The sequence below is a fragment of the Sphingomonas sp. GlSt437 genome (genome assembly GCF_048015635.2).
In the GTDB taxonomy this organism is placed as follows: Bacteria; Pseudomonadota; Alphaproteobacteria; order Sphingomonadales; family Sphingomonadaceae; genus Sphingomonas.
The window spans coordinates 57,672-111,561 of record NZ_JBPGYA010000003.1; the positions used below are offsets into that span (position 1 = coordinate 57,672).

At 66.3% G+C, this 53,890-nt stretch carries 56 protein-coding genes and 2 tRNA genes (1 of these 58 running past the window's edge); 24 read left to right on the forward strand and 34 right to left on the reverse strand.

The features are described 5' to 3' along the window. A protein-coding gene (locus ACLB0R_RS14170) for an MFS transporter (protein WP_416644004.1) crosses the window boundary here: on the reverse strand, positions 1-882 show its 5' portion. 378 nt of this gene lie to the left of the window's left edge; the window shows 882 of its 1,260 coding nt (coding positions 1-882); it begins with the start codon at positions 880-882; the stop codon falls past the left edge of the window. 144 nt (positions 883-1,026) lie between these two features. On the opposite strand from ACLB0R_RS14170, the gene ACLB0R_RS14175 reads away from it, so the two are divergent. After that, positions 1,027-2,817 (forward strand): DUF885 family protein, encoded by a 1,791-nt coding sequence (locus ACLB0R_RS14175; protein WP_416644005.1) that lies wholly within the window; start codon positions 1,027-1,029, stop codon positions 2,815-2,817. Positions 2,818-3,076: 259 nt separating this feature from the next. Here the strand turns inward: ACLB0R_RS14175 and ACLB0R_RS14180 are convergent, their stop codons facing one another. From ACLB0R_RS14180 to ACLB0R_RS14200, 5 genes are all read right to left on the reverse strand, one after another. After that, the gene (locus ACLB0R_RS14180) at positions 3,077-4,507 is read right to left on the reverse strand and encodes an MFS transporter (protein ID WP_416644006.1); all 1,431 of its coding nucleotides are present in this window, start codon (positions 4,505-4,507) and stop codon (positions 3,077-3,079) included. After that, positions 4,504-5,346 carry a hopanoid biosynthesis-associated protein HpnK gene (gene hpnK, locus ACLB0R_RS14185; protein ID WP_416644007.1) on the reverse strand — a complete coding sequence of 281 codons (843 nt, stop codon included), beginning with the start codon at positions 5,344-5,346 and terminating at the stop codon, positions 4,504-4,506. Before hpnK ends, ACLB0R_RS14180 begins: the two co-directional genes overlap by 4 nt. Then, a complete protein-coding gene (gene hpnI, locus ACLB0R_RS14190; RefSeq protein ID WP_416644008.1) occupies positions 5,343-6,479 on the reverse strand; it encodes a bacteriohopanetetrol glucosamine biosynthesis glycosyltransferase HpnI in 1,137 nt (378 codons plus the stop codon). The genes hpnK and hpnI overlap by 4 nt, the downstream gene beginning before the upstream one ends. Before the next feature lie 32 nt (positions 6,480-6,511). Beyond that, the gene (locus ACLB0R_RS14195) at positions 6,512-8,797 is read right to left on the reverse strand and encodes a TonB-dependent receptor (RefSeq protein WP_416644009.1); all 2,286 of its coding nucleotides are present in this window, start codon (positions 8,795-8,797) and stop codon (positions 6,512-6,514) included. A 63-nt stretch (positions 8,798-8,860) separates the two neighbouring features. Beyond that, the gene (locus ACLB0R_RS14200; RefSeq protein WP_416644010.1) at positions 8,861-9,256 is read right to left on the reverse strand and encodes a hypothetical protein; all 396 of its coding nucleotides are present in this window, start codon (positions 9,254-9,256) and stop codon (positions 8,861-8,863) included. Between the two features lie 143 nt (positions 9,257-9,399). Here ACLB0R_RS14200 and ACLB0R_RS14205 point away from each other — a divergent pair, with 143 nt between their 5' ends. After that, the gene (locus ACLB0R_RS14205) at positions 9,400-10,059 is read left to right on the forward strand and encodes a DUF4893 domain-containing protein (RefSeq protein WP_416644011.1); all 660 of its coding nucleotides are present in this window, start codon (positions 9,400-9,402) and stop codon (positions 10,057-10,059) included. Positions 10,060-10,065: 6 nt separating this feature from the next. On the opposite strand, the gene ACLB0R_RS14210 is transcribed toward ACLB0R_RS14205, so the two are convergent. Both ACLB0R_RS14210 and ACLB0R_RS14215 read right to left on the reverse strand, forming a co-directional pair. Further along, positions 10,066-12,342: an ATP-dependent helicase gene (locus tag ACLB0R_RS14210; protein WP_416644012.1), complete on the reverse strand. Its 2,277-nt coding sequence runs from the start codon at positions 12,340-12,342 to the stop codon at positions 10,066-10,068. 52 nt (positions 12,343-12,394) lie between these two features. Further along, the gene (locus tag ACLB0R_RS14215; RefSeq protein ID WP_416644013.1) at positions 12,395-13,615 is read right to left on the reverse strand and encodes a glycosyltransferase; all 1,221 of its coding nucleotides are present in this window, start codon (positions 13,613-13,615) and stop codon (positions 12,395-12,397) included. A 253-nt stretch (positions 13,616-13,868) separates the two neighbouring features. On the opposite strand from ACLB0R_RS14215, the gene ACLB0R_RS14220 reads away from it, so the two are divergent. Beyond that, the gene (locus ACLB0R_RS14220; RefSeq protein WP_416644014.1) at positions 13,869-15,518 is read left to right on the forward strand and encodes an inorganic phosphate transporter; all 1,650 of its coding nucleotides are present in this window, start codon (positions 13,869-13,871) and stop codon (positions 15,516-15,518) included. 2 nt (positions 15,519-15,520) lie between these two features. On the opposite strand, the gene rsmD is transcribed toward ACLB0R_RS14220, so the two are convergent. Together rsmD and ACLB0R_RS14230 are read right to left on the reverse strand one after the other, a co-directional pair. Next, positions 15,521-16,063: a 16S rRNA (guanine(966)-N(2))-methyltransferase RsmD gene (gene rsmD / locus ACLB0R_RS14225; protein WP_416644015.1), complete on the reverse strand. Its 543-nt coding sequence runs from the start codon at positions 16,061-16,063 to the stop codon at positions 15,521-15,523. A 3-nt stretch (positions 16,064-16,066) separates the two neighbouring features. Beyond that, positions 16,067-17,140, reverse strand: a complete 1,074-nt coding sequence (locus ACLB0R_RS14230) for a pseudouridine synthase (protein WP_416644016.1) — start codon at positions 17,138-17,140, stop codon at positions 16,067-16,069. 125 nt (positions 17,141-17,265) lie between these two features. Here ACLB0R_RS14230 and ACLB0R_RS14235 point away from each other — a divergent pair, with 125 nt between their 5' ends. Continuing rightward, positions 17,266-17,715: a response regulator gene (locus ACLB0R_RS14235; protein ID WP_416644017.1), complete on the forward strand. Its 450-nt coding sequence runs from the start codon at positions 17,266-17,268 to the stop codon at positions 17,713-17,715. Positions 17,716-17,718: 3 nt separating this feature from the next. Here the strand turns inward: ACLB0R_RS14235 and ACLB0R_RS14240 are convergent, their stop codons facing one another. After that, positions 17,719-18,858 (reverse strand): aromatic ring-hydroxylating oxygenase subunit alpha, encoded by a 1,140-nt coding sequence (locus ACLB0R_RS14240; RefSeq protein ID WP_416644018.1) that lies wholly within the window; start codon positions 18,856-18,858, stop codon positions 17,719-17,721. A 107-nt stretch (positions 18,859-18,965) separates the two neighbouring features. On the opposite strand from ACLB0R_RS14240, the gene ACLB0R_RS14245 reads away from it, so the two are divergent. Further along, a complete protein-coding gene (locus ACLB0R_RS14245) occupies positions 18,966-20,336 on the forward strand; it encodes an AmpG family muropeptide MFS transporter (protein WP_416644019.1) in 1,371 nt (456 codons plus the stop codon). On the opposite strand, the gene ACLB0R_RS14250 is transcribed toward ACLB0R_RS14245, so the two are convergent. The 9 genes from ACLB0R_RS14250 to ACLB0R_RS14290 form a co-directional block, all read right to left on the reverse strand. Beyond that, complete coding sequence (locus tag ACLB0R_RS14250; RefSeq protein WP_416644020.1) at positions 20,288-21,625, reverse strand: bifunctional folylpolyglutamate synthase/dihydrofolate synthase; 1,338 nt, start codon at positions 21,623-21,625, stop codon at positions 20,288-20,290. The genes ACLB0R_RS14245 and ACLB0R_RS14250 overlap by 49 nt on opposite strands. Before the next feature lie 113 nt (positions 21,626-21,738). Further along, positions 21,739-22,593 carry an acetyl-CoA carboxylase, carboxyltransferase subunit beta gene (gene accD / locus ACLB0R_RS14255; protein ID WP_416644021.1) on the reverse strand — a complete coding sequence of 285 codons (855 nt, stop codon included), beginning with the start codon at positions 22,591-22,593 and terminating at the stop codon, positions 21,739-21,741. Next, the gene (gene trpA, locus ACLB0R_RS14260; RefSeq protein ID WP_416644022.1) at positions 22,590-23,381 is read right to left on the reverse strand and encodes a tryptophan synthase subunit alpha; all 792 of its coding nucleotides are present in this window, start codon (positions 23,379-23,381) and stop codon (positions 22,590-22,592) included. Before trpA ends, accD begins: the two co-directional genes overlap by 4 nt. Continuing rightward, entirely contained in the window at positions 23,381-23,767 is a 387-nt protein-coding gene (locus ACLB0R_RS14265; protein WP_416644023.1) for an endonuclease domain-containing protein, read from the reverse strand. The genes trpA and ACLB0R_RS14265 overlap by 1 nt, the downstream gene beginning before the upstream one ends. Before the next feature lie 41 nt (positions 23,768-23,808). After that, positions 23,809-25,053 (reverse strand): tryptophan synthase subunit beta, encoded by a 1,245-nt coding sequence (trpB, locus tag ACLB0R_RS14270; RefSeq protein ID WP_416644024.1) that lies wholly within the window; start codon positions 25,051-25,053, stop codon positions 23,809-23,811. Continuing rightward, entirely contained in the window at positions 25,050-25,691 is a 642-nt protein-coding gene (locus tag ACLB0R_RS14275) for a phosphoribosylanthranilate isomerase (RefSeq protein WP_416644025.1), read from the reverse strand. Before ACLB0R_RS14275 ends, trpB begins: the two co-directional genes overlap by 4 nt. A gap of 63 nt (positions 25,692-25,754) precedes the next feature. Next, entirely contained in the window at positions 25,755-26,429 is a 675-nt protein-coding gene (gene pyrF, locus ACLB0R_RS14280) for an orotidine-5'-phosphate decarboxylase (protein ID WP_416644026.1), read from the reverse strand. Next, a complete protein-coding gene (locus tag ACLB0R_RS14285; protein ID WP_416644027.1) occupies positions 26,426-26,761 on the reverse strand; it encodes a hypothetical protein in 336 nt (111 codons plus the stop codon). The genes pyrF and ACLB0R_RS14285 overlap by 4 nt, the downstream gene beginning before the upstream one ends. 60 nt (positions 26,762-26,821) lie before the next feature. Further along, complete coding sequence (locus ACLB0R_RS14290; protein ID WP_416644386.1) at positions 26,822-29,113, reverse strand: patatin-like protein; 2,292 nt, start codon at positions 29,111-29,113, stop codon at positions 26,822-26,824. Positions 29,114-29,272: 159 nt separating this feature from the next. Here ACLB0R_RS14290 and ACLB0R_RS14295 point away from each other — a divergent pair, with 159 nt between their 5' ends. Then, positions 29,273-29,755, forward strand: coding sequence for a hypothetical protein (locus ACLB0R_RS14295; RefSeq protein WP_416644028.1), 483 nt, complete (start codon positions 29,273-29,275; stop codon positions 29,753-29,755). A 17-nt stretch (positions 29,756-29,772) separates the two neighbouring features. Here ACLB0R_RS14295 and ACLB0R_RS14300 read toward each other — a convergent pair. From ACLB0R_RS14300 to ACLB0R_RS14315, 4 genes are all read right to left on the reverse strand, one after another. Continuing rightward, positions 29,773-29,848 (reverse strand) — tRNA-Thr (locus tag ACLB0R_RS14300). Between the two features lie 25 nt (positions 29,849-29,873). After that, positions 29,874-30,746 (reverse strand): hypothetical protein, encoded by an 873-nt coding sequence (locus tag ACLB0R_RS14305; RefSeq protein WP_416644029.1) that lies wholly within the window; start codon positions 30,744-30,746, stop codon positions 29,874-29,876. Continuing rightward, the gene (locus ACLB0R_RS14310; protein WP_416644030.1) at positions 30,743-31,090 is read right to left on the reverse strand and encodes a hypothetical protein; all 348 of its coding nucleotides are present in this window, start codon (positions 31,088-31,090) and stop codon (positions 30,743-30,745) included. Before ACLB0R_RS14310 ends, ACLB0R_RS14305 begins: the two co-directional genes overlap by 4 nt. Continuing rightward, the gene (locus tag ACLB0R_RS14315; RefSeq protein WP_416644387.1) at positions 31,090-32,409 is read right to left on the reverse strand and encodes a replication-associated recombination protein A; all 1,320 of its coding nucleotides are present in this window, start codon (positions 32,407-32,409) and stop codon (positions 31,090-31,092) included. Before ACLB0R_RS14315 ends, ACLB0R_RS14310 begins: the two co-directional genes overlap by 1 nt. A 101-nt stretch (positions 32,410-32,510) precedes the next feature. Between ACLB0R_RS14315 and ACLB0R_RS14320 the strand changes: the two genes are divergently transcribed. Next, positions 32,511-33,098 carry a PadR family transcriptional regulator gene (locus ACLB0R_RS14320; RefSeq protein WP_416644031.1) on the forward strand — a complete coding sequence of 196 codons (588 nt, stop codon included), beginning with the start codon at positions 32,511-32,513 and terminating at the stop codon, positions 33,096-33,098. A gap of 166 nt (positions 33,099-33,264) precedes the next feature. Here the strand turns inward: ACLB0R_RS14320 and ACLB0R_RS14325 are convergent, their stop codons facing one another. Next, on the reverse strand, positions 33,265-34,413 hold the full coding sequence (locus ACLB0R_RS14325) for a glycosyltransferase family 4 protein (RefSeq protein ID WP_416644032.1): 1,149 nt from the start codon (positions 34,411-34,413) through the stop codon (positions 33,265-33,267). Positions 34,414-34,488: 75 nt separating this feature from the next. Here ACLB0R_RS14325 and ACLB0R_RS14330 point away from each other — a divergent pair, with 75 nt between their 5' ends. The 7 genes from ACLB0R_RS14330 (at position 34,489) to ACLB0R_RS14360 (ending at position 40,221) form a co-directional block, all read left to right on the forward strand. After that, a complete protein-coding gene (locus ACLB0R_RS14330) occupies positions 34,489-35,190 on the forward strand; it encodes a glutathione S-transferase family protein (protein ID WP_416644033.1) in 702 nt (233 codons plus the stop codon). A gap of 195 nt (positions 35,191-35,385) precedes the next feature. Next, positions 35,386-36,759, forward strand: coding sequence for a DNA repair protein RadA (radA, locus tag ACLB0R_RS14335; protein ID WP_416644034.1), 1,374 nt, complete (start codon positions 35,386-35,388; stop codon positions 36,757-36,759). 32 nt (positions 36,760-36,791) lie between these two features. Continuing rightward, complete coding sequence (locus ACLB0R_RS14340) at positions 36,792-37,352, forward strand: CvpA family protein (RefSeq protein ID WP_416644035.1); 561 nt, start codon at positions 36,792-36,794, stop codon at positions 37,350-37,352. 62 nt (positions 37,353-37,414) lie between these two features. Next, the gene (locus tag ACLB0R_RS14345; protein WP_416644036.1) at positions 37,415-37,852 is read left to right on the forward strand and encodes an iron-sulfur cluster assembly scaffold protein; all 438 of its coding nucleotides are present in this window, start codon (positions 37,415-37,417) and stop codon (positions 37,850-37,852) included. After that, the gene (locus ACLB0R_RS14350; protein WP_416644037.1) at positions 37,849-39,612 is read left to right on the forward strand and encodes a cation:proton antiporter domain-containing protein; all 1,764 of its coding nucleotides are present in this window, start codon (positions 37,849-37,851) and stop codon (positions 39,610-39,612) included. The genes ACLB0R_RS14345 and ACLB0R_RS14350 overlap by 4 nt, the downstream gene beginning before the upstream one ends. Continuing rightward, positions 39,609-39,941, forward strand: coding sequence for a DUF423 domain-containing protein (locus ACLB0R_RS14355; protein WP_416644038.1), 333 nt, complete (start codon positions 39,609-39,611; stop codon positions 39,939-39,941). The genes ACLB0R_RS14350 and ACLB0R_RS14355 overlap by 4 nt, the downstream gene beginning before the upstream one ends. Before the next feature lie 64 nt (positions 39,942-40,005). Then, entirely contained in the window at positions 40,006-40,221 is a 216-nt protein-coding gene (locus ACLB0R_RS14360) for a hypothetical protein (protein ID WP_416644039.1), read from the forward strand. Positions 40,222-40,445: 224 nt separating this feature from the next. On the opposite strand, the gene ACLB0R_RS14365 is transcribed toward ACLB0R_RS14360, so the two are convergent. Genes ACLB0R_RS14365 through ACLB0R_RS14375 form a run of 3 tightly spaced genes read right to left on the reverse strand, consistent with a single transcriptional unit; the run spans position 40,446 to position 42,222 of the window. Continuing rightward, positions 40,446-40,589: a DUF2256 domain-containing protein gene (locus tag ACLB0R_RS14365; protein ID WP_416644040.1), complete on the reverse strand. Its 144-nt coding sequence runs from the start codon at positions 40,587-40,589 to the stop codon at positions 40,446-40,448. After that, positions 40,589-41,686 (reverse strand): 3-dehydroquinate synthase, encoded by a 1,098-nt coding sequence (aroB, locus tag ACLB0R_RS14370; RefSeq protein WP_416644041.1) that lies wholly within the window; start codon positions 41,684-41,686, stop codon positions 40,589-40,591. The genes ACLB0R_RS14365 and aroB overlap by 1 nt, the downstream gene beginning before the upstream one ends. Continuing rightward, on the reverse strand, positions 41,683-42,222 hold the full coding sequence (locus tag ACLB0R_RS14375; RefSeq protein WP_416644042.1) for a shikimate kinase: 540 nt from the start codon (positions 42,220-42,222) through the stop codon (positions 41,683-41,685). Before ACLB0R_RS14375 ends, aroB begins: the two co-directional genes overlap by 4 nt. A 94-nt stretch (positions 42,223-42,316) precedes the next feature. On the opposite strand from ACLB0R_RS14375, the gene ACLB0R_RS14380 reads away from it, so the two are divergent. Genes ACLB0R_RS14380 through ACLB0R_RS14395 form a run of 4 tightly spaced genes read left to right on the forward strand, consistent with a single transcriptional unit; the run spans position 42,317 to position 46,111 of the window. Beyond that, complete coding sequence (locus ACLB0R_RS14380; RefSeq protein ID WP_416644043.1) at positions 42,317-42,460, forward strand: hypothetical protein; 144 nt, start codon at positions 42,317-42,319, stop codon at positions 42,458-42,460. Beyond that, positions 42,441-44,246 (forward strand): hypothetical protein, encoded by a 1,806-nt coding sequence (locus tag ACLB0R_RS14385; protein WP_416644044.1) that lies wholly within the window; start codon positions 42,441-42,443, stop codon positions 44,244-44,246. Before ACLB0R_RS14380 ends, ACLB0R_RS14385 begins: the two co-directional genes overlap by 20 nt. Beyond that, positions 44,243-45,151: a tyrosine recombinase gene (locus tag ACLB0R_RS14390; protein ID WP_416644045.1), complete on the forward strand. Its 909-nt coding sequence runs from the start codon at positions 44,243-44,245 to the stop codon at positions 45,149-45,151. The genes ACLB0R_RS14385 and ACLB0R_RS14390 overlap by 4 nt, the downstream gene beginning before the upstream one ends. Positions 45,152-45,163: 12 nt before the next feature. Further along, complete coding sequence (locus ACLB0R_RS14395) at positions 45,164-46,111, forward strand: acetyl-CoA carboxylase carboxyltransferase subunit alpha (RefSeq protein WP_416644046.1); 948 nt, start codon at positions 45,164-45,166, stop codon at positions 46,109-46,111. 13 nt (positions 46,112-46,124) lie between these two features. Here the strand turns inward: ACLB0R_RS14395 and ACLB0R_RS14400 are convergent, their stop codons facing one another. The 3 genes from ACLB0R_RS14400 to ACLB0R_RS14410 form a co-directional block, all read right to left on the reverse strand. Further along, the gene (locus tag ACLB0R_RS14400; protein WP_416644388.1) at positions 46,125-46,295 is read right to left on the reverse strand and encodes a Flp family type IVb pilin; all 171 of its coding nucleotides are present in this window, start codon (positions 46,293-46,295) and stop codon (positions 46,125-46,127) included. A gap of 76 nt (positions 46,296-46,371) precedes the next feature. Continuing rightward, positions 46,372-46,539, reverse strand: coding sequence for a Flp family type IVb pilin (locus ACLB0R_RS14405; protein ID WP_416644047.1), 168 nt, complete (start codon positions 46,537-46,539; stop codon positions 46,372-46,374). Between the two features lie 118 nt (positions 46,540-46,657). Beyond that, positions 46,658-46,834, reverse strand: coding sequence for a Flp family type IVb pilin (locus ACLB0R_RS14410; RefSeq protein WP_416644048.1), 177 nt, complete (start codon positions 46,832-46,834; stop codon positions 46,658-46,660). Positions 46,835-46,889: 55 nt separating this feature from the next. Between ACLB0R_RS14410 and ACLB0R_RS14415 the strand changes: the two genes are divergently transcribed. Beyond that, a complete protein-coding gene (locus ACLB0R_RS14415; RefSeq protein WP_416644049.1) occupies positions 46,890-47,318 on the forward strand; it encodes a (deoxy)nucleoside triphosphate pyrophosphohydrolase in 429 nt (142 codons plus the stop codon). Here ACLB0R_RS14415 and ACLB0R_RS14420 read toward each other — a convergent pair. After that, entirely contained in the window at positions 47,315-48,148 is an 834-nt protein-coding gene (locus ACLB0R_RS14420) for a class I SAM-dependent methyltransferase (RefSeq protein WP_416644050.1), read from the reverse strand. The genes ACLB0R_RS14415 and ACLB0R_RS14420 overlap by 4 nt on opposite strands. Between ACLB0R_RS14420 and ACLB0R_RS14425 the strand changes: the two genes are divergently transcribed. The 5 genes from ACLB0R_RS14425 (at position 48,132) to ACLB0R_RS14445 (ending at position 50,617) form a co-directional block, all read left to right on the forward strand. Then, positions 48,132-48,926, forward strand: coding sequence for a ComF family protein (locus ACLB0R_RS14425; RefSeq protein ID WP_416644051.1), 795 nt, complete (start codon positions 48,132-48,134; stop codon positions 48,924-48,926). The two genes, ACLB0R_RS14420 and ACLB0R_RS14425, sit on opposite strands and share 17 nt — an antisense overlap. 43 nt (positions 48,927-48,969) lie before the next feature. Beyond that, complete coding sequence (grxC, locus tag ACLB0R_RS14430) at positions 48,970-49,227, forward strand: glutaredoxin 3 (RefSeq protein WP_416644052.1); 258 nt, start codon at positions 48,970-48,972, stop codon at positions 49,225-49,227. Then, on the forward strand, positions 49,224-50,048 hold the full coding sequence (locus ACLB0R_RS14435) for a carbon-nitrogen hydrolase family protein (protein ID WP_416644053.1): 825 nt from the start codon (positions 49,224-49,226) through the stop codon (positions 50,046-50,048). The genes grxC and ACLB0R_RS14435 overlap by 4 nt, the downstream gene beginning before the upstream one ends. Next, the gene (locus tag ACLB0R_RS14440) at positions 50,045-50,506 is read left to right on the forward strand and encodes a DUF1178 family protein (RefSeq protein WP_416644054.1); all 462 of its coding nucleotides are present in this window, start codon (positions 50,045-50,047) and stop codon (positions 50,504-50,506) included. The genes ACLB0R_RS14435 and ACLB0R_RS14440 overlap by 4 nt, the downstream gene beginning before the upstream one ends. A 34-nt stretch (positions 50,507-50,540) precedes the next feature. Then, positions 50,541-50,617, forward strand: a tRNA-Arg gene (locus tag ACLB0R_RS14445). Positions 50,618-50,754: 137 nt separating this feature from the next. On the opposite strand, the gene ACLB0R_RS14450 is transcribed toward ACLB0R_RS14445, so the two are convergent. After that, positions 50,755-51,018, reverse strand: coding sequence for an SWIB/MDM2 domain-containing protein (locus tag ACLB0R_RS14450; protein WP_416644055.1), 264 nt, complete (start codon positions 51,016-51,018; stop codon positions 50,755-50,757). Between the two features lie 218 nt (positions 51,019-51,236). Further along, on the reverse strand, positions 51,237-53,822 hold the full coding sequence (locus ACLB0R_RS14455; protein ID WP_416644056.1) for a TonB-dependent receptor: 2,586 nt from the start codon (positions 53,820-53,822) through the stop codon (positions 51,237-51,239). Positions 53,823-53,890: the final 68 nt, after the last annotated feature.

The window sequence follows — 53,890 nt, forward strand, 5'->3', positions numbered from 1 at the left end:
CAGCATCCGCGCACCGACATCGCGCTTCATCGGCCGGACCGAGAATAGCACTGCCATTACCGACGCGCCGATGCCCATGCTGGCGGCGAGCAGCCCGAGGCCATCGGCGCCGACATGGAGGATGTCCCGAGCGAACACCGGCAGCAGCGCGGTCGCGCCGGCCAGCAGCACGGCGAACAGATCGAGCGTGATCGTCGCCAGCACCAGCCGGTTGCGGCGGACATAATGAAAGCCCTCGGCAATGCGCGCCAGCGGCCGGTGATCGGTCTGGGCGGGCGGCTGCGGCACCGGGCCAATCAGCATCAGGCAGATGAGCGCGGTGACCAGCAGCGCGATGCAGCCGGCATAAGCAATGTTGGGGCTGAGCGCGAACAGCAGCCCGCCGACGCTCGGGCCGGCGATCGAGCCGACTTGCCATGCAATCGAACTGATCGCGATCGCGGTCGGCAAGCTCTCGCGCGGCACCAGATTGGGCGAAAGGGCAGAGAAAGCGGGGCCGGAAAAGGCGCGGACGATGCCGGCAATCACCGCCGCGCCATAGAGCGCGACCAGCCCCAGATGCCCCGTCCACGTCAGCACACCCAAGGTCGTCGCGCTCAGAGTCATCAGCGCGGTCGTGGCGCGGACGATGGCGCGCCGGTCGACGCTGTCGGCGATCAGCCCTACCACCGGCGTCAGCACGAACAGCGGCACGAATTGCGCCACGCCGATCATGCCCAGCATGAACGACGCACCCCGGATCGACATGGTCTCGCGTGCAATGCCGTAGGTTTGCCAGCCGATGATGATCGCCATCGCGGTGATCGCGACCGTCATCGTCAGCCGCGCCGCCCAATAGGCACGGAAATTGGGGATGGAGAGGGGGTGTGCCGCTTTGGCCATCGTAACGACGGGCTCTAGGCCAGGGCAGGGGGCACGGGCAACCGGCATTCGCGGAAACAATGCGTTGGCCGGCGGATGCTTTGGCTTTCCCCGGCGCCTTATCCCTGCGACACAGTGCCCAACGACTCAATGAAGGAGACTGGGATGCGGCGAGTATTGATGGCGACGGCCGGGGCGCTTGCGCTCGCAAGCTGCGCGCAACAGCCGGCGAGCAAGGCGACCGAAACCAAAGCCGAAACGACAGTCGAGACGGCGACGGCAACCGCAGTGTCGACCCCGATCACACCGTTGGCGCCGCTGCCCACCACCAGCTTCCCCGCTTTCCGAGATGCCTTTGTCGAGCAGCTGTTCCAGCTCGACCCGACCTATGCGGTCTATCAGGGCCGGCATGATTTCGATGGCCAGCTCCCCAATTGGAGCCCGGCGGGGCTGAAGCAGATGGCCGATTTCCTGAAGGAAGCCATTGCAGACGCCGGCAAGTTCGACGACGCCAAGCTCCCTGCCGACCAGGCGTTCGAGCGCCGCTATCTGGTCAAGGTCGCCGAGGGGCGGTTGTTCTGGCTGACCGACGCCGATCAGCCGCACAAGAACCCCTATTATTATATCAATGACGGGCTCGACCCGAACGCCTTCATCGCTCGACCCTATGCCGACAAGGCGACGCGGCTGAAAGCGATCACCAAATTCTTCGGCAACATTCCGACCGCCGCCGCGCAAATCCGCGCCAATCTGCAAGCGCCACTGCCGCTGAGCCTGATCAATTACGGCGTCGCCGCGTTCAAGGGCTATGGCGATTTCTATGCCGGTGACGCGCGCAAGGCCTTTGCCGATGTGAAGGACGCCAAGCTCCAGGCCGATTTCGTCAAGGCATCTGACGCGGCGGCGAAGGCGATGCATGATCTCGCTTATTGGGTGGAGCAGCAACGCCCGCACGCCACCCGGGATTTCGTGCTCGGCAAGGATCGTTTCGCGCGGATGCTGCTGGCGACCGAGGGGGTCGATACCCCGCTCGATCAGCTCGAGCAGATCGGTCGGGCCGATCTGAAGCGCAACAGGGACGCGCTCGTCGCCGCCTGCGCCAAGTTTGCGCCGGGTGCGAGTGTGCCCGCCTGCATCGCCAAGCTCAATGCCAACAAGCCGGTCGGCGGTCCCGTCGCCGAAGCGCGCCGCCAGATCCCGATGCTGCGCGCGTTCGTGACCAGCCACGATATCGTCAGCATCCCCGGCACCGAGCAAGCGATGGTCGAGGAAAGCCCGCCCTATAACCGGCAGAATTTCGCGTATATTGATCCGCCGGGGCCTTTCGATAAGGGCATCCCGTCGGTCTATTACATCTCGCCGCCCGACCCGACTTGGTCAAAGGCGGTGCAGGATGCCTATGTGCCCGGCAAGGCGGACTTGCTGTTCACGACAGTGCACGAAGTGATGCCGGGGCACTTCGTCCAGTTCCTCCATGCCAACCGGTCGCCGTCCAAATTCGGGCAGATTTTCGTCGGTTACGCGTTCGCCGAGGGTTGGGCGCATTATGCCGAGGAAATGATGTGGGATGCGGGCCTCAACAATGGCGACCCGGAAACGCATATCGGCCAGCTTTCCAACGCCTTGCTGCGCGATTGCCGCTTCCTGTCGGCGATCGGGCTGCACACTGGCGGGATGAGCGTCACCCAGTCCGAGCAATTGTTCCGGACCGAATGCTTCCAGGACGAGGGCACCGCCAAGCAACAGGCGGCGCGCGGCACTTATGACCCGGCCTATCTCAACTACACGATGGGCAAGCTGATGATCCGCCGCCTGCGCGCCGACTGGACCAAGGACAAGGGCGGTCGCAAGGCGTGGAAAGCCTTCCACGATGCTTTCTTGAGCTATGGCGGCCCGCCGATCCCGCTGGTGCGCCAGGCAATGCTGAAGGAAGCGGACGCGAAGGCGGTGTTTTAGGAGTCTAGCGTCGTCCCCTCTCCCCTGCGGGAGTTCGGGGTCGGCCATGCCCCCGGCATGGCCTAAACAGCGTGGGGCGCTGTTTACCCCGAACTGGTTGCGCAGACTTAGTCTTTGCGCAGCAAAGGCTTAGTCGAAGCTGGGTGAGGGGTACGATCCTGCATTATTCCCATGCAGCCGCCCTCACCAAGCTTCGCTAGCGAGCAAGCTCGCAAGCTACGCTATCCTCTCCCGCAGGCGGGAGAGGAATGGTTGCTCGCTACCGCGTCGCCTTCAACACCGGCACTTCGTCCTGCATCTCGGTCTTTCCCGGGTCGCGGATCGAGGGGCGCAGGCGGGCGATGCTGCACAGGCCGGCGATAAGCGCGAGGCCGGCCGAAACCATCGGCGGCACCCGGCCGTCGCCAATGCCCATCGCGAGCAGCGCCGCGACCACGGTCGCACCCATCGTTTGCCCGGTGAGCCGCATCGTCGCGACCAGCCCGCCCGCTGCCGCTGCCCGCTCGCGCGCGACCGAGCCGATAATGAGGCGCGCATTGGGCGGCAGGAAAATGCCGAAGCCCGATCCGCACAGCGCCATCCGCCAGGCGATATCGAGCGAGGTGGCATCCGCCGGTAGCGTCGCGATCAGCACCAGCGCGGTAATCGACACCAGCATGCCGATGCCGCCGAGCAGCCCCGCCGGCACGCGATCCGACAGCCAGCCGGCCAGCGGCGCTACGATCATGTTGGTGAGCGGCCAGGGCGCAATCACCGCGCCGACCATCGCCGGGGTGAAATGATAGTGGTGCTGGAGGCGGAAGGGCGTCGAGACGATCAGCGTCATCGACGCGGTGAACGCGGTGAACGCGCCGATTGCCGACAGCGCAATGATCGGCCGCGCGAGCAGATCGATCGGCAGGATCGGCTTTGGCTCATGGCGCTCGCGGCGCACGAACGCGATGCCGATCGCGATGCCGGTGAGCACGATCGCTGCGGAGACGACCGGGCTGTCGCCATGCACGCCGCTTTCCATCCCGCCGATGACGAGCCCGAACATGGCGGCGCACATAATGCCGCCGATCACGTCGAACGGCGCGGTGCCGCGTGGCGGATCGGGCAGCGCTCGGCCCAGGATGAGCGAGGCGATGCCGAACGGGACAGCGCTCGCGAACACCCACGGCCAGGGCGCGACCGCCAGCACCAGCCCGCCCAGCGATGGCGCCAGCGCCGCGCTCGACGAGACGATCACTGAGTTGATTCCCAACCCGCGGCCCAATTGCCTGGACGGGTAAGTCGAGCGGATCAGCGCCGAGGAAACGCTGAGCGCCGCCGCCGCGCCCATCGCCTGCACCGCGCGGACGACGAGCAGAAAAGGCAGGCTGTTGGCGAAGAAGCACAACATCGTTGCGATGGTGAAGAGGAGCTGGCCCCATTGGTAGAGCCGCTTGAGCCCGATCCGGTCGCCCAGCCCGGCGAGCGGCAACAGCAGCATGACCAGCATCAGCTGATAGACGGTGACCACCGCCACCGCCGCGCTGCTGTTGACGTGCAGATCGCGCGCGATCGTCGGCAGCGCGACATTGGGCACCGATCCGTCGATAATGACGAGCGCGGTCCCGAAGCCCAGCGCGGCGATTGCCCATAAACGGCGAGGGAGGGGGAGGCCGTCCGGCGGCGTGGTGGGCGTTGGCTCGGCCGGGCTTGTCACGCCGCCAGATCGCCCGATCGCGCCAGGCGCGCGCCGCTTGCCTCCAGCGCGGCCTTAACCCCGGGCGACGTCAGCGCCGCCAACTCGTCTGCATAGCGATAGCCGGGGGCATGACCGGGGAAATCATCGCGCGTACCGGGATGGAAGTAGATTTCGCTCACCCCGTCGGGCAAGCGCGCGGCCAGCGCGGCGACGCGCGCAGTCGTCATCGCGCCTGACCAGGCAAGGCCGAACACTTGATCCGCCATGACGATGCCTTGGCGGCGGAATCGTCCACGCAGGCGGCGCGCCCAGATGTCGGCGATGCGTGTGGTCGCATTGCGGTTTGTGAGCTCGATCGCCGCGATGACATTGACGGGTTCCACCGGCGCGCGGCTCGCTTTCAGGCCATAGCGCTTGCCGACCTCGATCATCGTTGCGGCGATCGTCGGATGGAGGTGGAAATGCTTGTGCGCGTTGACGTGATCGAGCGGCAGGCCGGTCGCGGCGAACCGCGCGAATTGCGCCTCAACCTCGGCGCGCAACTGGCGGCGGACGGCGGGGCGGAAGAAAATGTCGACGCCGGTGCGCGCCATATCCGTTCGGAACATGCCGTCGGGACCCACAAGATCGGGAATCTGTTGAGGCGGCAGGGCCGGACGCCCCTCGACCAGCACCAGATGTAGACCAACCCCCAAGCCCGGCAAGCGCCGTGCACGGGCAACCGCGTCATCGACCGCGTCGCCCGTCACCATCAGGCTTGCCGCCGTCAGGCACCCTTGCGTGTGGGCCACCTCGACTGCTTCATTGACCGCCTCGGCCGCGCCGAAATCGTCGGCGGTCACGATGACGGTCTTCACGCGCCCTCGGCCTCGATCCGCCCGGCGGCGCGCATCTTGAGCCGCGCCCCGCGCCAGTCGACACGGCGGACGAACAGGCTCGTCACATGAACGCCGAAGGTCATCAGGTCACGCAACGGCATCAGCCACAGTGGCAGCGTGGTGCGGCCGAGCACCCGGTCGACCACCTTTGCCGACACCAGCCGGGTGATCAGCGCGGCGATGACCACAGCCAATGTCCAACGTCCCGGCGCCAGCAGCAGCGCGATCAGCGACAGCGGCAGCGCGTGCAGCGTCAGCGATCCGACATGGCCTGCCGCGTTGACGGTGCGCACCGTCGCCATCCAGCGCAGCTCGTGCTTGGCAACCTCGGCAAAGCTGGTCTCGATCGAGGCATGCGTCACGAACACCGGCGGCACCACCACCTTCAGCCCCAGCGCCCGCACCGCCTGGCCGATCGCATAATCATCAGCCAGCGTATCGACGAAGCGATCGAAGCCGCCAATCGCCTCCAGCGTCTCGCGGCGCATCGCGATCGTCGAGCCCATGCAGACATCGCCCATGCCGAGATCGAGGCTCAGCATCATCGATGGCATGAAGTGGTAGCTGACAATCCCGGCGCAGAAGCGCGACCAGAAGCCGGTGTCGCCGCGCCCGCCATAAGCAATCGTCACCGCGCCGATGCCGGGATCGGCAAGCTGCGCGGCGATATGCTTCAGGTAATTGGGCGGCGCGGCGATGTCGCTGTCGCTTAGCACGATCAGGTCGTGGCGTGCGGCGGGCATCATGTTGACGATGTTGCCGATCTTGGCGTTGGCGCCATGCCGGCGTCCGTCAACCACGACATCGACCATGTCGCCGATCGAGCGGGCGATGTCGGCCGCCGGATCGTCGGCGCGGGCGACGCCGGCGAGGATCTGGATCGGTGCGTCCCAGTCCTGGTCGCGGAAGGTCGCCAGATTTTCCGCCAGCCGAGGCTCATCACCGTGGAGCGGTTTCAGCATCGTCACCGGCTGGGGCGCAACTGCGAGCGGCGCGGCGCGCGACGCTCGCCCGAGCCGCGCCATCGACCGCGTCGAGGCGAGCACGGCAACACAGCCGAACAGCGCCAGCACGTCCAACGCGGTCGCAACCCAGGCCAGGAATGTCGTCATCGCCGGCGCTATCGTCGGTTATCGTTGCGCTGTCAAAGCCGCCAGCGCATTTCGACGCTGTAGCTCCGCCCCGGAAAGGGATGGAACAGGAAATAGCGCCGGTCAGTGACGTTATCGACGCCGAGCGCGAGTTGCAGCTGACGCGTCACCGCCACCGTCGCGCGCAGGTCAGCGACGAAATAGCTGCCGAAGCCCTGGTACGTGAAGCTGACCGGGTCGCTATTGTCGATCGTCCCGAACGAGCGACCCGAATAGCGCCCCGCGGCACTGAGCGACCAATGCGTATCGGGCCGCCACGTCGCCACCACCGTCGCGCGCATCGTCGGCAATTGCGGCGGGCGCTTGCCGATGGCGGCGGGGAAGGCCGCATCGGCGCGGATGCGCGGATCGGTCAGCGTCAGGCTGCCCGACACGTCGAACCGCTTGACCAGATCGGTCTGCTGAAAGGCCAATTCGAGCCCATCGGTGTGGACGCGATCGACATTCTGGACATAGCTGAAGAGTGTTGCTGATCCGGGCACGAGCGGCGCGGTTTGTGAGAGCAGCGCATCGTTGATCACTTCGCGGAACAGCGACAGGCGGACGAAATTGGCATCGCTGCCGCGCTGGATCGCCAGTTCCTCGCTCAGCGCCTGCTCGGGCCGCAGTGTCGGGTTGGGCGAGGTGAGGGTGGGGCCCGTGGTGATTGCCTGGTAAAGCTCGGTCACGGTCGGGAAGCGCCACGCCTCGCCGAACGACAGGCTGACGCGCCAGTCGTGCGTCGGTGTCCACGCGAGCGTCGCCTTGGGCGAGAATTTGCTCGCCGATCGCGCCGGCTGATTGACCGCAAGCGCGGGCGCCAGGCTGAAATTATAGCCGTCGCTGGCCCGCCACCATTCCTGCCGTCCGCCGATCGTCAGCAGCACCGGCGCAATCGGCCGCCAGGCGATTTGCGCCCAGGCGGCATCGGTCGTCGTCGTGCCCCGCGATGCCTGATTGAGCGCTCCGGGCGCATCGGCGAGCCAATTGGTGGCAAGCGTGTAGCGATTGCTGTTCAGGTGATACTGATCACGATGATAGCCCGCCGAGACGGTGAGCCGATCGAGCTCGGTCAGATGCCACGCTGCCTTGGCGTCGACGGTGTACCAGCCGGTCCCCGCCAGCCGCGTGAGATTACCTGCGCCGCCAGTAAAGCCGCCCGGCAACGCAGCCGTCGCCACGCGCTGATCGTCGCGCGCGAAATCGAACAGTGTGCCGACGACGTGGAAATCGACCGGTCCTTGTGTGCCCTGGACGATCCAGCTGTGCGACCAATGCGTCTGGCGGTTGTGGTAGATGTTGTTTGAGAAGGTGCTGGCGGGGATGGTGTAGGCATAACCGCCGATGTTGAGCGTGCCGGCATAGGCGGGGGCGCTCGCCGCGCTCAGATAGCTCGTGGCGCTGGCATCGGTGGCGTTGACGAAGACGCCGCCGACGTAACTCAGCCGGATGTCGGGCGTCAGATCGAAGGCGAGCTTGAGCTTGGCGAAATCCTCCGCCTGATGCTCGAACCCGGTCGCGCCGATCACGCGGATCGCGGCACCCTGGCGGTTGAGATCGTCAAAGCCGCCCGCCGTGCCCGCGCCGCTTGCGGAAGGGCTCGCCGGCCGCGTCGCTGTGGCGTAACCGAGCGGCTGGCTGTCGCTCGACACATGGCTGTAGCTGGCGAAGACCGCGAGCCGGCCGAAGCGATCGCCCAATGTCGCGCCCGCCGAATAGGCCGGGTACGTGCCGCGCGTGCCATATTGATCGAAGGTCTGGACCGAGGCGCCGGCGGTGATTTCGGCCTCCAATTGGTCGGGCAGGCGAGTCGTGATGTTGACCACCGCGCCGATCGAATTGCCCGCATAAGCCGCCGAAAATGGGCCATAAAGCACGTCGATCCGCGCGATTTCCTGCGGGCTCACCAGCTGCCATTGCGGGCTCGCCGAAGTGTTGTTGTTGCCGATCAGCGAGGAGAGCAAAGCGCCATCGGCGAAGATCAGGCTGCGCGCGGAGGCACCGACGCCGCTCGTCCGCGTCGCCAGCGGTGACTGCGTGTCGCCGATATGGCGTTTGCGGACGACGAGGCTCGGCAGATATTTGACCGTATCCTCGACATTCACGGCGTTGACTGTGCGTGCGATCGTCTCGGCGTCGATCGCGGCGCGAGTATTGGGCGTCGCTTCGATCATCGCGTTGTGGCGCGTCGAGGTGACGAGAATGTCGTTGGTCGGGTCGCCATGATCGGCGGGGGGTGTGGCCGGGGTGAGCACGGCAAGCGCGAGCGGCGCCGTGGCGGCGCTAAAGGTAAGGGGCATGGAGCAGTTCCATCGTCTGACGGGAAGGAGCGCGCCGACAGGAGGCGTCGGCACGAGCGTGGGTCAGGCGAGGGCGGGTGGTCCGGTCTTGGGCGGCGGCGGCGCGGCGAGGCCGCGGCCGGGGAGGGCGGCGGGGATCTTCGCCGATGCGGAGGCCGGCGAGCTTGTCGGCGAAACAATCGACTGAAGCGGTGCGATCAGGTCGACCGCAGCACTTGCAGCCGCAAAGGCGCAGATATGGTCGGCCGCCGGCGCGTGATCGCTCTGCTTCTTGCCCGTCGGATCGGCGATATGCGCAGCACCATGGCCCGTGCAGATCTCGATCACCGGCAGATGGCCGCCCGTGTCGGCGCCGATCATATAGCCGTCGGGCACCACCAGCCGCATCCACAGCGCCAGCGCGAGCAGCAGCGCTGCCACGGGGCGGTGGGACGCAAGGATGGCGCGGAGCGCGGGCATGGTTGGCGCGTTATGCCGTGCTCTGCGCGGGGTCAAGCGTGCTGCGGAGGCGCTCTCACGCCGTCCCGAACGGCCAGCATTAACCAATTGTTTACGCTTCGCCGTTTACCATTCGTTAACGCCACGAAATGAGAGCCTTAGCCGTGAAATTGGCGATGAATATCCGACAGTTGATGCTGATTGCCGGCGCAGCGGCGGCGCTGGGAGGGTGCACGCGCCATTTGTCCCTCGTCGTTCAGCCGAGCCCGGCGGTCACCGTCGAGCAGATGCCGTCAAGCGCCTGGCGCAGCATTGCCACCCCGGCGGATCAAGCCTCGATCGATCGCCTTGCCGCGCGTTGGCAGGCAGCACGCGCGCTGGCCAGTCGCCGTTTCCCCAGTCGGTTGAAAGCGGAAGGCGCGCTGCTCGCGGCCGATGGCGCGGTGCCATTGCCGCAGCTGACCCCGGGGCCCTACTGGTGCCGATTGATCCGCATCGGCGGCAAGGGCGGCTATGTGACCGCCCGGCCTGATCGCTGTGACGTGGCGGGGGACCATCAGCGCCAGTCGCTCACCAAGCAGGATGGTGCATCGCTGCCCGGTGGCTGGCTCTACAGCGACGACCAGCCGAACCGGCTCATCTTCCTGGGCGCCACCCGGCTGCACCAGCGCGACGCCGCGCCGGGCTATGGCACGGATAGCAGCAAGGATGTGATTGGCGTTATCGAGCGGGTCGGCCCGTTCCACTGGCGCTTCGTGATCGCGGGCGCGCAAGCGCCGGCCGACGAGATTGTGCTCTACGAGCTGTTCCCGGCGCTGGGCTGACCGCGCTCAGCCGATCGTCACGAAGCTGTCCATCACGCGCTTGCGCCCGGCGGCTTCGAAATCGATTTCCAGCTTGTTGCCTTCGATCTCGGCAATCGTGCCATAGCCGAATTTCTGATGGAACACGCGCATGCCGACCGAGAGGTCGTCGCGCCCCTTATTGCCGAGGCTGACGGCAGAGGCGCGCGCCTCGACGATGCGGGGTTCGCGGACGAGCGATGTGCCTGATCCCGCCGCGCGCTGCCAGCCTGGCCCGCGCCCGGTGCCGCGGGCGACATTGGCAAAGGGATCAGCGGCGGTCGACCAATTGGCGCGCCATAAGCTATCGCCGCCCGCTAGGCTCGATTCCTCCTCGATATGCGGCTTGGGCAGCTCGCCGACGAAGCGGCTGGGGATGCTCGACGTCCATTGGCCATAAATGCGCCGGTTGGCGGCGTGGAGGATGATCGCGCGGTGCCGGGCGCGCGTGATCGCGACATAAGCCAGGCGGCGCTCTTCTTCCAGGCTGGCCAGCCCGCCTTCGTCGAGCGCGCGCTGGCTGGGGAACAGCCCTTCTTCCCACCCGGCCAGGAACACCGTGTCGAATTCCAGCCCCTTGGCGGCGTGGATCGTCATGATCGTCACCTGCGGCTCATAAGCGCCGCTCTCATTGTCCATCACCAGGCTGACATGCTCGAGGAAGGCACCGAGCGTCTCATATTCCTCCATCGCGCGGACGAGTTCGTTGAGGTTTTCGAGCCGGCCTGACGCTTCGACCGATTTCTCGGCCTGGAGCGCGCCGGTATAGCCGCTCTCATCGAGGATCTGCCGCGCGAGATCGGGGTGCGGCAGCTCCTGTGCCATCTGCCGCCAGCGCGCGAGATCGCCGACGAAATTGCCAAGGCTGCGCCGTGCCGCGCCGGTCAGCTCGTCGGTGTCGAGGATGCGCGCGGCGGCGAGGCTGAGCGGAATGTCCTCGGCGCGGGCGAGCAAGTGCAGCTTCTGCACCGCCTTGTCGCCCAGCCCGCGCTTGGGGACGTTGACGATGCGCTCGAACGCCAGGTCATCGGCCGGCTGCGCGACGATGCGCAGATACGCCAGCGCATCGCGGATTTCGGCGCGTTCATAGAAGCGGAAACCGCCAACGATGCGGTAGGGCATGCCGATCGCGATGAAGCGATCCTCGAATTCGCGCGTCTGGTGCTGCGCGCGGACGAGGATGGCGATGCTATCGAGGCTCTGCCCCCGACGCTGCGCCGCCTCGATCTCCTCGCCCACCCGGCGCGCTTCCTCCGGCCCATCCCACACGCCGATGACGCGCACCTTCTCGCCCTCGGCTTGCTCGGTCCACAAGGTCTTGCCGAGCCGGCCGCTATTGTTCGCTATGACGCCCGACGCTGCCGCCAGGATGTGCGGTGTGGAGCGATAATTCTGCTCGAGCCGGATCACTTTGGCGCCGGGGAAGTCGCGCTCGAACTTCAGGATATTCTCCACCTGCGCGCCGCGCCACGAATAGATCGACTGGTCGTCATCGCCGACACACGCGATGTTCTTGCGCTCCTGCGCCAGCAATCGCAGCCAGAGATACTGGACGCTATTCGTGTCCTGATACTCATCGACCATGATGTAGCGGAAACGCTGCTGATAGTGCGCCAGCACGTCGCGATGGGTGCGCAGGATCACGAGCATGTGGAGCAGCAGATCGCCGAAATCGCACGCGTTGAGCGCGACCAGCCGCGCCTGGTACTGCGCATAGAGCTCACCGCCGCGTCCGTTCGCCCAGCGCTCGCTCTCACCCGCGTCGATATCGGCCGGGGTCAGCCCCTTGTTCTTCCACTCGTCGATCAGCCCACCGAGCGCGCGCGCCGGAAAGCGCTTCTCATCGATATCGGCGGCGATGACGAGCTGCTTGAGCAGCCGCAGCTGATCGTCGGTATCCAGAATCGTGAAGTTGGATTGCAGCCCAACGAGCTCGGCATGGCGCCGCAGCATCCGCGCGCCGATCGCGTGGAAGGTGCCTAGCCACGGCATCCCTTCGACCATATCGCCGACCAGGGCGCGCACGCGTTCGCGCATCTCGCGCGCGGCCTTGTTGGTAAAGGTGACGGCGAGGATCTCGGACGGATAGGCCTTGCGCGTGTAGAGCAGATGCGCCAGCCGCGCGGTCAGCGCTGCCGTCTTGCCCGTGCCTGCGCCGGCCAGCACCAGCACCGGGCCGTCCGTGGTCAGCACCGCCTCGCGCTGCGGCGCATTGAGGCCGCGCAGATAGGGCGGATCAGCAGGCGAGGGCGCGGGCAAATTCATGACCGTGAACAGCTAGGGAACGCGGGGCAATAGCGCTAGCCCAATTTCATGCTCAAGCGCTGATACCGTGTACGGCTGATGCGGCCAGTTCGGCGAACAGCGCAGCGTACTCTCGGGCGCCTGATTCGATCGTAAAGGCGCGGACATGGCGGATTGCGGCATCGCTCGGCCGGCGGGCGGGGGCGGGCGCGCGGCGCATCGCGGCGGCGAAGGCGTCGACATCGCCCACCGGCACCAGCGTGCCGAACGCGCCGTCGCCGATCAGATCGCTGATCGCGGCGCTTGAGTCGGTCGTCACCACGGTCAGCCCCGCCGCTATCCCCTCGATCAGCACGGCGGGCACGCCTTCGAAATCCGAGGAGAGGCACAGAATGTCTGCCTCGGCCATCCACGGCCTCACATCGGCAACATGGCCGGGCATGGCGACTTTGCTTGCGATGCCGAGCGATTGCGCCAGAGCCTCGAGCCCGTCGCGTTCGGCCCCTTCGCCCAGGATGGTCAGCCGATCGGCGGGCGCGGCGATGCGCGCGAACGCAGCCAGCAGCAGCGCCAGATTCTTCTGCGGTGCCAGTCGCGCGACGGCGAGATAGCGCCGGCCGCGCCGCGCCGCGACGCGCGGCAGGGTGATGAAGCTCTCAAGCTCTTCCTCGCGCAGCACGGGATCGTGAATGACGCGCACGCGAGCTGCCGGCACCCCCATATGCGCGACAATCTCGGGAACCATCGCCGGCGCCATCGCGACGAATTCGCCGAGCAAGCGCCCCTGCAATCGCAGCCAGCGATGATAGAGGAAGCGGATCGGCCGGGGCATGTCCTGCCGCCTCAGGTCGTTGGAGACCTTGGTCACGATCGGCGGGCAGCGGCGCCCGAGGAGCAGCTTCATCGCGACGCCGACCGAACTATAGGTATTGCCGGGGCAGAACAGGACGTCGGGCCGCTGGCTCGCGATCAAGCGCGGCAAGTGGCGGATCATCCAGAGGAGCTGCGTGCGAGAGCCGATCCCGCGCGCGTTTGGGATAACGAGGCAAGCAGCGCCATCGCTGGCCTCGCTCGCACAGCCGTCATCGCGGCCGACGACCACGACCGCGTGCTTGCCGATCTTCCGCAGCGCCGCGTTCAGCCGCAGCGCAACACGCTCGACACCGCCCGGCGTAAAGCTGTGGATCACCGTCATCACCCGGAAGGATGGCTGCGGCACTACTGGCCGTTGGTCGTGATCTCGATCGACGGGCGGCGAAGCCATGTCGGGTGATTCGAGCAGGGGGTCGAGCATAAGCACTCCGCATCCACACACTGGCCGTGGACTTTTTGATCCACCCCGACACGATAACCCCGCAAGCCAGCCCTTAACGCGCTTTGCCGCGCTGTAAATATCGGGCAGCTAGCGCCTTGTCTTCGGGCGTGTTTCGTCTCAGTCCGGTCAAGGGAACGCCGCGACGGTCCAAAATCGTCCTTGCCCAGCCATGGCGCGCGCGGGTATTGCGAGCCCATCCTTTCACGATCAGCGGGGCTGACCGAGCAGTCGCATGGCGACCACCACAATTGATAGCGGCGATCGGCTTGACCGTTCGCCGATCGGGGAACGGCTGGACCGGCCTTCCCACCCGCTGGCGCGCGCGCTGTTCGGCCTGGGGCTGATCGGCGGCCTGGGCTACGCCGCTTACAGCATCTTCCTCGACACCCAGCATGTCGGCGAAACGCTGGCGCTGGGCGTGTTCGCCTTTCTGGGGCTCGCGCTGTTGATCGCGCTCGCGTTCGAATTCGTGAATGGCTTCCACGATACCGCCAATGCGGTCGCGACGGTCATCTACACCAATTCGATGCCGGCGCCGCTGGCCGTCGTGTGGTCCGGCGTGTGGAATCTGATCGGCGTGCTGTTGTCGAGCGGTGCGGTCGCTTACTCGATCGTCACGCTGCTGCCGGTCGATCTCATCCTGCATGTCGGGTCGAGCGCCGGTTTTGCGATGATCTTCTCGCTGCTGTTTGCCGCCGTCATCTGGAACCTGGCGACCTGGTATTTCGGCATTCCCAATTCGTCGAGCCATGCGCTGATCGGCTCGATCCTCGGCGTCGGCTTTGCCAACCAGCTGATTTCGGCCGGCACTGGCGGCACCCAGGGCGTCGACTGGGGCCAGGCGCAGAAAGTGCTGTCGTCGCTGCTGTTCAGCCCGCTGATGGGCTTTTTCGGCGCATTGCTGCTGCTGGTCGTCATGAAGCTCGTGCTGCGCAATCCCAAGCTTTATCAGGCGCCGGAAGGCGATGCGCCGCCGCCGACCGGCATCCGCGCGCTGCTGATCTTCACCTGCACTGCGGTCAGCTTCGCGCATGGCGGCAATGACGGGCAGAAGGGCATGGGCCTCATCATGCTCATCCTCATCGGCTGCGCGCCAACGGCCTATGCGCTCAACCGGACGATGCCGGCAAGCGACACCCCGGCGTTCGTGCAGCATGCGAGCGCGGCTGCCGCCGTGTTCCACCGCCATGCCGAGGGGACGCCGATTGGGCCCGAAGCAGCGCGCGAGGCGCTGACCAGCGCGCTCAAGACGCGCAACGCCAGCACGCCGGTCGTCTATGCCGCGATCGAAACGGTGACCAATGAGATCAGCCATGATGTCGGCAGCTATGGCAGCTTGTCGAAAATCCCTTCGGCCGCAGCGTCCAACCTGCGCAACGACATGTATCTGGTGCTCGATACCAGCCGGTTGGCGACAAAGGCCAAGACCGCGTCGCAGACCTTTTCCGCCGACGAGCTCAAGACCGTCGACACGTATCAGACCGGGCTGGAGAAAAGCACGCGCTACATTCCGCTTTGGGTGAAAGTGACTGTCGCGATCGCGCTGGGGCTTGGCACGATGGTCGGCTGGCGGCGGATTGTGGTCACGGTCGGCGAGCGGATCGGCAAAACGCATCTCACCTATGGGATGGGCGCGGCGGCCGAGCTGACGGCTGCCAGCACGATCCTCCTCGCTGAATATGTGGGCGCGCCGGTGTCGACGACGCATATCCTGACCAGCGGCGTTGCCGGCGCCAGCGTCGGGAACGGCGCCGGGCTGCAACCGCGCACAATCCGCAACATGGTGCTCGCTTGGGTACTGACGCTGCCGGCCGCGATGCTGATCGCCGGCGGGCTTTATTGGGGCATGCTGACCGTTATCCGCGCGATGGGAACGGTCTGACGCTAGGCGATTTGCCGAAGCAAGGTTAGCCGCGCCTTGCCGTGGACGCGGCTGGCGTCGATCTCGAAGCCGGCAACTGCCAGTTCCTCTTCATGCGCGGTTTCGATGCTCACCCAGCTTGCCGGCCCAACCCAACCGAGCCGCGCCAGCTTGTCGAGCGCGACCGCGCCGGCGCCGGAACGATAGGGCGGGTCCATCAATAGCAGATCGAGCGGCGCGGGCGCCGGGCCGAGCGCCAGCACCGATTGCGCACGGACATCGGCGTTCGTCGCGCCGAGCTTGGCGATGTTCGTGCGCAGCGCATCCAGCGCCGCGCGATCCTGCTCGACGAACAGGCATTTGCCCGCGCCACGCGACAATGCTTCGAGCCCCAGCGCGCCCGAGCCGGCAAACAGATCGGCCACGGCTAGGCCTTCGAACGAGCCGAGCCGGCTGGTCAGCATCGAGAACAACGCTTCGCGCGTGCGATCGGCAGTGGGGCGCGTCGTGTCACCCTTAGGCGCGACGAGCGGCCGCCCGCGCCATTGCCCGGCGATGATCCGCATCGGTCAGCGTTTGCCCGGGCGGCGCGGCCGGCCGGGTCGCGCGGGGCGACCGCCGCGCGGCGAGCGCGGGGCGGCTGGCGCGTCGTCGCGGGTGGCGCGGCGCGGATCGCTCAGCGTCCGCCGTGCGCGCGAGGAGAGCGGCTTATCGGCTGGGCCGTCGGCTTGCTTCCTGGACGCGCGCTGGGGCGTTGCGCGCTTGGGGCGCGGCGGGAGCTTGCCTGGCGAGGCGTTGCGGCGAGGCCCTTCCGAGCGTGGCGCCTCGGCATCGGCGTCCGGTTTGGGACGCGGCGGCGGCACCGCCTGCTTCAACCGCATCGGCGCTTCCGCGCCGCGCTTCTTCGGCTGCCTCCTAAAGGCTGCGACATCGGCCTGGCGAACCTCGCCAATCTCGCCCATCGGCAAGTCACCGAGCACAAACGGCCCATAGCGCGTGCGGATGAGCCGCGACACTTTGAGGCCGAGATGCTCCAGCACTTTGCGCACTTCGCGGTTCTTGCCCTCGGTAATGATGATCTCGATCCACACGTTCGCGCCGGTCCGCCGCTCGAGATTGGCGTCGATCGACCCGTAACGCACGCCGTCGATCTCGACGCCCTCGATCAGATCCTCAAGCTGCGCCTGCGTCACCTGCCCATAGGCACGGGCGCGATAAGCCCGCTCGACGCCGGTCGACGGCAATTCGAGCTGGCGCTTCAATTCGCCGTCGGTGGTCAGCAGCAATAGCCCTTCGGTGTTCAAGTCGAGCCGCCCGACCGGCATCAGCCGCGGCAGGCCCTTGGGCAGGCGATCATAGATCGTCGGCCGCCCGCCGGGATCGCGCTCGGTCACCAGCACGCCATTGGGCTTGTGGAACAGGAACAGCCGCGCCGGCGTCGGCTCGGCGACGGGCTTGCCGTCGACGGTCACGCCGTGGAGCGATTTGAGCACCGTCGCCGGCGTGTCGATCGGCTTGCCGTTCAGCGCGACTCGCCCCTCCACAATCATCCGTTCGATTTCGCGGCGTGAAGCGATGCCGGCGCGCGCCAGCAATTTGGCAATGCGCTGGCCGTCGCGGTCTGGGAGAGAAAATTTCGTCACGATTTTGTCGATAGCGCCAATTTTGTCGCACCCAGAACATTATTTGTCGGGCAAGGGAGGCTGAGCGGCGCGACGGGCGTTGTCGCGCAGGAATTACTCCTATCTATCCGGTACAGGAGAATCACGTGGCGGTCCTTTTCGGCAAGCGCAGACGGCATTTGGCGCGCATCCTCATCGTTGAGGACGAGGCCCTTATTGCCTTCGACAATGAGCGCTTCCTGGCCGAGGAAGGATTCGAGATTGTCGCCACGCTCGATCGCGTCGAGGAAGCGGTGACGCTGATCGAGGCGGGCACCGAGATCGATCTGGTGCTCGCCGATGTGAACCTCGCCGACGGCAGCGGCATCGATGTGGCGCAGGCGGCGCATGACCGCGGCATCGCGGTGCTGTTCGTCACCGGCGCTTGCCCCAGCCATGCGCGGGCGCTGGCGTGCGGGTGCCTGTCCAAGCCCTATCACCAGCGTGATCTGGTGCGGTCGATCGACGTGATCGAAGCGGTGCGCCATGGCGGCGGCCGTACCCCGCGCGCGCCGGCGGGGTTCAGCCTGTTCATCGACGTGCCGCAAGCGGGCTAGCCCTTAGAGCCGCGCCTCGACCTGATCGTGGAACAGGCGCATCCCGGTCTCGAGCGTGCCCAGCGTCAGTCGCTCGATCGCGCCCGAGCTTAGCCCTTCCTGGCCCAGCTCGGCCGCCCGGAAATCCTCGCCCGCGAACACGCCCGCGTCGAGCAGCGCCCAGCTCCGCTCCCAATGGTCGCGTGCTTTGTCGGTCGCCGGCGGCTCGGGGATCAGCATGAAATCCTCGACCAGCACTTCGCGCTCGGACTGCGGCATCAGCGTCATCAGGTTGATGTAATCGGGGCTGACGATCAGCACCGTGCCGGGAAACATCTGATAGGTATAGGTAATCGCCGCGCGCAGCGCCGGCCAGTCGCCTTGCGCCGCCGCGATCAAGTCCGCCTCGCGCCCGACCGCGGAGCGCTGGTGCGGCCCGATCATGTCGCCGGTCGAAACGCCATCCTGAAAGAATTTGCCGATCGTCTGCGCGTGGAGGCGCTGGACGTGGTAGCTCTCCAGAAACGCATCCATGATGAGCTTCCAGTTCGCCGCGACGCGATGGGTGCGGCGGCGGAACAGGTGCTGGCCGGGCAGGTCGAACGCCCAGAATTCATCGCCCAGCGCGCGCGCTTCGCTGAAATCGGCGGTCTCGTCGAAGGCGAACCAGATGAGGCCGCCGGCCTCCACGGTAGGCAACCGCTTCAGCGCGAAATCGGCTTTGTTTAGACCGGGGAAGCTGTCGGGCCGGGGCAGTCCGGCGAGCGTGCCGTCAAGCGTGTAGCTCCAGGCGTGATAGGGGCAGATGAGGCGCGGCGCGCACACCGGTTCGCTCCCCTCGACAAGCCTTGTGCCGCGATGCTGGCACACATTCACGAAAACATGCGCCACGCCGTCCTTGTCGCGGGCGATGAGCAGCGGCTTGCCGAAGCCGTCATGGGGCACGGCCATGTTCGGCTCGGGCAACAGCGCGGAGGGCGCGATCACCAGCGGCAGCCGCTTGAACAGCCGGTCCTGCTCCGCGGCGTGACGCGCGGGTGAGGTATAAGCCTCAGCGCTGACATGAGTGATGCCGGCCGACGCGCGGCCGCCGCCATGCGCCAGCCGATCGGCAAGCGCCAATTGCCCCTCGGTCGGGCTGGCAATGCGCTGGGGCGCGTTCATCGGCGCTTCCTCTCCCTCATTTTGCCGCTAGTGTCGGCGCAAACCGGGCAGGGAGCAAGAGCAATGCAAGAGGTGGCAAGCCGTCAACGTGAGTGGGAAGAAAGGTGATGGCTTTGACGGCGAGAAAGGCCCCACGCACGCCGTTGCGTGCGTATCTCGAGCCAGCGCCGCTTGGCGCCTTTCTGCTCGGCATTTCCAGTGGATTTCCGTTGACGCTGCTGCTCTCGACCATGTCCTATTGGCTGTCGAAGATCGGTATCGACAAACGCACGATCGGCTTTGCCTTCGCGCTCGGGACGCCCTACACGCTCAAATTCCTCTGGGCGCCGCTGATCGACGGTATCGCGTTGCCCATTCTCGCGCCGCTCTTGGGTCAACGACGTGCCTGGCTTTGGCTGGTCCAGGGGTGCCTGGCGATTGCCTTGATTCGGCTCGGCAGCAGCGACCCGCTCAACCACATCGCGGTGTTCGCTTTGTGGGGCGTGATCGTCTCGTTCCTGTCGGCCACCCAGGATATCGTGATCGACGCTTATCGCATCGAGACGCTGACCGATGCGCAACTCGCGCAGGGGACGGCGACCAACCAGGTGGGGTATCGCACCGGCAATCTGCTCGCCGGTGCGGGCACGATCTGGCTGGCGTCAACCGAGGGTGCGGGCCTGGGGTGGCCAAGTGCGTATGCGATCAGCGCTTTGCTCGTGCTGCCCGGCATGATCGCGTCGCTATGGCTGGGGCCGGGGCGGCACACTGCCGTGCGCGAGGGCTTCTCGCTGGCCGCTTTCGGCCATTTCCTGCAGCACAGTGTTGTCGCCCCCTTTGTCGATTTCTTTCAGCGCCCTGGTGCATGGCTCATCCTGTTGTTCGTGATGACCTATAAATTGGGCGACGCAGTCGGACAAAATATGCTGAGCCCGATGGTTGTCGCCCAGGGCTTTTCGGACACCGATTTCATCGCGGTCAACAAGCTGGTCGGCTTCTGGTGTCTCGTCATCGGCAGCCTGATCGCCGGCGCGATGATCGCGCGGTTCGGCATGACCCGACTGTTGTTCGGCGCGGGCATCATCATGATGGGCGCCAACCTGCTGTTCGCCTCCGTCGCCGCCACGGGCCATTCCGTCGTCCTGCTGACGCTGGCGGTGGCGACCGAAAACCTGTTCGCCGCGATCAGCCTGACCGTTTTTGCTACCTATCTGGCGGGCCTTTCGAATACCGCCTTTACCGCAACCCAATATGCGTTGCTGTCGAGCGTCGCGGCCGTCGCCCGGACCTTTGCGACCACGCCATCGGGCTATGCAGCAACCGCTTTCGGCTGGCCCGGCTTCTACATCTTCTGCGCGACGCTGGGGCTGCCCGGCCTGTTTTTCCTGTGGCGAATGCAGCGCGCCGGTTTTGTTGCGGAGAGCGCGCGACAAACAGGTGTGGACGAGGATCAGTCCGGCCATTCCCGATTGAGCGCCAGCGCCTCGCCCGCGAGATAGAGCGAGCCGGCGATCAGCACGTTGGCCGGCGTTGCGGGATCGGCGGCGAGGCGGTCGATCGCTTGGTCGAGTGAGAAGGCGGGGGCTGAGGTCGACAAGCCGAGGCGGCTTTGCGCGACCATCGCGATATCGCGCGGGTCGTGGCCGGCATGGCCGGTGATCGGCACGAAATGGGCGTAGGCAACGAGCGGCGCGATCGGCCCGAGCACATCATCGATCCGGCGATTGGCCATCAGCGCGAAGACCAGGCCGAGGGGAGCCATCGGCGCCATCGCCCGCGCCACCGCCTGTGCGCCATCGGCATTATGCCCGCCATCGATCCACACGGCGCGCCCGCCCAGCCGATCGACCAGCGGGCCGGGCCCCAGCTGCTGCAGCCGCGCCGGCCAGCGCGCCGCGACGATCCCGGCGGCGATGGCCTCGGCGGGTACGGCAATGGCTGACTGATGGCGAAGCATCGCGACTGCCAGCGCGGCGTTATCGGTCTGATGCGAGCCCGGCAGATGCGGCAGCGGCAGATCGAGCGCCCCTGTCGCATCACGGTAGGCCAGGCGCCCGTCGCTGCTGGCGGCATGCCACATCTCGTCACGCATCAACGGCATCGCTCTGCGCGCCTGGGCGACATCGAGAACCGCGTCGCGCGCGGCTGGCACATAGGCCTGTGTCACCAGAGGTACGTCCGGCTTCGCGATGCCCGCTTTCTCGAACGCGATCCGGGCGATCGGCTCCTCCGGCGTGCCGGCTTCGGGCACCAGGAGGAAGGCCTCATGATCGATGCCCAGTTGCGCGATGCCGGTCACCACGGGCGCGGGGATCACATTGGTCGCGTCGAGCCGGCCGCCCAGGCCGACCTCGATCACACACGCATCGGCGGGCACGCGGCTGAAGGCGAGGAACGCCGCCGCCGTCGTGACTTCGAAAAAGCTCGCGCCGATATCGCCGCCGGCATCGAGCACCTCGGCGAGTAGCGGTGCTAGCGCGTCGTCCTCGATCAGCCGCCCGGCCAGCCGAATCCGCTCGTTGAAGCGGACCAGATGCGGGCTGGTATAAACGTGGACGCGGTGGCCCGCCGCCTCCAGCATCGCGCGCAGGAACGCGCAGGTCGATCCTTTGCCATTGGTGCCCGCGACGTGGAAGACCGGCGGCAGGCCGCGCTCCGGATTGCCGATCCGTGCGAGCAGCCGGGTGATGCGGTCAAGCCCCAGCACATCCGCGCCCGGCCCAAGCGCCCAAAGCCGATCAAGCTGCGTCTGCACGGCGGGGGAGGAGGAGCGAGCGTGGTCAGGCATGATCTAGCTCTCTCCCCTTCAGGGGAGAGGGTTGGGAGAGGGGCAGGTCGAGGCGGCGTCGCTTGTGGCTACCCCTCTCCCCGGCCCTCTCCCCTGAAGGGGAGAGGGAGACTTCACGCCGCCCGTTTCGCGCCCAGATAATCGATGATCTGCGCCAGCGTTGCGGGCAGCTCGGCGCGCGGCTTCACCATGTCGATCATGCCGTGCTCGAGCAGATATTCGGCGCGCTGAAAGCCCTCGGGCAGTTTTTCGCGGATCGTCTGCTCGATCACGCGCTGGCCGGCAAAGCCGATCAGCGCATTGGGCTCGGCGATCTGGATGTCGCCCAGCATTGCGTAACTCGCCGTCACGCCGCCCGTCGTCGGGTCGGTCAGCACGACGATATAAGGCAGGCCGGCATCGTGCAGCATGCGGATCGCGACCGTCGCGCGCGGCATCTGCATCAGCGAGAGGATACCTTCCTGCATCCGCGCGCCGCCGGCCGCCGTGAAGATGATATAAGGGCATTTGTCGGCAATCGCGGCCTCAACCCCCGCCACGAACGCCTCGCCCACCGCCAGGCCCATCGATCCGCCCATGAAGGCGAAATCCTGCACGCCGACCACCGCGCGCTTGCCACCAATGGTGCCCCGCGCGTTGATCAGCGCATCGCCACGCCCGGTGTCGGTCCGCGCCGCCTTGATGCGGTCAGTGTAGCGTTTCGAATCGCGAAACTTCAGCGGGTCTTCAGCAACCTTGGGCGATGGCAGCTCGGTGTAGCGCCCATCGTCAAAGGTGTAGGAGAAGCGCAACGCCGCGCCGATTCGCTCATGATGGCTGCAATTGGGGCAGACATGGAGGTTGTCCTCCAGCTCCTTCACGAAGATCATCTGCCCGCAGCCCTTGCACTTGTGCCAGAGATTGTCGGGCGTATCCTTCTTCGGGACGACGAAGGACAGGGCGTTGCGGACGTTGCTGAGCCAGCTCATGCGGGTTCCTTGCGCGCGGCGGACACGGCCGCTTTCAACGATTGGATATAGGGTTTGATCGCGGCGGGCGCATCGGCGCCGTGCAGGCCGATCAAGTCGACGATCGCCGAGCCGACGACGACGCCATCGGCGACGCGGGCGATGGCTTCGGCTTGTTCGGGCGTGCGGACGCCGAAGCCGACCGCGACGGGCAAGTCGGTCGCGGCTTTCAGGCGCGCGACGGAATGCTCGATCGAGGCTTGCGCCGCCTGCTGCTTGCCGGTGATGCCCGCGACCGAGACGTAATAGAGAAAGCCGCTCGCGCCATCGAGCACGGCGGGCAAGCGCGCCGCATCGGTGGTCGGCGTGGCGAGGCGGATGGGGGCGACGCCGGCGGCGCGGAGCGCGGGGCCGAGCTGATCGTCCTCCTCGGGCGGCACATCGACGCAGATGACGCCGTCGATGCCCGCCTTGGCAGCGGCGGCGGCGAACCAATCCGCACCCCGGCGGAGCATCGGGTTGGCATAGCCCATTAGGACAAGCGGGACGTGCGGATGGCGCGCGCGGAAATTGGCGGCGATGTTCAGGATGTCGGCGGTTGTCGTGCCGGCGCTCAGGCTGCGGATGTTGGCTGCCTGGATCGCCGGGCCATCCGCCATCGGATCGGTAAACGGCATGCCGAGCTCGATGATGTCGGCGCCGGACTCGACGAGGGCGTCAAGAATGGCGGGCGTGGGGCCGTCGCCTGCGGTGACGAAGGTGACGAGGGCGGGGTGGCGTTTAGCGAATGCAGATGAGAAGCGCGTCATCAAGCCCTCTCCCCTTCAGGGGAGAGGGTTGGGAGAGGGGACTTCCCGCAAGCGCCTGCCAGGGCAATCGCTGTCAACACGCCTTCCAAGTTCTCCATCACTTCCCGATTGGTAAATCTGATCACTCGATATCCCTGAAGTTCCAGATAGCGCGTCCGCTCGTCGTCATAACGCTCCTGATCTGCGTGGCTGTCGCCGTCAACCTCGACAACAAGCATTGGGCCGCGGGAGGCAAAATCGACGATGTAAGGTCCGACGACTTTTTGACGGCGAAATTTGACTTTTTCGAAGCGTTTGGCGCGAAGTGCCAACCATAGCCTGGTTTCTGGCTCCGTCAGAGCTTTGCGATTGTTGCGGGCGAAGCCGGTCAGTTTTGCATCGCGCACTGCCCCTCTCCCAACCCTCTCCCCTGAAGGGGAGAGGGCTATTAGATCGCCGTCCCCAGCGCCTCGGCGACGGTGAAGATGTCCTTGTCCCCACGCCCGCACAGGTTCGCCAGGATGATCGCGTCTCTCGGCATCGTCGGCGCGACCTTGGCCACCGCCGCGATCGCGTGGCTCGGCTCCAGCGCCGGGATGATGCCCTCGGTGCGACACAGCAGCTGAAACGCATCTAGCGCCTCGCCATCGGTCACGCTGGTATATTCCACGCGGCCGATGTCGCGCAGCCACGCATGTTCCGGTCCGATGCCGGGATAATCGAGGCCTGCCGAGATCGAATGCGCCTCGGTGATCTGGCCGTCGTCGTCCTGCAGCAGATAGGTCTTGTTGCCGTGGAGCACGCCGGGGAAGCCGCCTGCCAAGCTCGCGGCGTGCTTGCGGTCGAGCCCTTCGCCAGCCGCCTCGACGCCGAGCATCTTCACGTCCGCATCGTCGAGGAAGGGGTGGAACAACCCGATCGCGTTCGACCCGCCGCCGATCGCCGCGACCAGCAGATCGGGCAGCCGCCCCGTCCGCGCCAGCATCTGCGCCCGCGCCTCGCGCCCGATCACGCTTTGGAAGTCGCGCACCAGCTCGGGGTAAGGATGCGGCCCAGCCGCCGTGCCGATGATGTAGAAAGTGTCATGGACATTCGCGACCCAATCGCGCAGCCCCTCGTTCATCGCGTCCTTCAGGCTCGCCGAGCCGCTCGTCACCGGGCGGACCTCGGCGCCGAGCAGCCGCATGCGGAACACATTGGGCTGCTGCCGCTCGATGTCCTTGGCGCCCATATAGATGACGCACGGCAGGCCGAACCGCGCGCAGACGGTGGCGGTGGCGACGCCATGCTGGCCCGCGCCCGTCTCGGCGATGATCCGCGTCTTGCCCATGCGACGGGCGAGGAGGATCTGGCCGATGCAATTGTTGATCTTGTGCGCGCCGGTGTGGTTGAGTTCGTCGCGTTTGAACCAGATTTGCGCGCCGCCCTTTTGACCATTTGGGCCCTCGGCCACGTCCTTGCGCAATTCGTCCGTCAGCCGTTCGGCGTAGTAAAGCGGGCTGGGGCGGCCGACATAATGTTCGAGCAGGTCGTCGAATTCGGCCTGGAAAGCGGGGTCGGCCTGGGCGGCGCGGTAATGGCGCTCGAGGTCGAGGATGAGCGGCATGAGCGTCTCGGCGACGTAGCGGCCGCCAAACTGGCCGAAATGCCCACGATCGTCAGGCTGGGCGCGGAAGGAATTGGGTGCGTTCATGATCGGCTCACGGCTTTAAGGAACGCGGCGATCTTGTCCACATCCTTGATGCCGGGCGCGCTTTCCACGCCCGATGACACATCGACCAGCGGTGCCCGCGTCTGGCGGATCGCATCGCCGACATTGTCCGGCGTCAGCCCGCCTGACAGGCCCCAGGGCAGCGGCGATTGGAAGCCGTCGAGCACCCCCCAGTCGAACCGCACCCCCATGCCGCCGGGCAGCGCGGCGGTGTCGGGGGTCTTGGCGTCGTACAGGATGAAATCCGCTGCCCCGGCAAACGCGCGCGCCTGATCGAGATCGGCCCGCGTCTTTACCGCCACGACTGCCCAGATCGGCAGCCCGGTGCGTGCCCGGATCGCCGCGGCGCGCTCAGGCGTGGTCTTGTGGAACTGCAGCGCCGTCAATCGGCCGGCTGCGACGCTGGCGTCGACCAACGCTTCATCAGGATCGACATAAACGCCAACCCGCCCGACCGTATCGGGAATGCGCGCGGCAAGCGCCGCTGCCTGCTCCATCCCGATCGCGCGCGGGGAGGGGGCATAGAAATTGAGGCCGATATGGCGCGCGCCGCCGCTGATGGCAGCATCAACGGTGTCGACGGTCGACAGGCCGCAAATCTTGGCAACGGTTTGGGACACGCATTGCCCTATAGCGCTCAATCCCGTCGATGAAAGATCGGTAAGGAAGCGCGATGGCGCGCTTTACAGCGTCGCGCCGATCGCGCGGGCGGCCTGGTCGGGGTCGCTTGCCTGGGTGATCGGCCGGCCGACGACGATGATCGACGCGCCGGCGTCGATCGCCGCACGGGGCGTGACGACGCGCTTCTGGTCGCCGACATGGCCATCTCCGGGGCGGACGCCAGGGACAACGAGGAAACCCTTGGGCCAGGCCTTGTGCGCCGCAGCCACTTCCTCGCCCGAGCAGACGATGCCGTCGACGCCTGCGGATTGCGCCAGCTCCGCCAGCCGCAGCACTTGCTCGTGCGGATCGGGTTGGAGGCCGATCGAAACCATGTCGCTTTGGTCGAGGCTGGTCAGCATTGTCACCGCAACGACCTTGGTGCCGACGGGCGCGGCTGCCTTTGCGTCCTCCAGCATCGCGCGGCCACCAGCGGCGTGCACCGTCAGGATCGCCGGATCGAGGCCGCGCAGCGCCTGGATCGCCTTGCCGACGGTGTTGGGAATGTCGTGGAGCTTGAGGTCGAGGAAGATCGGCAAGCCGAGCGCGTGCATTTCCATCACGCCGTGGCGGCCATTCGCCATGAAGAATTCAAGGCCGAGCTTGATGCCGCCGACATGATGGCGCACCCGCGTCGCGATCAGCTTGGCGCGCTCGATATCGGGCGTGTCGAGCGCGACGAAGATGCGGTTGGTCATGGCGCCTCGCTTGCGAGGGGCGGGGCAGGCGGCAGCGGCGGCATCGGCGCGCTTTCCGGCGTCTTGGTCATTGCCGTTGCGGCATCGCGCAATTCAGCCACTGTCCGCTCGGCGGCGTTGAGGCGCGAGGTCAGCCGCCAGCGCACCGCGTGGTGATAGAGCAGCACCGGGAACAGCCCGGCGAGGAATGTCAGCACCAGCAGCAGCGGCAGATTGACGTCGGCGATCAGCCCACCCCACAGCCGGATCGGCACCGACGTCCAGTTGCCGATCGCGAACACCGTAATGATGACGACCAGCAACGCCCAGAACAGCGTTTTCAGAAACTGCATCGCCGTGCTCCCCGTCGTTATCGGCGCTTTCTACCGCACCCGCCGCGATTTGCCAGCCTTTCAGCCAATCTCCTGCCGCAGCGCCGCGAACAAGGGCCCGATGCGGGGCAGCTTTTCCTCTTCCTCGTCAAGGATGGCGAGGAAAATGTCGCGCTTCAGCGCGGCGATGCGCGCCGGCTTCAACCGGCCACTTGGCGGCAGCGTCGACATGACGATGTCGATCAACCGGTCGGCGCCGTGGAGCCGGCCCCAGAGATAATCATTCTCACGATAAGCCCGGCTGAAGAACGCGCCGAAGCTGTTGAATTGAATGCCTTTCAACGTCGCCTGCGCGCCGCCGGGGCGAATAGCAGTGGCATCGTCGGGCGCGATGCGGTCGACCTTGATCGGGTCGAATTCGTCAAGACCTTCGCCTTGCAAGAGCGGCAATGTCGCGACGTCGTAAAAGGGAAAGCCTAGATAGGTGAGCAGCATCGTGCGCCGCACGTCGCGCGATAATTTGGCGAGGCCCTCGGTCAGCAAAACCTCGGTCTCGTCGTCGAGCGCTTTCAGGTTGAGCGACCCGGCAAGCTTCTCGAGCAACGGGGTAGCATCGCCGCTCAGTGCGCGCGTGTCGCGGCCCAGATGCGCGTGGGTTTCGGTGCGTTTGCCTTCCAGATAGCGCGCGAGCGAGCCGTAAACAGCCTCGCGGATCGGCGCCAATTCCTTCTCGGCATAATCCTCCTCGATCTCGGTCAAGCGGCGCGCGAGCAGGCGCAGGCGGCGGATGCGGAAACCAAGATCGAATGAGCGGAGGAAATCGATCGTCTCGGGCCGGGCGCCGCCCGCAAAGGTCGGCTGCATCGCGTCGGCACCGCCGGCATGAACCGCCGCCACGACATGCGCGCGGATGCGGTCGCGCTCGGAACCGTCGGGCATTTGCGCGGCGTGCGCGAGCAGATCGGCGATCATGTCGATCACTTCGGTCAGCTTCAGGTGGCCGTAAGCGGCATAGCCATAGCCGGCCTTGGTTGCCGCCGCCTGTTGCGCACGCCGGCGCCAGGCCGCGAGGCGCGCGACGGTCGGGTGATCGAGGAACAACGTGTAGCCGAACAGCGCCTCGACTTGCCGCTCCACTTCCGGTCGCAAACCGGCAATCACCGCGCGCATCCGCTCGATCCGCGTCGATTTCGTCGTAATCGCGGCAAGATTGTCGCTGATCGGCTGCTGGCGCGGCAATTCGGACGCGGCACCGACGATGGTCTGGAAGAAACTCGGCACGCCGGATCCGCTCGCGGGGCGGAAATGCGCGCTCGGGAAGGGATCGATATAGACGAAGCGCCGGTCGATCTGGCGGCGGGCAGGGCGCTCGCGCAATGCCTCGATCGCCGGGCCGAACGGCGCGTTGGCGAGCACCGATCCATCGATCAACACGGCTTTTTCGGCGATGCCCTGTGCATATTGGCGCGGCATGGCGTGGCGAAGGAACGCTTCGCGCCCCGGCCACGCGACGTTGCGCTCGGCGAGCACCGCGTCGAGCTCGGCAACCGTCAGCGGCGGGAAGGCGCCCGGGAAGCTGGAGGTCGCGCGCGCCGCGAAGGTCAGCTCGCCGGTGTGCGCCAGCGTGTCACAAGGCAGGCCGCCATCGCTGAACGGAAAGATCAGCCGGTGCTCGGTCTCGAGCACCTGGCCGGGCGAGTTGATCGTCAGCATCTCGGGATAGCCGTGGAAATCGGTGACCGTCACGAACAGGTCGAGCGGCTGGCCGGGGGGCAGCAGACGCGGCCCGCGCTCGGCTTTGGCCATCGCATCGAACGCGTCGAGCATCAGGTGCGAGAAACGCTTGCCGCCAAAGGGGGGCTCGAACCAGCGCGAGCGGACGAAGTGCGAGAATTTGCTGCGCATCTCGGCGCGGATGGCGGGCTCGGGAATGCTGGCGATGCGCGCGTCCGCCCGCGCCGCCGCGCCCCAGGCGAGCGGCACCGCCCATAATTTGTCGAAGCGATTGGGCGCTTGCCCCGGATCGAGCAGCGCTTCGACATCCGCCGACTCGAGCCACAAATTGGTCAGCGGTTCGAGCGACTGGCCGGTCGCGACCGCTTGCGCCAGAAACACGCCGTTGATGCCGCCCGCGCTCGCGCCCGCAATGATGTCGACCAGCACGCGCACACGGGTGCCCTGGGCGCGTTCCATTTCCTGCAGCAGCGCGCGATAAACCCCCTGGCTGCCGCTGGCGGGCGTTTCGCCATCAAGAAACGCGCGGCTTGCCCGGGCCAAGCGCCAGATTTCCTTGGTGATGCCATGCATATAAACGGCGAGACTGATGCCGCCATAGCAAACCAGCGCGAGGCGCAATTCCTTCTCGCGGATCATCGCGCTGTCGGTGCCGGTAGTGGAAATTGCAGCCTGATCATCGCACCAGATGAACCCCGGCGCAGGGTCTGCGCAAGCCCGCATATCGGCAGGCCGGTGACGATTGACTCCGTCCCGCATTGGCGCATCCTTCCCTGGGCTTTTGTAAGGGAGGGACTTATGCGGTTAGCATTGATCGGGGCCGTGGCAGCGGGTGTGACCATGGCGGGTGTCGGCTTGGGCCAAGTGACGAGCGTCAGGCCTGTTCGTCTGGTGCCGGTGCAGGTGGAACCGGTGACGCTGGCCGATGTCCAGCGCCAGGTCGGCACGTTGTCGGCGCAGGTCGCGCAGGACCATCAGCAGATCGCGACATTGACGGCGCAGCTGCAGAAGCAGCAGCAATTGATCGGCGACCTGCAGATCGGGCTCAAGAGCACAACAGTGCGGGGGTTCGATACGGCAGGGCAGGTGTCGGCGCTTTCCGGCCAGGTCTCGTCCCTGACAAGCACCTTCAACAACCACAGCCACTATTACACCGTTGTTTCTGAAAGCGGCGGCAAGCAATTCGTTGCCGCTGCGCTGACAACGATCGCCACGCAATTCTGCAAGAAGAATAACAGCGCATCGACCGGGTCCAACGCCTATACCTGCACGGCGCCCTGATCTGGTCAAAGCCAGGGTGGTGCCGGTTGCAGGAATCGAACCCGCGACCTTCGGTTTACAAAACCGCTGCTCTACCAGCTGAGCTAAACCGGCCTGCCTGGTGCGGCGCTTCCATGCGTCAGACGCAGCCGAAGGTCCAGCCCTCCGTTTGCGCGAGGTGGGGCGTAAGCGCGGCGGGCGACCATAAGGCGGGCGTGTCGGCGACGGCGCGCAACCAGGCGGCGGTGAGGATCGCGTCGCTCTTATGGTCGTCGATCGGGCCGCTGCCGGGGATGGCCAAGCTGCCGATGGCGGGCGCGGCGAGCGCGGCGTTGAGCGCTTCGACCGTCGTCATCTTGGTGCGGCCCTTGGCGCGCCCGGCAGCGAGCGCGGCGATGCTGGTGTAGATTTCGACGATTAGCGAGCCCGTCCTCGGTAGCGGATCGAACGGCCAGATCCGCAGATGGTTTTGCGCGCGATGGAGCACGCGCATCCCGGTCAGGCTCGACTTGCCGACTTGCGCCGCGCCGACGAGGTTGAAATTGCTGTAAGGATTGAGGCCCTGCGCGCGCTGGGCCAGCTCGGTCTCGCGAAAGCGGCCGGGGCCGGCGGGATAGAGATCGCCGCGCCGGTCGCCATGGCGGCGAAAATGGCGCGCGGCATCGGGATGGTCGACGAAGCTCGTGGCGCCGAGGTGTGGATCGGTGGCGCAGATCCGCTCGACCAGCGCCCATAGCTTGCGCGCGTCGGCCGGGCTCGCCGACCATTGCGGGAAATAGGCGCCGGCATCCGCAATAGGCAGGGCGGGACCGAGATCGAGCCCGACGAGCGTCCTCGCCGGCATCTCCCGCAGCAGCCAGTCGAGCACTTCGGCCCGGCTCCACACATGCCCCGGTCGCACCAGTTTCGGCGCCGCCGCCCCGCGCGAGCAGATCGCCACGGCAATCCCGCGCTGTCGCTCGCCGACCGCGCCCGACCAGTCGATCGCGGCGAAATGTTCGAAATGCGTCACGCTTTCTTGCGCGGCCGTGCCTTGGGTTTGGCGGCGGTCCAGTCGCGGGATCGCTCGATCATCGCGCGGACGCGATCAGGGTCGGGGCTGTCGTAGCGGACCAGCACCGCCGGCCAGCCTTCATAGTGAGCCGATTGCCAGAAGGTCACCGGGTCGGTTTCCTTGAGCAGTTCGACCGTGTCGAGGTCGATCGCCAACACGAACGACGTGTCCGCCTCATGCCCGACGTTCAGAAAGGCGCGACCGTTCGACGCGACCTTGACCGCCGGCTGGCCATAATGCTGACCCGCTTCCGTATCCCGCAGCGACAGCGCAAAGGCGACCGCGTCATCCCAACCTAACATCACGCTTCCTCCCGCCGCTGCGCGCGCAGATCGTCCCAATAGGCCAGCCTTTCGGCAATCTTGCGTTCGAAACCGCGATCGACGGGCGCGTAAAAGGTCGCGGGCGCCATGCCCTCGGGCCAATAATCCGCACCGGAAAAGCCGTCGCTGGCTTCATGGTCATAGGCATAGCCCTTGCCATAGCCGATGTCCTTCATCAGCCGCGTCGGCGCGTTGAGGATGTGGGCGGGCGGCATCAGCGATCCGGTCTCCCGCGCCGATTTCCACGCGGCTTTCTGCGCGGCATAAGCGGCGTTCGATTTGGGCGCGGTCGCGCAATAAAGGCACGCCTGGACGATCGCGAGTTCGCCTTCGGGCGAGCCGAGAAATTCATAGGCGTCCTTGGCCGCCAAGCATTGCACCAAAGCTTGCGGGTCGGCGAGGCCGATATCCTCGCTGGCAAAGCGAGTGATCCGTCGCAACACGTAAAGCGGTTCCTCGCCCGCCACGAGCATCCGCGCCAGATAATAAAGCGCGGCTTGCGGGTCTGATCCGCGCAGAGATTTATGCAGTGCGGAGATCAGGTTGTAATGCCCCTCGCGATCCTTGTCGTAGACCGCGACGCGGCGCTGGAGGAACTGGCCGAGCGCAGCAGGGTCGAGCGGCGCGTCGAAGCTCACCGAGAACAGCGTCTCGGCCTGATTGAGCAGAAAGCGGCCATCGCCATCGGCGCTCGCGATCAGCGCGTCGCGCGCATCGGGAGTGAGGGGGAGGGGGCGGCCCATCTCGGCCTCGGCGCGATCGAGCAGCTGCCCGAGCGCGGCGGCGTCGAGCCGGTGGAGGATCAGCACCTGAGCGCGGCTGAGCAACGCCGCGTTGAGCTCAAAGCTCGGATTTTCGGTGGTCGCGCCGACCAGCGTCACCGTGCCATCCTCGACGAAGGGCAGGAAGCCATCCTGCTGGGCGCGATTAAAACGGTGGATTTCGTCGACGAATAACAGCGTGCGCTTGCCGACACGGGCATGCTCTTTCGCTTCGGCGAATGCCTTCTTGAGGTCGGCGACACCGGAGAACACCGCCGAAATCGCCGCGAAGCGCAACCCCACCGCATCGGCGAGCAACCGCGCGATCGTCGTCTTGCCGGTGCCGGGCGGCCCCCACAGGATGATCGAGGAGAGCCGGCCTGCCGCAACCATCCGCCCAATCGCGCCGTCCGGGCCGGTCAAATGCGATTGGCCGACGACCTCGTCGAGCGTCGCCGGCCGCAACCGGTCGGCAAGCGGCGCATTGGCGGCGGCGGCAGTCGCGGGTTCAGGGTCAGCGGCGAACAGATCGGCCATCAGGGTCAAGATAGGGCCCGCGAAAAATATTTGCAGCCCTACCTTGCATCGAGCTTTTCAAGATATATCTTCGCTGCATCATGAAACACGGAGAACACATCATGTTTTACACGTATCGCAGCCATGGCTGCGGTCCCAAGGGCATGCACGGCGGCTCGCGTCGCTGGGGCCCGTTTGAAGTTCGTTGGGAAGCGGGCCAGCCCGGCCCTGGCGGGCGTGGCGGTCGCCGCCGCATGTTCGATGGCAGCGAGCTGCGGCTCATCCTGCTCAAGCTGATCGCCGACACGCCGCGCCACGGCTATGACCTGATCCGCGAGATCGAGAGCCTGACCGGCGGTGCCTATGCGCCGAGCCCCGGCGTCGTTTACCCGACGCTGACCCTGCTCGACGATATGGGCCTGATCGAGGACAGCAAGTCGGAGGGCGCCAAGAAGCAGTTCGCCGCGACCGAAGCCGGCCGCCAGCATCTTGCCGAGCGTGCCGAGGAAGTCGAGGCGCTGTTTGCGCGGCTGACCGAGCTGGGTGCGGCGCGCAAGCGTACCGATGCCACGTCAGTGCGGCGCGCGATGCACAATCTGCGCACGGTCTTGTGGAACAAGTTTTCGCAAGGCGAACTTGCCGACGATCAGCTCCACAACATCGTCGCGCTGATCGACGAAGCCGCGCAGAAGATCGAGCGGTTGGGTTAACTCCCGGCTGTCTCCACGAACTCGTCATGCCCGCGCAGGCGGGAATCCATTCGGGCTTACGTCAATGGGATTTACCACGTCCGGTGCCAATGGATCCCCGCCTTCGCGGGGATGACGTTGGAGATGGGATGATGGGTCGGGTCGTCCCCATGAATGGGGAGGATTTCTACCCGGCTCGGCTCGCCATCAGCGCGAGATATTCGTCGAGCACGGCGGCGTTGACCTTGTCCCACACATAGGGCTGGGCGGCCACATGGCCCGCCCGGCCCGCTGCCGTGCGCAGCGCCGGATCCTCGATCAACCGCTGAATGGCGTCGGCATAAGCGGTCACATCTGTCGGCGGCACCAGAAAGCCGGTCACGCCGTCATCGACCAGATCGACTGATCCCGTCGCGCGGGCAGCGACGACCGGCACGCCAGCGGCCATCGCTTCGGTGGTCACGTTGCCGAACGTCTCGGTTGTGCTCGGCATGAAGAACACGTCCATGCTCGCGACCGCGCGGCCAAGGTCGTTGCCCGACAGGAAGCCGGTGAACACGGCATCGGGCACGCGCTCGGCGAACCAGCTGCGCGCCGGCCCTTCGCCCACGACCAGTACCTTGTGCGGCACGCCACGTGCCTTCAGCGCCGCCACGACGTCGGCAAAAATCCCCAGGCCCTTTTCCAGCACGAGCCGGCCGAGAAAGCTGACCGCTACCTCGTCGTCGCCGATGCCGAGCGACCGCCGCCATTCGAGATCGCGGCGCGACGGATTGAAGCGATCATGGTCGATGCCGCGCGACCAGATGCCGATCGGCGTCGTCACCCCCCATTGGCGCAGCAGATCGCCCATGCTCGGGCTCGGCACCAGCACCTTGTCGACGCTGTTGTAAAAGCGCGTCGAGATGCGGATCGCCGGCTTTTCCAGGAAACCCAGGCCGTAAAACGCCGGATAGGTCTCGAACCGCGTATGCAGCGACGCGATCGTCGGAATGCCGTGCCTTTTCGCCCATTTGATCGCGCGGTGGCCGAGAATATCGGGCGCCGAGAGATGAACGATATCGGGCCGATACGCCTCGACATCCTCGCGCGGCCGGCGCGGCAAGCCGAGCCCAAGGCGGTAATCCGGGCGAAACGGCACGGCGATCGCCGGCACATCGACCAGATCGCCCACCGGCGGAAACGCCGGCTTGGCCGTGGTCGGCGAATAGACGCGCATCGTCACGCCCGCGCCCAGCAAATGCCCGACCAACAGATTGAGGGCCTGGTTCGCGCCGTCGCGGACGTAATTATAATTGCCGCTGAACAGGGCGACGCGCAGTTGGGAAGGCTCCATCGCTGCCGCCCATAGCGGGTGGCAAGCGCAATGCCTATCTCCCGCGTGTTACCCTATCTCGCAAGGAGCCCCGCCATGGCCGATCTTTCCGCGTTCCCGATTACCCAGCGCTGGCCTGCGGCGCATCCGGATCGATTGCAGCTCTATTCGGTGCCGACGCCCAATGGCGTGAAGGTGTCGATCTTGCTCGAAGAGATCGGGCTTCCGTACGAACCGCATTTCGTCAACATCATGGCCAACGAGACGCAGGATCCGGCATTCCTGTCGCTCAATCCGAACGGCAAAATCCCCACGATCATCGACCCTGATGGCCCCGGCGGCCAGCCGATCGGCTTGTTCGAATCGGGCGCGATCCTGCTCTATCTGGCCGACAAGACCGGCAAATTGATTCCGTCCGATCCCGCCGGCCGGTATCAGGCGATCCAATGGGTGATGTTCCAGATGGGCGGTGTCGGCCCGATGTTCGGCCAGCTCGGCTTCTTCACCAAATTCGCCGGCGGCCAGTGGGAAGACAAGCGCCCGCGCGACCGTTATCTTGCCGAAACAAAACGGCTGCTCGGCGTGATGGACAAGGCGCTGGCGGGCAAGGACTGGTTCCTCGGCGATTATTCGATCGCCGACATCTCGATGCTCGGCTGGGTCAACGCCCTCGTCAATTTCTATGGCAATGGCGAATTGGTCGGGTTTGATGACTTCGCCAATGTGAAGGCGTGGCTGGCACGCGGGCTGGCGCGGCCGGCAGTGCAAAAGGGCCTGAACTCGCCGCCGCGGCGTTAGGCTCTCGCCTCCCGTAACGGATCGTCATCCCCGCGGAGGCGGGGATCCATTATCGCTAAACGTCTTAAAGCTATTCAACGCCAGCCAGAATGGATTCCCGCCTGCGCGGGAATGACGAGCATATCAAACAGGACAGCTTTTGCGAAAACACGGAAATCTGTTCCCCTATCGTTCCTACTCTGCTAGCTCCCTGCCATGGCGAAACCCCAGAAGCGTTATGTCTGCCAGGCATGCGGCTCCGTCAGCCACCGCTGGGCGGGGCAGTGCGCCGATTGTGGCGACTGGAACACGCTGATCGAGGAAGCCGGCGGGGTCGTAACGCCCTTTGCCGCCAAGCATAATCTGCAAGGCGGCGGTCGCGCGATCGCGCTGGTCGCGCTCGACGAGGATGTCGCGCTGCCGGCGCGGCTCGCATCGGGCGTGGCGGAGCTCGACCGCGCGCTGGGCGGCGGGTTCGTCGAAGGATCGGCGACGCTGATCGGCGGTGATCCCGGCATCGGCAAGTCGACCCTGCTTTTGCAAGCGGCAGCGCGGATGGCGCTCGCCGGGCACGCCGTCGCTTATGTGTCGGGCGAGGAAGCTGCCGATCAGGTGCGGCTGCGCGCGCAACGGCTGGGGCTTGGCACCGCGCCGGTGCAGCTCGCGGCGGCGACATCGGTGCGCGATATTCTGACCACGCTCGGCCAAGGCGCCGCGCCGCGCCTGCTCGTGATCGATTCGATCCAGACGATGCATTCGGACCTGATCGAAGGCGCGCCAGGCACGGTGAGCCAGGTGCGCGCCTCCGCCCAGGAGCTGATCCGCTTCGCCAAGGAGCGCGGCACCGCGCTGGTGCTGGTCGGCCATGTGACCAAGGATGGCAGCATCGCCGGCCCGCGCGTACTCGAGCATATGGTCGACACCGTGCTGAGCTTCGAAGGCGAGCGCAGCCACCAATATCGCATCCTGCGCGCGATCAAGAATCGCTTCGGCGGCACCGACGAGATCGGCGTGTTCGCGATGGAAGCGGGTGGATTGGCCGAGGTTGCCAACCCCTCCGCGCTGTTCCTGACTCAGCGTGATGAGGGCGTGACCGGGACGGTCGTGTTCCCCGCGCTCGAAGGGACGCGGCCGGTACTCGTCGAAATCCAGGCGCTGGTGGTGCGGCTGGCGAGCGGGGCAACGCCGCGTCGTGCCGTGGTCGGCTGGGACTCGGGGCGGCTGGCGATGATCCTGGCGGTGCTGGAGGCGCGCTGCGGGCTCAGCTTTTCGGCATGCGAGGTCTATCTCAACGTCGCGGGCGGCTATCGCGTCGCCGATCCGGCGGCGGACCTGGCGGTGGCAGCCGCGTTAGTGTCAGCGCTGAGCGAGCGGCCGGTGCCGGCGGATGCGGTGGCGTTTGGCGAAGTCGCGCTGTCGGGCGAAGTGCGGCCCGTCGCGCACGCCGCGCTGCGCCTGAAGGAAGCCGCCAAGCTGGGATTCGAACGTGCTTTGGTCCCCGCCAGTGCCGGCGCCGAGCCGGGTGCGATGCGGCTGACGGGCTTCCGCACGCTGGGCACGCTCGTTGACCATTTGCTCGGGCGGGGCTAGCCGTTTCGCCTCGCTACCCGGGGTATTCGCTGATGGGCCTGACCGCGCTTGATATCGTTGTGCTGCTGCTCGTCGGTGGCGGCGCGGTGATGGGGCTGATGCGCGGCTTTGTGACTGAAGTGCTGTCGCTCGTCGTCTGGATTTTCATCGTCTTCGCGCTGAAGCTGCTGCACGCACCGGTCACGCATATGCTGACCGGCATGGTCGGCACGGTCGCCGGCTCGGCGGTGCTGGCCTTTGCGATCATCGCGGGCGGGACGTATTTCGGCGGGCGGGCGGTTGCCCGGGCAGTGGGGGATCGCACCCGCACCTCGGTGCTCGGCCCGGTCGACCGCGCGCTCGGCTTCGGTTTCGGCGGGCTGAAGGGGCTGATCTTCGCTAGCCTGCTCTTCCTGCTGATCGTGCTGGTGACCGACACCGTGACCGGCGGCCCCAATCGCCGGCCCGACTGGATCGTCAAATCGCGGACCTACCCGGTCCTCAACGCCACCAGCGCGAGCATCGCCGATATCGTCGAGCGGCGGCGGCGGGGCGATCCGGTGTTCGGCCATGCCGACAACGGCGCCGAGCCTGCCAACAGCGCCGATCGATAGGCGCGACTACCCCCGACAGGCCCCCTCGCGCTTTGCCGGGATCGTGCCTAGATAGGCGCACGATGACCGCGCCGCTCTATAACACGGAAATCCTGCGCCTTGCCGCCGCCACGCCGACGCACCGGCTCGATGCGCCGATGGCGACGGTCGAAAAGCGCTCGCCGGTTTGCGGTAGCCGCGTGACGGTGGATGTGGTGCTGGATAGCGAGGGGCGCGTCGCCGATATCGGCATGCTGGTGCGGGCGTGCGCACTGGGCCAGGCATCGTCGACTCTGTTCGCGCAGCACGCCGTCGGCCGCTCGCCCGATGAACTCGCCACTGCCCGCGACGCGCTGACCGCGTGGCTGGCGGGCGACGGCGCCGAGCCCGATTGGCCTGGCATCGCCATCTTCACCCCCGCCATCCCGCACAGCGCCCGCCACGCCTCGATCCGTCTCGCCTTCGAGGCCGGCGCCGAAGCCGCCGCCATCGCGCTCGACCACCGCAAGGCCGCCGCGTGAACGGCGCGACGTTGCGCGATGCCGTGCTGCTGCTCGGCTTCGCGCTTGCCTTTGTGCTGGTGTTCCGCAAGCTCGGGCTCGGCGCGACCCTCGGCTATCTGATCGCCGGCATCGTCGTCGGGCCGCATGTGCTGGGAATGGTCGGCGATGCCGAGCAGAAAATGGGCATTGCCGAGCTTGGCATCACGCTGCTGCTGTTCCTCGTCGGGCTGGAGCTGAGCCCGACGCGGCTCTGGGCGATGCGGCGCGACATTCTGGGCGTCGGCACGCTGCAAGTGGTCGCGTGCGGCGTCGTGCTCGCCGCGCTGATGCTGCCGACGGGCTTTTCCTGGGCGGCCGCGCTTGCGCTGGCGATGCCGCTCGCGCTGTCCTCCACCGCGCAGGTGCTGCCGATGCTGCAATCGGCCGGCCGCCTGCGCACCCCGTTCGGCGAACGCGCCTTCGCCATCCTGCTCTTCCAGGATCTGTCGATCGTGCCGATGATCACGATCGTCGCCGCGCTCAGCCGCGCGCCCGCGCCTCCTGACGCGCCGCCGGGTTGGCTGCTCGGCATCTACACCATCCTCGCCGTCGTCGGGCTCTTCCTCGCCGGGCGTTTCCTCGTGCGGCCGCTGTTCCAGCTGATCGGCAATCTCGGCGAGCGCGAGATGTTCGTATTCGCCGGCCTGTTCACGGTGATCGCCTCGGCGGCGATCATGCACAGCCTGGGGCTGTCCACCGCGCTCGGCGCGTTCGTGGCCGGCGTTACCCTTGCTGACAGCCCCTATCGCCACGAGCTCGAGGCCGATGTCGATCCGTTCCGCTCGATCCTGCTCGGGCTGTTCTTTCTCGCGGTCGGCATGAAGCTCGATCTGAACGCCGTCGCCGAGCGGCCGTTGTTCGTGCTCGGCATGGCGGTGATGCTGATCGTCGCCAAGACGGCGGTGATCGGCGGCATCGGCTTGCTGCTCAAGATGCGCTGGCGCGGCGCCCTCGCGCTCGGCTTGCTGCTCAGCCAGGGCGGCGAGTTCGGCTTCGTCATCTTCACCCAGGCCGAGCAGGCGCTGCTGATCGATCCCAAGGTCGCCAGCCTGTTCGGCGCGGTCGTCACGCTGTCGATGGCGACGACGCCGTTCCTGATGCGCTTTACCCGCCGCTTCCGCGCCGAGCCCGAGCCCAGCGCCGAGGGGCTGGCGACGCCGCATGCCGATGGCGCCAGCGCGATCGTCGTCGGCTATGGCCGCTTCGGCCAGACGGTGGCGCAGATGCTGATCGGCCAGGGGATGACGGTCACGCTGATCGACCTTGATGTCGAAATGATCCAGGTCGCCGGCACTTTCGGCGCCAAGGTCTATTATGGTGACGGCACGCGTATCGACTTGCTGCGCCAGGCCGGCGCTTCGGACGCGCAATTGCTGCTGTTCTGCCAGGATGGCGACACGCTCGATACCGAGATGCTGACCGCGATCCACGAAATGTTCCCGCAAGCGACGATTTTCGCGCGTGCCTTTGATCGGCGCCATATCGTCAAAATGCGCGGCGCGCCGGTCGAGGGCGTGGTGCGCGAGGTGTTTGAAAGCGCGATCGTAATGGCGCGGCGCGCGATGGCGTCGGTTGGCGTCGACGAGACCGAAATCGCCAAGAGCGAAGCGCAGTATCGCAAGAACGACCTCGAGCGGCTGCACCTGCAAAAGCAGGCCGGCGATATTTATGCCGGCCGTGAAATTCTTGAGCGGCTCTATGCGGGCCAGGCCGACGATATCGAGCAGGAGGCGGGATGAATTTGCTGGTGTTGCTCGCGGTGCTGTCGGGCGCGCTCGCCGTCGGCGCGGGCGCGTTCGGCGCGCATGGCGCGAGCGGTGAGGCGGCGGAATGGCTGAAGACCGGCGGGCATTATCAGCTGGTCCATGCCGTTGCGGCGCTGGTTGCGGTCCAGATGCGCAGCCTAGGCGCGGGGTGGTGCTTCGTGCTCGGCGGCGCGATTTTCGCCGGCACACTGTACCTGATGGCGCTCGGCCTGCCACGCTGGCTGGGAGCGGTGACGCCGATCGGTGGTGTGCTGCTGATTGTCGGGTGGCTGTGGCTAGCGTGGCGGGCGGTGCAAGCTTGAGTATCTGATTCCCGTGATCTACCAAGGTGGTCCTCAGGTTTCTTAGACCATCGGGAGCGGAGCCATGACCGATAATCGTCGCAAGGCCGCCCTGCTCGGGGCATTCGCAGCGATGATCCCCGGCATTGCCCTGGGGCTTGGCCGGGTCGGCGCGGATGGCGGTACCGGATTGTTCGGTCTGCCGCGCCACTTCTGGAGCGGGTTCGGTATTGGCTTGTCGCTGGTGCTTATCGCCGGCGCGCTTGTCGCGATGCGCAAGTCGACGGGTCGTTGGCCTTGATCCTGCTCAGGCGCAGCTAGCGACCGTTGCGCTGCGCAAGGCGTCAGCAACGCCGCGCTGTTCCTGACTTACCTCACTCAACAGGGGCTGCTTCCCCGGCGAAGGCCGGGGCCCAGCTGCAATAAGCCTGGTTGAGCCGTGCGGGACGCTGTTCGATGACCTCGGCAGCTGGGCCCCGGCCTTCGCCGGGGAAGTGGGTTCGTCAGAGGGTGGCGTGTCTAACCTTACCGCCCCGCGCCCCGGCACTTGTCCGAGCAATAAACGACATTCTCCCAATCCCGCGCCCATTTCTTGCGCCAGGTGAAGGGGCGCTGGCAGACCGGGCAGGTCTTGCTCGGCAGATCGCGCTTGTGGACGCCGTTGGGCATCAGCGCGGTTGCTCGTCGAGGAAAGCGGCGACATCGGCCAAGTCGACCGATTTGTTGAGGAACGTCTGGCCGATGCCGCGGACGAGCAGGAAGGGCAGGGTGCCGGCGTTCATCTTCTTGTCGTGGCGCATATGCTCGACCAGCGCGGCGCCCGATGCGGTGATGCCGGCCGCTTTCAGCCCATCGGGCAGCCCAACCGCGCGGAGATGCGCGGCGACGCGCGCGGCATCATCGGCTGAGCACAATCCCGCCCGCGCCGAATAGCCGAACGCCAGCGCCATCCCCGCCGCCACCGCCTCGCCGTGGAGCAAGGCGTCGGAAAACCCCGTTTCCGCCTCCAGCGCATGGCCAAAGGTGTGACCCAGATTGAGCAGCGCCCGCACCCCCGCCGTCTCGCGCTCGTCCGCCGCGACGATCCGCGCCTTGGCGGCCACCGAATGGCCGATCGCCTTCACCAGCGCCTGCGCGTCGCCGGCCAGTACCGCGCCGCCATGGGCCTCGCACCAGGCGAAGAAATCGGCGTCGTCGATCAGCCCGTATTTGATCACCTCGGCATAGCCCGCGCGGCGCTCGCGCATCGGCAGTGTGTCGAGCGTGGCGGGGTCGATCAGCACGAGGTTCGGCTGGTAAAAGGCGCCGATCAAATTCTTGCCGGCGCGCACGTTGATCGCAGTCTTGCCGCCGACCGAGCTGTCGACCTGCGCGAGCAATGTCGTCGGCACCTGGACGAAGCCGCAGCCGCGTTTCAGGATCGAGGCAGCAAAACCGACCAGATCGCCGATCACCCCGCCGCCGAGCGCCACGATATGGTCGCCGCGCTCGACGCCAAGGTCGAGCAGCCGGTCGCACAGCAGCTCCAGCGTCGTCCAGCTCTTGCTGGCCTCGCCCGGCGACAGCACGATCGCTTCGCTGGCGATGCCGGCGCCCTCCAGCGCGGCCCGCAGCGTCGCGAGATGCGTGCTCACATTGCTGTCGGTGGCAATCACTACCGGACGGCCCCGCGCGAACCGCGCGAGATGCTCGCCCGCGCGCGCGAGCAAGCCATGCTCGACCCTGATCGGATAGCTGCGCTCGCCGAGCGCTACGTCGATGATCATCGCGGCAGGGCTTTCAAGATGGCGTTGACGGTCGCGTCATGCGGCGCGCGGTGGCTGCCGACATGGATCGGCGCTTGCGCGTAGATCGGGTTGCGGATGCGGGCAAGCTCGTCAAGCACTTCGCGCGCGTCGCGATCCTTGAGCAGCGGTCGCGTGTCGCGGCGCTTCACGCGCTCGGCGAGAATATCGTTGGAGGCATTGAGCCACACCGCGATCGCCTGATCGAGGATCAGCGCGCGCGTCTCGTCATTGATGAACGCGCCGCCGCCGGTTGCGATCACTTTGGGCGAGCCGTCGATCAGCCGGGCAATGACGCGGCGCTCACCATCGCGAAAATGCGCTTCGCCGAACCGCGCGAAGATTTCCGAAATCGCCATGCCGGCGGCGATTTCGATCTCGGTATCGGCGTCGACAAAGGGCAGCCCCAGCTTGGCCGCGAGCCTTCTCCCCACCGTCGATTTGCCGACCCCCATCAGCCCGACGAGCACGATCGGCTTGCCGTGCCAGCGGGCGCGCGGGCTGTGTTTCTGAAACATGACGGCGGGGGCTATACATGGGGGATGCGCCTCGGGCAAAAGGCACGCGCGCCGCGACCGATTCAGGCGGGGCGCTGGCCAAATCTAGGCGGGAATGACGATGTCGCGTGGCTTGCTGGTGTTGGGGACGGTGGTGGTGCTGATCCTGGGCGGATTGATCGCGCTGGGCTTGCGCGGCGGTGAGCGGCCGCTGGTCCATATCGAAAAGGCCGTGTCGCTTGCCGATCTCAAGAAATAAGGTCGCGCTCGCCGCGTCGGCGGCGGTCCTGCTTGGGGTCGCGCTGCCGGCGCTGGGCCAGCAACACGCGCCCGAATCGATTCTGCCGCCGGGCTTCAACGAGCCGCAACCGACGCCGACACCAAGCGCCAGCCCGACATCCAGCGCGCCCGCGCCGACCAATTTGCTGCCCGGCCCCGCGCTGCCCAGCGGGGAGGAGCTTGGCAACAGCACGGCGGCGGCCATCGCGCCTGATGGCGATGTTACGCCCACGCTTGACGCCGCCGGGCTGGCGCGCGCGGAAATGCCCGATTTCGCCAAGCGCACGACCGCGCATATCGGCCTGATCGGCCCGCGCGACGGCGGCCAGCCGCTGAACGCGTTCGGCCACACCAGCGGCCGCTATCTCGATCGGCTGATGGAGCGGCTCGATGCGCCCATTGCCTCGCGCTGGCTGTCGATCGGGCTGCGCCGTACCTTGGCGTCAGACCTGACCACGCCCGCCGACCTGGACGGCGCCGATTTCGCGGCGGAACGCGCCTGGCTGCTCGTCCGCATGGGCGAGCCGATCGTCGCGCGCGCGATCACCCAGCATGTCGATACCGCCAATTTCACGCCCAAGCTTTACGAAGCGACGCTGCAGGCAGGGCTGGCGGCGGGCGATCCGGCGGCCCTGTGTCCGGTCGCGGATGCGGCGCGCGACATCGCGCCCGATCGTGCCTGGGTGCTCGCGCAGGCCTTTTGCGCGGGGCTCGCCGGCCATCCCGATGATGCCGGCCAGAAGCTCGATGCGGCGCGCCGCCGCGGCACCGCCACCGGCATCGATCTGCTGCTCGCCCAGAAGATCATGGGCACCGGCGCGCAAGGCCGCCAGGCGGTGACGATCGAGTGGGATGGGGTCAAGCAACTCACTGCCTGGCGCTATGGGCTCGCCATTGCGGGCGGCGTGCTGATCCCCGATCCGCTGTTCGCCACGGTCAATCCGCGCGTACGGCTGTGGCAAGCGCAAGCGCCGATGCTCGATGCGGCGACGCGTGAGCCCTTCGCCGAACTCGCCGCAGCGCAAGGCGTGTTGTCGAGCGCGGCGCTGGTCGATCTGTTCGGCGAAGTCGATGAAAGCGAGGACCAGAGCAGCGCGGCTGCCGGCATCGCGCGTGATGTGCGCAGCGCTTATGCCGATCCCGATCCCGCCACGCGCCTCACGGCGATGCGCCGGCTGTGGGACGAGCCGCATGATGCGGCCAGCCGCTATGCTCGCCTCGTGCTCACCGCGCGCGCCGCCACCACGATCGTGCCCGGCAGCGCCTCGGCCGATCAGGACCGGCTGATCGCAGCGATGCTGAGCAGCGGCTATGTGCCGCAGGCGCTGCGCTGGCGCACTTCCGTAACGCTCGGCAGCGATGGCTGGGCGCTGCTGACGCTCGCCGATCCCGATGGCGCCGGCCTGGGTCGGTCGGACATCGCCGCGTATCAAAGCCGCGGCACCGACCCCACGGGTCGCAAGAGCGCGATGTTGTTCGCGGCGCTCGCCGGGCTCGGCCGCCTTGATAGCGGCGCGGTTGCCGGCCTTGCGCCTTCGCTGCAAGTCGATACCGGCCTCGCCAATAGCTGGACGCGCGCGCTTGGCCGTGCCGCGCAGCGTCGCGAGCCTGGCACGGTGGTGCTGCTGTGCGGCATCGGCATGCAGACGCGCGATTGGCACGGCGTTTCGCCCACCGCTTTCTACCATATGATCGCCGCGCTCCACCGCACCGGCCAGGATGGGCTCGCACGACTGATGGCGGTCGAGGCGCTGACCCGGCTTTGAGCGCGCCGGCGCAAGACGCGGCGCTGATCGAGCGGTTCCTCGAAATGATGGCGGCGCAGGCAGGCGCGGCGGCGAACACTGTGGCTGCCTATCGCTCCGATCTCGCGCTCGCTTCGGCAGCGCTCGGTGGCGGGCTGGCGAGTGCTGACGCCGATGCCATCGCCCGCCTCGCCGAAAGCTGGACACCGCTGTCCGCATCCACCGTGGCGCGCAAGGCGGCGGCGTTGCGCCGCTTTTACCAGTTTCTGGTCGAAGAAGGCTTGTGCGCCGCCGATCCCAGCGCTGCCTTGCCGCGCCCCGGCACCCGCCGCCGCTTGCCCAAGACACTGAGCCACGCCGATATCGACCGACTGTTCGCCGCACTTGCCGATCGCGCCGCGCGCATGCCGCCCGATCCGCTCGATGCGCGGCTGTCGGCCTTGGTCGAGCTGCTCTACGGCTCGGGCTTGCGCGCATCGGAATTGGTCTCGCTGCCGCGCAACGCGATTCACCCCGACCGCCCGTTCCTCATCCTGCGTGGCAAGGGCGGGCGCGAGCGGCTGGTGCCGATCTCCGATCGGGCGCGCGCGGCGGTAGCCAAATGGCGCGAACAGGTGCCGCGTGACTCGCTCTGGCTGTTCCCCGGCGGCAAGCGGCATTTGTCGCGCATCCGGCTGTATCAATTACTGAAAGCGCTCTCCGCCGATGCCGGCATCCCGCCCGACCGCGTCAGCCCCCACGTCCTGCGCCATGCGTTCGCGACGCACCTGCTGGCGGGCGGCGCTGATCTGCGCGCGTTGCAGACGATGCTGGGTCACGCCGACATCGCCACCACCGAAATCTACACCCATGTCGATGCCAGCCGGCTGGTCGAACTGGTCAACCAGCGTCACCCGCTCGTTGACGTGAAGCGCAAGCGGGCTTAACCGCGCGCCTCTATGGCCAGTTTCCTCGATTTCGAAAAACCGATCGCCGAGCTTCAGGCGCGCATCGATGAATTGCGCGAGACGATGGTGGACGGCGCGATCGACATCCAGGCCGAAGTGGGCCGGCTGCAGGCCAAGTCCGACAAACTGCTCCGCGACACTTATGCCCGTTTGACGCCGTGGCAGAAGACGCAAGTCGCCCGCCATCCCGATCGCCCGCACTTCAAACATTATGTCGCGGCGCTGTTCGATGATTTCATGCCGCTCGCCGGTGATCGCGCTTTTGCCGATGACCAGGCGATTTTGGGCGGGCTCGCCCGGTTCCGCGGGCGGCGCGTGCTGGTGATCGGCCATGAAAAGGGCGACGATACGTCCAGCCGCCTCCGCCACAATTTCGGCATGGGCAAGCCCGAGGGCTATCGCAAGGCGATCCGGCTGATGGAATTGGCCGATCGCTTCGGGCTGCCGGTAGTGACGTTGGTCGATACCTCGGGCGCTTTCCCCGGCGTGCAGGCGGAAGAGCGCGGCCAGGCCGAAGCCATTGCGCGGTCGACCGAGACGTGCTTGTCGCTTGGCGTGCCGCTGGTCGCCGCGGTGGTCGGCGAGGGTGGATCGGGCGGCGCGGTGGCGCTGGCGACCGGCAATCGCGTGCTGATGTTCGAACACGCCGTCTATTCGGTGATTTCGCCTGAGGGTTGCGCCTCGATCCTGTGGCGCACCGCAGAGCGCGCGGCGGACGCTGCCGAGGCGATGAAAGTGACCGCGCAGGACCTGAAGGCGCTCGGTGTGATCGATACGATCGTCAGCGAGCCCGTCGGCGGCGCGCATCGCGATCCTGCCGCGGCGATCCGTGCGCTCGGCGACGCGCTCGATCGCGCGCTGGTCGATCTGGCAGGATTGCCCGCCGACCAGCTCCGCAAGGATCGCGCCCAGAAATTCCTGACGATGGGTCGGCTCTAAGCGCCAAGCCCGCTCAGCTGGCCTTCATGTTGCTCTGAACGTTGGAAAATGTTGTTCGCAGCTTGTTGCCCAATGTCGACATCGAACTGATGGCTGCCACCGCAATCAGCGAGGCGATCAGGCCGTATTCGATCGCGGTCGCGCCCCGCCGCTCGCGGAGCAGCTTGAGCAGACAATATATCATCACATAATTCCCCCAATAAACAGGGGCGGCAAATTGCTTCGCCGCCCCCGCCTATTCAACCGATCAACAAAGGGTCTTACGACGCCTTCATGTTGCTCGTGACGTTCGAGAAGGTCGTCTTGAGCTGGTTGCCCAGGCTCGACATCGCGGTGATCGCGGCAACGGCGATCAGAGCGGCGATCAGGCCGTATTCGATCGCGGTGGCGCCCTTGTTGTTCTTGATGAACTTGCGAATGGTCTTCATGTCCGGTCTCCGATAAATTCGTCTTCAGTCACCCGGCTGAACCGGCGATACCGGACCAGCGAGGAGAGGATTACGCGGCGGAGGTTGAGAAAGGTTTAAATTTGGCGGGCCGTTTTGATCAATTTCCGGCGGTCTGCACCTTGGTGCTGACGTTGTTCCACAACGTGATCGTGGTGTTCGCAAGATTAACCAAAGACGCGACCATGGCGATGACGATCAACGAGACAATCAGGCCATATTCAACAGCCGTTGCACCACGCTTATTGGCAATCAGGTTTCGCAACGGACGCCGCATTACCACCCTATCTCATTGCCCACCTGATCAAATCTAGACCGACTGAGGTTAATCAATGGCAAATGCCGAGCCGCCGATCGCTGAAAAGCCGATGGTTTTTGTCGTCGCGGCGGCGTTGGTGGATCGCGATGGCCGTGTCCTCGTCCAGCGCCGTCCGCCGGGCAAGGCCATGGCGGGGCTGTGGGAATTTCCCGGCGGCAAGGTCGAACAAGGCGAAACGCCCGAGGCCGCGCTGATTCGGGAACTGCACGAGGAACTGGGCATCACCGTGCCTGCCGCGTGCCTGGCGCCGGCGACCTTTGCCAGCGCGACGCTGGGCGATCGGAATCTGCTCTTGCTGCTGTATATCGCGCGCAAATGGCAGGGGACGCCGCAAGCGCTCGATGCCGATGCGCTGAAATGGGTGCGGCCGGTCGAGATGTACGGGCTCGACATGCCGCCCGCCGATGTGCCGTTGATCGGCCTGCTCGAAGCGCTGATCTAGCGGCCGGGCTTCAACGCATCGGCGAGCGACGCCGTCGCGCTGCCGCGCCGCGCCGGCTTGGGCTGCGAAGGCGAGGGCGCCCAGCCGGTCAAATAGACGATATCGAATCGCTCGGTGGTCTTGCCGTCGGCATCCGCGGCGTCGGCGAACAGCTCGGTCGCGCGGGCGAGCGTCTCGCGGCGCAGCGGCACGCGGCCGGGCATGACGTTGCTCGCGCCCATGTCGCGCAGATCGGCAAGCAGCGCGAACAAGCTCGAATAGCGCACGGTGATCGTCTCGACCGCCGCGACCGGCAGCCCAAAGCCGGCGCGGACGAGCAAGTCGCCGGCCGCGCGGACGTCGACCATCGGGTGGACGCGCGCCGCGGCGCGGGGGGCCTCGGCTTCGATCAATACGCGGCGCAGCGTTGATAAGGACGAGCCGCCAACGAACGCGGCCAGAAACAAGCCATCGGGTCGCAGCACCCGCCGGATCTGTGCCAGCGCCCCGGGCAGATCGCCGACGCTGTCGAGCACGCCTGCCGAGACGACGAGATCGAAGCTGCCGGGCGCGAACGGCAAGCGGTCCTCATCGACGGCCAATCCGCCGACCATCGCGGCAAAGCGCGCGCCGGCATCGGTGCGGACAATGTGGGGCGCGGGCAACGCCATCGGCACGTCGAAGCATCCCACTTCCAGCGCATCGGCAAAGTCGCGCGTAACCACCGCGAGCCGCTCGAGCACGCCGTCCACCATCGCGGTGCGCAGGTAATCGGCGCGCGCAAATCGCGGCGCGGCGCGGTCGCGGCGCAAGCGCCGGGCGTGGCGATCGAAGATGTCGGGGCTGTCCACGCGCGCGCTTGTGCCGTGCGACGCGGGGAGCGACAAGGGGCCGGTGATCGCCGCGCTCAAACCCTTGACCCGGATCGTCGATCTCGCGCTGCCGCCGCGCTGCCCGGGCTGCGGCGCGGTGACGGGGGAAGCGCATCGCTTCTGCGCGGCTTGCTTCCAGTCGCTGCGCTTTCTCGGCCCGCCCTGGTGCGCGGGCTGCGGCGTGCCGTTCAGCCATGATCGCGGTGCCAATGCCCGTTGCGCCGATTGCCAGCGCTCTGCCCCGCGCCACGCCGGCGTGCGCGCGGCGGTTGCCTATGGCGATATCGCCCGCCGGGTCGCGCTGCGCCTCAAATACAGCCGCCGGCTGGCGCTTGCCGAAACGATGGCGCGGCATATGGCGCGATTGGTGCCGGCAGATGCCGATCTGCTCGTCCCCGTGCCGCTCCACCGCTGGCGGCTGTGGAGCCGGGGGTTCAACCAGGCGCTGCTCATCGCCGAGATGGTGTCGCGCCAAAGCGGCGTCGCAGTGGAGCGCGATGCCCTGCTCCGCACCCGCGCGACGCCGGCGTTGAAAGGGCTGGGCCGCCGCCAGCGCGCCAAGGCAGTGAAAGGCGTGTTCAAGGCTCGCCCGGGCGCCGGCGCGGTGCTCAAGGGCAAGTCGGTCGTACTTGTAGATGATGTCCACACCACCGGCGCCACGGGGGACGCCTGCACCGCCGCGCTGCTCCGCGCGGGCGCCGCCAAAGTCACCATCCTGTGCTGGGCGCGGGTGCTTGACGAGAGCAAGGCAATGTGACCGATCATTGACAATTGCCCCTGCGCGCCACACCTGTCGGCGCATGGCACGGGTCGAAATCTACACCAAGGCGTTCTGTCCCTATTGCACGCGCGCGATGCGCTTGCTGTCTTCGAAGGGTGTCACGCCCGAAGAATATGACATCACCTTGGGCGGCCCCAAGCGCGTCGAGATGCTCGATCGCGCACCCGGAGCGACTACGGTGCCGCAAATCTTCATCGATGGCGCGCATATCGGCGGATCGGACGATCTCGCCATGCTCGATGCCGAGGGCAAGCTCGACCAGCTGCTCGCCGCATGAAAATCGCGATCCTGCAGATGACGAGCGGGATCGATCCCGCCGCCAATGCGGACCGGCTGGCGCGCGGGGTGGAAGAAGCCGCGGCAGGCGGCGCGGCGATGCTGTTCACGCCGGAAATGTCGGGCCTGGTCGATCGCGATCGCGCGCGCGCGGCAGCATCGGTGCGCGCCGAGAGCGACGACGTGTCGCTGGCGGCGGCGCGTCAGGCAGCCGCAGCGGCCGGCATCTGGGTGCATCTCGGCTCGCTGGCGCTCAAGCGCGACGATGGCCGCTTCGCCAATCGCGGCTTTGTCATCGACGACAAGGGCGAAATCCGCGCGCGCTATGACAAGCTGCACCTGTTCGACGTCGATCTGCCGACCGGCGAAAGCTGGCGCGAAAGCGCGGTCTATGCGCCGGGGGAAGGGGCGGTCGCGGTCGATACGCCGGTCGGGCGGCTCGGGCTGTCGGTCTGCTATGATCTGCGCTTCGCCGGGCTTTACGCCGCGCTGAGCAACGCGGGTGCCACCGTGCTGGCGGTGCCCGCCGCGTTCACGCGACCCACCGGCGCGGCGCATTGGCATACGTTGCTGCGCGCGCGCGCGATCGAGGCCGGGGCGTTCGTCATCGCCGCGGCGCAGACCGGCGAGCATGAGGATGGCCGCGCGACCTATGGCCATTCGCTCGTCATCGATCCCTGGGGCGAGGTTCTCCTCGACATGGGCGAGGCACCCGGCATCGGGTTCGCCGATATCGACCCCGCGCGTGTCGTCGATGTCCGCGCCCGCATCCCGGTCATCTCGCATCGCCGGCCGATCCCGCCAGTCGAGGTAGTGGCATGATCGTCTTCGATCTCCGCTGCGGCGATGGGCATGTCTTCGAAGCGTGGTTCCGCTCCTCGGCCGATTATGGCGAGCAACGCGACCGCGCCCTCATTGCCTGCCCGATCTGCGGCGGCACCGAGGTCGACAAGGCAGTGATGGCCCCGCGCGTCGGCGCCAAGGGTAATCAGCTACCGGCATCGCCACCCACTGCGCACAACGGATCGGGCGCGCCGGGCCCGACCATCCCGCGCGAAGTCCTCGCCCAGATCGCCGCCGTGCAAGCCAAGCTGCTCGAAAAATCGCAATGGGTCGGCGGTGCTTTTGCCGATACGGCGCGGGCGATCCATGTCGGTGATGAGCCCGAACGCCCGATCCACGGCGAAGCGACGCTCAGCGAAGCGCAGGCGTTGGTCGGGGAAGGCATCGGCGTCGCGCCGCTGCTTGTGCCCGTGGTGCCGCCCGAAGCCCTGCATTGACCGTCGCGCGGGCGCGGGATAGTCGAACGCCCGTGCCCTCGTAGCTCAGCAGGATAGAGCGACGGTTTCCTAAACCGCAGGTCGGAGGTTCGAATCCTCTCGAGGGCACCATCTGCTTGCTCGGATCGCGCCAGCTTCTCTGCCCAATCTACCAGACACAGTTCGGCCCGGCGAGCGCTGCGTTGCTTGGATGAGCAACGCGTGCCGGCCGGGCCGTCTATGCATCCGCGCGAACGCGGCGCGTGGGCTTACGCCTTCAGATGCGCAGCAATGTGCTTGTTCATTTCGAACATCGTCACCGACTTCTTGCCGAAGACCTTTTCGAGCTTGGCATCGGCCAGGATTTCGCGCTTGTTGGCGGGGTTCTGCAGGTTGTGCTGCTTGATGTAATCCCACACCTTGCTGATGACTTCGCTACGCGGCAGCTTGTCATTGCCGACGATCGCGCCCAGCTCCGCCGACGGTTGCACCGGTGCGAAGATGCCGCCGGTCTTGGTTGCTGCCTTGGCCATATATCCTCCACTGATTATCGGCATGCCGCCGATGGAACAAATTACCACGCCCCCCTTGGGCGATTCCCCTCTATTGCGCCGCCTTCACAGACTTGTCACGCCTAACAGTCGATCCGGGCGATGAAAATTCGGTGGAATTGCGGGGGTAGCCGTCCAAGCAAAAACCCCTCCCGGATCGAGCCGGAAGGGGCTTTTGAATTGGCCAGTGCGACCGCGACTTAGAATTTGAAGCGGATCGAGCCACCATAGGTCGCCGGCGGTGCCGGATAAGCCGACAGCGTGCCCGACTGCGCGACACCCGGGAAGATGACCGGGTTGTACTGCGGGTGAGTGATGTTGCGGCCCCATACGGTGAATTCGAACCGCTTGGTGAGATCGAACGCGATCGACGCGTTGAGCGATTCAATTTCGGCCTTGTAGGGCAGGCCCTGCGCAATCACGTAGGGGCTGTTGTAATCGTAATCGACGTGGAAAACGAACGCGTTGTTGTTGGCAAGCGGCACCGTGTAGGTCGAGCCGACCGAAATCGACCAGGTCGAAATGCCCGACGGGCGTGCCCCTGACAGATCAACCGGGACGACATTGTTGGTCGCCGGATTGAACGCCGAACCACCCGTGTAGGAGTCGTATCTCGGGTCGAGATACGTCAACGCGGCGGTGAAGTTCAGGTTCTTGCTCGGCGACAAGCTGCCGTCGAGTTCGAAGCCGCGGGTCGATTCCTGCTGCGCGTTGCTGAGCACGAAGCCGGTGCCGATGAACACATTGCCCTGGAAGCCGTTCAGGATCTGCTTGAAGACCGCGAGGTTGAAGGCAAAGCCCTGCCAAGAACCCTTGACGCCGACTTCATAGACGGTCGCCTTTTCCGGGCCCGCATAGCGCGTGCCGGTCGTCAGATTGGCAACCGCGAGGCCGGCGGTGCGGATCGCGGACGGCGCCGGCGCCGGCACCTGTGCGGGCGAACCCGGAATGAAGTCGGTCGCGAACGGACGGCTGTCGAACGACAGGTTGAACGACGATGCCTTGAAGCCGGTCGCGTAAGTGAAATAGCCGTTGATGTGGCGATCGAACTTGTACGAAATCCGCGCCGTGTACGACACGTTGGTGTCGTGCGTGTGGCCCGATTCAACCGCGTTCGGATAGTTCAGGAACGGCGGCAGGAACTGCAGCGGCTGGAGGCCGAGGAACGGGTTGCAGGTCCCGACCGGCGCGCCGGCCGTGCAAGCCCGGGTGCGCGGGTAAATCGTTCCGCTCGGCAGCGGGATGGCACCGGGGATACCGGCATTGGCGCCGACCTGAACCAGATCGATGGTCGAGAACACATCGGTGGTGAAATCGTTGGTCGCCACCTGCTTGCTGTCGTCGGTGAAGTTGAGGCCACCGGTGATCTTCAGGCCGCGAACCGGCTCGAGATCGGCTTGGGCGAAGAACGAGAAGGCGTCGTTGGCATAGTTATAATGCTCGAACCGGCCTTGGCCCTGGCTGCCGAAAGCAGTGGTCGGCGTCGCCGCCGGCAAGCCGGCAAGTGCGCGGATCAACGCTTCGTTGCCGCTATAGGCGCCGCCGCTCAACAGATTGGCATAGGTCTTGAAGTCCTTGCCGAACGTCAGCTGCGCATCGGTCGTGATCTTCTCGTTGAAGTAGAAGCCGCCGAGCAGAAAGTTGAAGATACCGTCAAAGTTCGACGCAAGCCGCAATTCCTGAGTGAAGGTGCGGATTTTGCTCTTGTTGATGTTCGACCCGATATTGTCAGCACTCGTGAAGTCCGAGTCCTGGTTGGTCAGGCTGTCGACACCACGATAGGCGGTGATGCTGGTCAGCGCCAGATTGTTGTGGAACTTATAATCGACCTGGCCCGAAATGCCCCAGTTGTCGATCTTGTTGGTCGACGGGAAGTTGGCATAGCTGTTGTACGAGTTGGGCTGGTTGGGGACCAGCGCGCCGCCCACGCCGAAGATGGCGGGGGTGGTCGGCCCGGCAAAAAGCGTCGCGACGGTGCAGCAGATTTCGTCGATCCGGTCGTAATCGCCGATGATCCGGACACTCAGGTCCGAGCTCGGTTGATAAAGCAGCTGCGCGCGGCCGCCATAGCGGTTGCGGTTGTTACCCTTGATGCCGAGGTTGACATAAGTGGCGTAGCCGTCGCGGCGGTTGTAATTGCCCGCCAGGCTGAAGGCGAGCGTGTCGGTAATCGGGCCAGTGACGCTGCCCTTGATGACGAAGGCGTTATAGTTGCCGTAGCTCGCTTCCAGATTGCCGCCGAAGCGGAACTGGGGCTTTTCCGTCACGATGCTGATGATACCGGCCGACGCGTTCTTGCCGAACAGGGTCGACTGCGGGCCACGCAGCACTTCGACGCGCTGGATGTTGGGCAAGTCGGCGATCTGCGCGGCCGAGCGCGACCGGTACACGCCGTCGATGAACACACCGACCGACGGTTCGATGCCGATATTGTTCGCGCCGTTGCCGAAGCCGCGGATGATGAAGTTGGTGTTGGCCGAGCTTTGCAGCTGGCCGACCTTGAGCGAGGGGACGACGGTCTGCAGATCGATCAGGTCGCGGATCTGCGCGCGCTCCACCGTCGCTGCCGACGTGACGGCCACCGAGATCGGCGTGTCCTGCAGCGTCTGTTCGCGCTTGGTCGCGGTGACGATGATGTCGCCCTGCTCGGCGCCCGACCCGTTCGCCTGAGGATCGGCTGCCCCACCCTGATCGGCCGGTGCCGGCGTCGTGTCGGTCTTCGCATAAGCGGGCGAGGCGGCAAGAAGCGCAATGGCCGATGCCGCGAGCAAATCAAATTTCTTCATGTCTAACCCCTCCTGAACCAGCGTCCGGTATGCCGGATCCATGCTGAATGACGAAACTATTGCGCTTG

What these genes read in the sequence shown, in the direction of transcription:
- ACLB0R_RS14175 (WP_416644005.1), top strand. Translation starts at nt 1,027, where the DNA reads ATGCGGCGAGTATTGATGGCGACGGCCGGGGCGCTTGCGCTCGCAAGC.
- hpnI (WP_416644008.1), bottom strand. Translation starts at nt 6,479, where the DNA reads ATGACGACATTCCTGGCCTGGGTTGCGACCGCGTTGGACGTGCTGGCG.
- ACLB0R_RS14195 (WP_416644009.1), bottom strand. Translation starts at nt 8,797, where the DNA reads ATGCCCCTTACCTTTAGCGCCGCCACGGCGCCGCTCGCGCTTGCCGTG.
- ACLB0R_RS14200 (WP_416644010.1), bottom strand. Translation starts at nt 9,256, where the DNA reads ATGCCCGCGCTCCGCGCCATCCTTGCGTCCCACCGCCCCGTGGCAGCG.
- ACLB0R_RS14210 (WP_416644012.1), bottom strand. Translation starts at nt 12,342, where the DNA reads ATGAATTTGCCCGCGCCCTCGCCTGCTGATCCGCCCTATCTGCGCGGC.
- ACLB0R_RS14215 (WP_416644013.1), bottom strand. Translation starts at nt 13,615, where the DNA reads ATGCTCGACCCCCTGCTCGAATCACCCGACATGGCTTCGCCGCCCGTC.
- ACLB0R_RS14220 (WP_416644014.1), top strand. Translation starts at nt 13,869, where the DNA reads ATGGCGACCACCACAATTGATAGCGGCGATCGGCTTGACCGTTCGCCG.
- rsmD (WP_416644015.1), bottom strand. Translation starts at nt 16,063, where the DNA reads ATGCGGATCATCGCCGGGCAATGGCGCGGGCGGCCGCTCGTCGCGCCT.
- ACLB0R_RS14240 (WP_416644018.1), bottom strand. Translation starts at nt 18,858, where the DNA reads ATGAACGCGCCCCAGCGCATTGCCAGCCCGACCGAGGGGCAATTGGCG.
- ACLB0R_RS14245 (WP_416644019.1), top strand. Translation starts at nt 18,966, where the DNA reads ATGGCTTTGACGGCGAGAAAGGCCCCACGCACGCCGTTGCGTGCGTAT.
- ACLB0R_RS14250 (WP_416644020.1), bottom strand. Translation starts at nt 21,625, where the DNA reads ATGCCTGACCACGCTCGCTCCTCCTCCCCCGCCGTGCAGACGCAGCTT.
- accD (WP_416644021.1), bottom strand. Translation starts at nt 22,593, where the DNA reads ATGAGCTGGCTCAGCAACGTCCGCAACGCCCTGTCCTTCGTCGTCCCG.
- trpA (WP_416644022.1), bottom strand. Translation starts at nt 23,381, where the DNA reads ATGACGCGCTTCTCATCTGCATTCGCTAAACGCCACCCCGCCCTCGTC.
- trpB (WP_416644024.1), bottom strand. Translation starts at nt 25,053, where the DNA reads ATGAACGCACCCAATTCCTTCCGCGCCCAGCCTGACGATCGTGGGCAT.
- pyrF (WP_416644026.1), bottom strand. Translation starts at nt 26,429, where the DNA reads ATGACCAACCGCATCTTCGTCGCGCTCGACACGCCCGATATCGAGCGC.
- ACLB0R_RS14285 (WP_416644027.1), bottom strand. Translation starts at nt 26,761, where the DNA reads ATGCAGTTTCTGAAAACGCTGTTCTGGGCGTTGCTGGTCGTCATCATT.
- ACLB0R_RS14290 (WP_416644386.1), bottom strand. Translation starts at nt 29,113, where the DNA reads ATGATCCGCGAGAAGGAATTGCGCCTCGCGCTGGTTTGCTATGGCGGC.
- ACLB0R_RS14295 (WP_416644028.1), top strand. Translation starts at nt 29,273, where the DNA reads ATGCGGTTAGCATTGATCGGGGCCGTGGCAGCGGGTGTGACCATGGCG.
- ACLB0R_RS14310 (WP_416644030.1), bottom strand. Translation starts at nt 31,090, where the DNA reads ATGTTAGGTTGGGATGACGCGGTCGCCTTTGCGCTGTCGCTGCGGGAT.
- ACLB0R_RS14315 (WP_416644387.1), bottom strand. Translation starts at nt 32,409, where the DNA reads ATGGCCGATCTGTTCGCCGCTGACCCTGAACCCGCGACTGCCGCCGCC.
- ACLB0R_RS14320 (WP_416644031.1), top strand. Translation starts at nt 32,511, where the DNA reads ATGTTTTACACGTATCGCAGCCATGGCTGCGGTCCCAAGGGCATGCAC.
- ACLB0R_RS14325 (WP_416644032.1), bottom strand. Translation starts at nt 34,413, where the DNA reads ATGGAGCCTTCCCAACTGCGCGTCGCCCTGTTCAGCGGCAATTATAAT.
- ACLB0R_RS14330 (WP_416644033.1), top strand. Translation starts at nt 34,489, where the DNA reads ATGGCCGATCTTTCCGCGTTCCCGATTACCCAGCGCTGGCCTGCGGCG.
- radA (WP_416644034.1), top strand. Translation starts at nt 35,386, where the DNA reads ATGGCGAAACCCCAGAAGCGTTATGTCTGCCAGGCATGCGGCTCCGTC.
- ACLB0R_RS14340 (WP_416644035.1), top strand. Translation starts at nt 36,792, where the DNA reads ATGGGCCTGACCGCGCTTGATATCGTTGTGCTGCTGCTCGTCGGTGGC.
- ACLB0R_RS14345 (WP_416644036.1), top strand. Translation starts at nt 37,415, where the DNA reads ATGACCGCGCCGCTCTATAACACGGAAATCCTGCGCCTTGCCGCCGCC.
- ACLB0R_RS14355 (WP_416644038.1), top strand. Translation starts at nt 39,609, where the DNA reads ATGAATTTGCTGGTGTTGCTCGCGGTGCTGTCGGGCGCGCTCGCCGTC.
- ACLB0R_RS14360 (WP_416644039.1), top strand. Translation starts at nt 40,006, where the DNA reads ATGACCGATAATCGTCGCAAGGCCGCCCTGCTCGGGGCATTCGCAGCG.
- ACLB0R_RS14365 (WP_416644040.1), bottom strand. Translation starts at nt 40,589, where the DNA reads ATGCCCAACGGCGTCCACAAGCGCGATCTGCCGAGCAAGACCTGCCCG.
- aroB (WP_416644041.1), bottom strand. Translation starts at nt 41,686, where the DNA reads ATGATCATCGACGTAGCGCTCGGCGAGCGCAGCTATCCGATCAGGGTC.
- ACLB0R_RS14375 (WP_416644042.1), bottom strand. Translation starts at nt 42,222, where the DNA reads ATGTTTCAGAAACACAGCCCGCGCGCCCGCTGGCACGGCAAGCCGATC.
- ACLB0R_RS14380 (WP_416644043.1), top strand. Translation starts at nt 42,317, where the DNA reads ATGACGATGTCGCGTGGCTTGCTGGTGTTGGGGACGGTGGTGGTGCTG.
- ACLB0R_RS14395 (WP_416644046.1), top strand. Translation starts at nt 45,164, where the DNA reads ATGGCCAGTTTCCTCGATTTCGAAAAACCGATCGCCGAGCTTCAGGCG.
- ACLB0R_RS14400 (WP_416644388.1), bottom strand. Translation starts at nt 46,295, where the DNA reads ATGATATATTGTCTGCTCAAGCTGCTCCGCGAGCGGCGGGGCGCGACC.
- ACLB0R_RS14405 (WP_416644047.1), bottom strand. Translation starts at nt 46,539, where the DNA reads ATGAAGACCATTCGCAAGTTCATCAAGAACAACAAGGGCGCCACCGCG.
- ACLB0R_RS14410 (WP_416644048.1), bottom strand. Translation starts at nt 46,834, where the DNA reads ATGCGGCGTCCGTTGCGAAACCTGATTGCCAATAAGCGTGGTGCAACG.
- ACLB0R_RS14415 (WP_416644049.1), top strand. Translation starts at nt 46,890, where the DNA reads ATGGCAAATGCCGAGCCGCCGATCGCTGAAAAGCCGATGGTTTTTGTC.
- ACLB0R_RS14425 (WP_416644051.1), top strand. Translation starts at nt 48,132, where the DNA reads ATGTCGGGGCTGTCCACGCGCGCGCTTGTGCCGTGCGACGCGGGGAGC.
- grxC (WP_416644052.1), top strand. Translation starts at nt 48,970, where the DNA reads ATGGCACGGGTCGAAATCTACACCAAGGCGTTCTGTCCCTATTGCACG.
- ACLB0R_RS14435 (WP_416644053.1), top strand. Translation starts at nt 49,224, where the DNA reads ATGAAAATCGCGATCCTGCAGATGACGAGCGGGATCGATCCCGCCGCC.
- ACLB0R_RS14440 (WP_416644054.1), top strand. Translation starts at nt 50,045, where the DNA reads ATGATCGTCTTCGATCTCCGCTGCGGCGATGGGCATGTCTTCGAAGCG.
- ACLB0R_RS14450 (WP_416644055.1), bottom strand. Translation starts at nt 51,018, where the DNA reads ATGGCCAAGGCAGCAACCAAGACCGGCGGCATCTTCGCACCGGTGCAA.
- ACLB0R_RS14455 (WP_416644056.1), bottom strand. Translation starts at nt 53,822, where the DNA reads ATGAAGAAATTTGATTTGCTCGCGGCATCGGCCATTGCGCTTCTTGCC.